At 34.3% G+C, this 57,671-nt stretch carries 57 protein-coding genes and 1 riboswitch (2 of these 58 cut by a window edge); of the genes, 34 read left to right on the top strand and 23 right to left on the bottom strand.

Annotated elements, in window-relative coordinates; genetic code table 11:
* From BUC23_RS02210 to BUC23_RS02195, 4 genes are all read left to right on the top strand, one after another.
* On the top strand, window positions 1-442 hold the 3' end of the coding sequence (locus tag BUC23_RS02210; RefSeq protein WP_073204687.1) for a ribonucleoside-diphosphate reductase subunit alpha. 1,967 nt of this gene lie to the left of the window's left edge; only the last 442 of its 2,409 coding nucleotides appear in the window; its start codon lies beyond the left edge, outside the window; the stop codon is at window positions 440-442.
* 363 nt (window positions 443-805) lie between these two features.
* Window positions 806-1,285: an RDD family protein gene (locus BUC23_RS02205; RefSeq protein ID WP_073204684.1), complete on the top strand. Its 480-nt coding sequence runs from the start codon at window positions 806-808 to the stop codon at window positions 1,283-1,285.
* Between the two features lie 104 nt (window positions 1,286-1,389).
* A complete protein-coding gene (locus tag BUC23_RS02200) occupies window positions 1,390-2,733 on the top strand; it encodes a deoxyguanosinetriphosphate triphosphohydrolase (protein ID WP_073204826.1) in 1,344 nt (447 codons plus the stop codon).
* Window positions 2,734-2,826: 93 nt separating this feature from the next.
* Window positions 2,827-5,487, top strand: a complete 2,661-nt coding sequence (locus BUC23_RS02195; RefSeq protein WP_073204680.1) for a T9SS-dependent M36 family metallopeptidase — start codon at window positions 2,827-2,829, stop codon at window positions 5,485-5,487.
* A 116-nt stretch (window positions 5,488-5,603) separates the two neighbouring features.
* On the opposite strand, the gene BUC23_RS02190 is transcribed toward BUC23_RS02195, so the two are convergent.
* Entirely contained in the window at window positions 5,604-6,629 is a 1,026-nt protein-coding gene (locus BUC23_RS02190; RefSeq protein WP_073204677.1) for a LacI family DNA-binding transcriptional regulator, read from the bottom strand.
* A 344-nt stretch (window positions 6,630-6,973) separates the two neighbouring features.
* On the opposite strand from BUC23_RS02190, the gene rplM reads away from it, so the two are divergent.
* The 14 genes from rplM to BUC23_RS02120 all read left to right on the top strand — a co-directional run bounded on the left by rplM (window position 6,974) and on the right by BUC23_RS02120 (window position 18,393).
* Window positions 6,974-7,429 (top strand): 50S ribosomal protein L13, encoded by a 456-nt coding sequence (rplM, locus tag BUC23_RS02185; protein WP_073204674.1) that lies wholly within the window; start codon window positions 6,974-6,976, stop codon window positions 7,427-7,429.
* Window positions 7,429-7,815: a 30S ribosomal protein S9 gene (gene rpsI / locus BUC23_RS02180; RefSeq protein WP_073204671.1), complete on the top strand. Its 387-nt coding sequence runs from the start codon at window positions 7,429-7,431 to the stop codon at window positions 7,813-7,815. Before rplM ends, rpsI begins: the two co-directional genes overlap by 1 nt.
* A gap of 173 nt (window positions 7,816-7,988) precedes the next feature.
* On the top strand, window positions 7,989-8,795 hold the full coding sequence (rpsB, locus tag BUC23_RS02175; protein WP_073204668.1) for a 30S ribosomal protein S2: 807 nt from the start codon (window positions 7,989-7,991) through the stop codon (window positions 8,793-8,795).
* A gap of 132 nt (window positions 8,796-8,927) precedes the next feature.
* Entirely contained in the window at window positions 8,928-9,752 is an 825-nt protein-coding gene (gene tsf, locus BUC23_RS02170) for a translation elongation factor Ts (protein WP_073204664.1), read from the top strand.
* Between the two features lie 152 nt (window positions 9,753-9,904).
* Window positions 9,905-10,558 (top strand): queuosine precursor transporter, encoded by a 654-nt coding sequence (locus BUC23_RS02165; RefSeq protein ID WP_073204661.1) that lies wholly within the window; start codon window positions 9,905-9,907, stop codon window positions 10,556-10,558.
* Between the two features lie 3 nt (window positions 10,559-10,561).
* The gene (locus BUC23_RS02160) at window positions 10,562-11,125 is read left to right on the top strand and encodes a DNA-3-methyladenine glycosylase I (protein WP_073204658.1); all 564 of its coding nucleotides are present in this window, start codon (window positions 10,562-10,564) and stop codon (window positions 11,123-11,125) included.
* 113 nt (window positions 11,126-11,238) lie between these two features.
* Window positions 11,239-11,335: riboswitch (TPP riboswitch) on the top strand.
* Window positions 11,336-11,398: 63 nt separating this feature from the next.
* On the top strand, window positions 11,399-11,605 hold the full coding sequence (thiS, locus tag BUC23_RS02155; RefSeq protein WP_039108711.1) for a sulfur carrier protein ThiS: 207 nt from the start codon (window positions 11,399-11,401) through the stop codon (window positions 11,603-11,605).
* A 186-nt stretch (window positions 11,606-11,791) separates the two neighbouring features.
* Window positions 11,792-13,615, top strand: coding sequence for a phosphomethylpyrimidine synthase ThiC (gene thiC, locus BUC23_RS02150; RefSeq protein WP_073204654.1), 1,824 nt, complete (start codon window positions 11,792-11,794; stop codon window positions 13,613-13,615).
* A gap of 84 nt (window positions 13,616-13,699) precedes the next feature.
* Entirely contained in the window at window positions 13,700-14,299 is a 600-nt protein-coding gene (locus tag BUC23_RS02145) for a thiamine phosphate synthase (protein WP_073204651.1), read from the top strand.
* The gene (locus tag BUC23_RS02140; protein ID WP_073204648.1) at window positions 14,272-15,027 is read left to right on the top strand and encodes a hydroxymethylpyrimidine/phosphomethylpyrimidine kinase; all 756 of its coding nucleotides are present in this window, start codon (window positions 14,272-14,274) and stop codon (window positions 15,025-15,027) included. The genes BUC23_RS02145 and BUC23_RS02140 overlap by 28 nt, the downstream gene beginning before the upstream one ends.
* Window positions 15,020-15,652 carry a thiamine phosphate synthase gene (locus BUC23_RS02135; RefSeq protein WP_073204646.1) on the top strand — a complete coding sequence of 211 codons (633 nt, stop codon included), beginning with the start codon at window positions 15,020-15,022 and terminating at the stop codon, window positions 15,650-15,652. Before BUC23_RS02140 ends, BUC23_RS02135 begins: the two co-directional genes overlap by 8 nt.
* Entirely contained in the window at window positions 15,639-16,409 is a 771-nt protein-coding gene (locus BUC23_RS02130) for a thiazole synthase (RefSeq protein WP_073204642.1), read from the top strand. Before BUC23_RS02135 ends, BUC23_RS02130 begins: the two co-directional genes overlap by 14 nt.
* A gap of 86 nt (window positions 16,410-16,495) precedes the next feature.
* Window positions 16,496-17,638: a 2-iminoacetate synthase ThiH gene (thiH, locus tag BUC23_RS02125; RefSeq protein ID WP_073204639.1), complete on the top strand. Its 1,143-nt coding sequence runs from the start codon at window positions 16,496-16,498 to the stop codon at window positions 17,636-17,638.
* A 44-nt stretch (window positions 17,639-17,682) separates the two neighbouring features.
* Window positions 17,683-18,393, top strand: coding sequence for a HesA/MoeB/ThiF family protein (locus tag BUC23_RS02120; protein WP_073204636.1), 711 nt, complete (start codon window positions 17,683-17,685; stop codon window positions 18,391-18,393).
* Here BUC23_RS02120 and BUC23_RS02115 read toward each other — a convergent pair.
* The 4 genes from BUC23_RS02115 to BUC23_RS02100 form a co-directional block, all read right to left on the bottom strand.
* Window positions 18,390-19,184, bottom strand: coding sequence for an MOSC domain-containing protein (locus BUC23_RS02115; protein ID WP_073204633.1), 795 nt, complete (start codon window positions 19,182-19,184; stop codon window positions 18,390-18,392). The genes BUC23_RS02120 and BUC23_RS02115 overlap by 4 nt on opposite strands.
* A 73-nt stretch (window positions 19,185-19,257) precedes the next feature.
* Window positions 19,258-19,902: a leucyl/phenylalanyl-tRNA--protein transferase gene (gene aat, locus BUC23_RS02110; RefSeq protein WP_073204630.1), complete on the bottom strand. Its 645-nt coding sequence runs from the start codon at window positions 19,900-19,902 to the stop codon at window positions 19,258-19,260.
* A 79-nt stretch (window positions 19,903-19,981) separates the two neighbouring features.
* Window positions 19,982-20,359, bottom strand: a complete 378-nt coding sequence (locus BUC23_RS02105) for a DUF3127 domain-containing protein (RefSeq protein WP_073204628.1) — start codon at window positions 20,357-20,359, stop codon at window positions 19,982-19,984.
* A gap of 28 nt (window positions 20,360-20,387) precedes the next feature.
* Entirely contained in the window at window positions 20,388-21,266 is an 879-nt protein-coding gene (locus tag BUC23_RS02100; RefSeq protein ID WP_073204626.1) for a flavin reductase family protein, read from the bottom strand.
* A 187-nt stretch (window positions 21,267-21,453) separates the two neighbouring features.
* Between BUC23_RS02100 and BUC23_RS02095 the strand changes: the two genes are divergently transcribed.
* A complete protein-coding gene (locus BUC23_RS02095) occupies window positions 21,454-22,602 on the top strand; it encodes a sensor histidine kinase (protein WP_073204624.1) in 1,149 nt (382 codons plus the stop codon).
* 10 nt (window positions 22,603-22,612) lie between these two features.
* Here the strand turns inward: BUC23_RS02095 and BUC23_RS02090 are convergent, their stop codons facing one another.
* From BUC23_RS02090 to greA, 3 genes are all read right to left on the bottom strand, one after another.
* Window positions 22,613-23,770 (bottom strand): transglutaminase domain-containing protein, encoded by a 1,158-nt coding sequence (locus BUC23_RS02090; protein ID WP_073204622.1) that lies wholly within the window; start codon window positions 23,768-23,770, stop codon window positions 22,613-22,615.
* Window positions 23,771-23,865: 95 nt separating this feature from the next.
* Entirely contained in the window at window positions 23,866-24,255 is a 390-nt protein-coding gene (locus BUC23_RS02085; RefSeq protein WP_073204620.1) for an HIT family protein, read from the bottom strand.
* A 108-nt stretch (window positions 24,256-24,363) separates the two neighbouring features.
* Window positions 24,364-24,840, bottom strand: a complete 477-nt coding sequence (gene greA / locus BUC23_RS02080) for a transcription elongation factor GreA (RefSeq protein ID WP_073204618.1) — start codon at window positions 24,838-24,840, stop codon at window positions 24,364-24,366.
* Between the two features lie 163 nt (window positions 24,841-25,003).
* Here greA and BUC23_RS02075 point away from each other — a divergent pair, with 163 nt between their 5' ends.
* Both BUC23_RS02075 and BUC23_RS02070 read left to right on the top strand, forming a co-directional pair.
* Window positions 25,004-25,423, top strand: a complete 420-nt coding sequence (locus BUC23_RS02075) for a Rieske (2Fe-2S) protein (protein WP_073204615.1) — start codon at window positions 25,004-25,006, stop codon at window positions 25,421-25,423.
* An 11-nt stretch (window positions 25,424-25,434) separates the two neighbouring features.
* Window positions 25,435-25,671, top strand: coding sequence for a hypothetical protein (locus BUC23_RS02070; protein WP_073204612.1), 237 nt, complete (start codon window positions 25,435-25,437; stop codon window positions 25,669-25,671).
* 72 nt (window positions 25,672-25,743) lie between these two features.
* Here the strand turns inward: BUC23_RS02070 and BUC23_RS02065 are convergent, their stop codons facing one another.
* The 6 genes from BUC23_RS02065 to BUC23_RS02040 form a co-directional block, all read right to left on the bottom strand.
* Window positions 25,744-27,834, bottom strand: coding sequence for a TonB-dependent receptor (locus BUC23_RS02065; protein WP_244153759.1), 2,091 nt, complete (start codon window positions 27,832-27,834; stop codon window positions 25,744-25,746).
* 356 nt (window positions 27,835-28,190) lie between these two features.
* A complete protein-coding gene (gene arfB / locus BUC23_RS02060; RefSeq protein ID WP_073204607.1) occupies window positions 28,191-28,595 on the bottom strand; it encodes an alternative ribosome rescue aminoacyl-tRNA hydrolase ArfB in 405 nt (134 codons plus the stop codon).
* 38 nt (window positions 28,596-28,633) lie between these two features.
* Window positions 28,634-30,748 carry a DUF4301 family protein gene (locus BUC23_RS02055; RefSeq protein ID WP_073204604.1) on the bottom strand — a complete coding sequence of 705 codons (2,115 nt, stop codon included), beginning with the start codon at window positions 30,746-30,748 and terminating at the stop codon, window positions 28,634-28,636.
* Window positions 30,709-31,332 carry a nicotinamide riboside transporter PnuC gene (pnuC, locus tag BUC23_RS02050; RefSeq protein WP_073204601.1) on the bottom strand — a complete coding sequence of 208 codons (624 nt, stop codon included), beginning with the start codon at window positions 31,330-31,332 and terminating at the stop codon, window positions 30,709-30,711. The genes BUC23_RS02055 and pnuC overlap by 40 nt, the downstream gene beginning before the upstream one ends.
* Window positions 31,333-31,346: 14 nt before the next feature.
* Window positions 31,347-32,093, bottom strand: coding sequence for a phosphoglycerol geranylgeranyltransferase (locus BUC23_RS02045; RefSeq protein WP_073204599.1), 747 nt, complete (start codon window positions 32,091-32,093; stop codon window positions 31,347-31,349).
* A 37-nt stretch (window positions 32,094-32,130) separates the two neighbouring features.
* Window positions 32,131-32,760 (bottom strand): 4'-phosphopantetheinyl transferase family protein, encoded by a 630-nt coding sequence (locus BUC23_RS02040; RefSeq protein ID WP_073204825.1) that lies wholly within the window; start codon window positions 32,758-32,760, stop codon window positions 32,131-32,133.
* Between the two features lie 253 nt (window positions 32,761-33,013).
* Between BUC23_RS02040 and ahcY the strand changes: the two genes are divergently transcribed.
* The 3 genes from ahcY to BUC23_RS02025 all read left to right on the top strand — a co-directional run bounded on the left by ahcY (window position 33,014) and on the right by BUC23_RS02025 (window position 37,821).
* Entirely contained in the window at window positions 33,014-34,330 is a 1,317-nt protein-coding gene (gene ahcY, locus BUC23_RS02035) for an adenosylhomocysteinase (RefSeq protein WP_073204596.1), read from the top strand.
* Between the two features lie 240 nt (window positions 34,331-34,570).
* A complete protein-coding gene (locus tag BUC23_RS02030) occupies window positions 34,571-36,895 on the top strand; it encodes a patatin-like phospholipase family protein (RefSeq protein ID WP_073204593.1) in 2,325 nt (774 codons plus the stop codon).
* 278 nt (window positions 36,896-37,173) lie between these two features.
* Complete coding sequence (locus BUC23_RS02025) at window positions 37,174-37,821, top strand: hypothetical protein (protein ID WP_139259747.1); 648 nt, start codon at window positions 37,174-37,176, stop codon at window positions 37,819-37,821.
* A 178-nt stretch (window positions 37,822-37,999) separates the two neighbouring features.
* On the opposite strand, the gene rpmA is transcribed toward BUC23_RS02025, so the two are convergent.
* A complete protein-coding gene (gene rpmA / locus BUC23_RS02020) occupies window positions 38,000-38,266 on the bottom strand; it encodes a 50S ribosomal protein L27 (protein ID WP_035669638.1) in 267 nt (88 codons plus the stop codon).
* Between the two features lie 33 nt (window positions 38,267-38,299).
* Window positions 38,300-38,935, bottom strand: a complete 636-nt coding sequence (gene rplU, locus BUC23_RS02015; protein WP_073204588.1) for a 50S ribosomal protein L21 — start codon at window positions 38,933-38,935, stop codon at window positions 38,300-38,302.
* A gap of 259 nt (window positions 38,936-39,194) precedes the next feature.
* Here rplU and BUC23_RS02010 point away from each other — a divergent pair, with 259 nt between their 5' ends.
* From BUC23_RS02010 to BUC23_RS01995, 4 genes are all read left to right on the top strand, one after another.
* On the top strand, window positions 39,195-40,520 hold the full coding sequence (locus BUC23_RS02010; protein ID WP_073204822.1) for a M16 family metallopeptidase: 1,326 nt from the start codon (window positions 39,195-39,197) through the stop codon (window positions 40,518-40,520).
* A gap of 59 nt (window positions 40,521-40,579) precedes the next feature.
* On the top strand, window positions 40,580-41,947 hold the full coding sequence (locus tag BUC23_RS02005; RefSeq protein ID WP_073204585.1) for a M16 family metallopeptidase: 1,368 nt from the start codon (window positions 40,580-40,582) through the stop codon (window positions 41,945-41,947).
* Between the two features lie 214 nt (window positions 41,948-42,161).
* Window positions 42,162-43,487 carry a M16 family metallopeptidase gene (locus BUC23_RS02000; RefSeq protein WP_073204582.1) on the top strand — a complete coding sequence of 442 codons (1,326 nt, stop codon included), beginning with the start codon at window positions 42,162-42,164 and terminating at the stop codon, window positions 43,485-43,487.
* Window positions 43,488-43,499: 12 nt separating this feature from the next.
* Window positions 43,500-45,548: a M16 family metallopeptidase gene (locus BUC23_RS01995; RefSeq protein WP_073204579.1), complete on the top strand. Its 2,049-nt coding sequence runs from the start codon at window positions 43,500-43,502 to the stop codon at window positions 45,546-45,548.
* Window positions 45,549-45,629: 81 nt separating this feature from the next.
* Here the strand turns inward: BUC23_RS01995 and BUC23_RS01990 are convergent, their stop codons facing one another.
* Complete coding sequence (locus BUC23_RS01990) at window positions 45,630-46,496, bottom strand: DMT family transporter (protein WP_073204575.1); 867 nt, start codon at window positions 46,494-46,496, stop codon at window positions 45,630-45,632.
* Between the two features lie 105 nt (window positions 46,497-46,601).
* On the opposite strand from BUC23_RS01990, the gene BUC23_RS01985 reads away from it, so the two are divergent.
* Complete coding sequence (locus BUC23_RS01985) at window positions 46,602-46,982, top strand: heavy-metal-associated domain-containing protein (RefSeq protein WP_073204572.1); 381 nt, start codon at window positions 46,602-46,604, stop codon at window positions 46,980-46,982.
* Window positions 46,983-47,037: 55 nt separating this feature from the next.
* Here the strand turns inward: BUC23_RS01985 and gldD are convergent, their stop codons facing one another.
* Genes gldD through mutY form a run of 4 tightly spaced genes read right to left on the bottom strand, consistent with a single transcriptional unit; the run spans window position 47,038 to window position 50,453 of the window.
* Window positions 47,038-47,601 (bottom strand): gliding motility lipoprotein GldD, encoded by a 564-nt coding sequence (gene gldD / locus BUC23_RS01980; protein WP_073204569.1) that lies wholly within the window; start codon window positions 47,599-47,601, stop codon window positions 47,038-47,040.
* 6 nt (window positions 47,602-47,607) lie between these two features.
* A complete protein-coding gene (locus BUC23_RS01975) occupies window positions 47,608-48,903 on the bottom strand; it encodes a gliding motility-associated protein GldE (RefSeq protein WP_073204564.1) in 1,296 nt (431 codons plus the stop codon).
* Window positions 48,904-48,926: 23 nt separating this feature from the next.
* A complete protein-coding gene (locus BUC23_RS01970; RefSeq protein ID WP_073204561.1) occupies window positions 48,927-49,367 on the bottom strand; it encodes a single-stranded DNA-binding protein in 441 nt (146 codons plus the stop codon).
* Between the two features lie 51 nt (window positions 49,368-49,418).
* On the bottom strand, window positions 49,419-50,453 hold the full coding sequence (mutY, locus tag BUC23_RS01965; RefSeq protein ID WP_073204558.1) for an A/G-specific adenine glycosylase: 1,035 nt from the start codon (window positions 50,451-50,453) through the stop codon (window positions 49,419-49,421).
* A gap of 103 nt (window positions 50,454-50,556) precedes the next feature.
* Between mutY and BUC23_RS01960 the strand changes: the two genes are divergently transcribed.
* The gene (locus BUC23_RS01960) at window positions 50,557-50,877 is read left to right on the top strand and encodes an HU family DNA-binding protein (protein ID WP_262710382.1); all 321 of its coding nucleotides are present in this window, start codon (window positions 50,557-50,559) and stop codon (window positions 50,875-50,877) included.
* A gap of 391 nt (window positions 50,878-51,268) precedes the next feature.
* The gene (locus BUC23_RS01955; protein WP_073204553.1) at window positions 51,269-52,810 is read left to right on the top strand and encodes an Rne/Rng family ribonuclease; all 1,542 of its coding nucleotides are present in this window, start codon (window positions 51,269-51,271) and stop codon (window positions 52,808-52,810) included.
* 176 nt (window positions 52,811-52,986) lie between these two features.
* Here BUC23_RS01955 and BUC23_RS01950 read toward each other — a convergent pair whose 3' ends face one another.
* Window positions 52,987-53,430 (bottom strand): nucleoside deaminase, encoded by a 444-nt coding sequence (locus tag BUC23_RS01950; RefSeq protein WP_073204550.1) that lies wholly within the window; start codon window positions 53,428-53,430, stop codon window positions 52,987-52,989.
* Between the two features lie 63 nt (window positions 53,431-53,493).
* On the opposite strand from BUC23_RS01950, the gene BUC23_RS01945 reads away from it, so the two are divergent.
* From BUC23_RS01945 to BUC23_RS01935, 3 genes are read left to right on the top strand one after another with little or no spacing between them, the layout of a single operon-like run.
* Entirely contained in the window at window positions 53,494-54,471 is a 978-nt protein-coding gene (locus BUC23_RS01945) for an energy transducer TonB (RefSeq protein WP_073204547.1), read from the top strand.
* Between the two features lie 33 nt (window positions 54,472-54,504).
* Window positions 54,505-56,286: a 1-deoxy-D-xylulose-5-phosphate synthase gene (locus tag BUC23_RS01940; protein ID WP_073204544.1), complete on the top strand. Its 1,782-nt coding sequence runs from the start codon at window positions 54,505-54,507 to the stop codon at window positions 56,284-56,286.
* 38 nt (window positions 56,287-56,324) lie between these two features.
* Window positions 56,325-57,353 carry a DUF3078 domain-containing protein gene (locus BUC23_RS01935; protein WP_073204541.1) on the top strand — a complete coding sequence of 343 codons (1,029 nt, stop codon included), beginning with the start codon at window positions 56,325-56,327 and terminating at the stop codon, window positions 57,351-57,353.
* A 69-nt stretch (window positions 57,354-57,422) separates the two neighbouring features.
* Here the strand turns inward: BUC23_RS01935 and polA are convergent, their stop codons facing one another.
* Window positions 57,423-57,671, bottom strand: the 3' portion of a protein-coding gene (gene polA, locus BUC23_RS01930; protein ID WP_073204537.1) for a DNA polymerase I. 2,592 nt of this gene lie beyond the right edge of the window; only the last 249 of its 2,841 coding nucleotides appear in the window; its start codon lies off the right edge, out of view; it ends in the stop codon at window positions 57,423-57,425.

Below are 57,671 nucleotides of genomic sequence, written 5' to 3'. Positions count from 1 at the left end.
GAAACAAGAATTAATGCGAAATAACGGTTCGGTTCAAGACCTAAATATTCCGCAAGACTTGAAAGAATTGTACAAAACGGTTTGGGAGATGTCAATGAAAGACATTATTGATATGTCACGTCAACGTGGTTATTTTGTGGATCAATCGCAATCATTGAACTTGTTTATGCAGAATGCGAATTATTCTAAATTGACATCGATGCATTTCTACGCTTGGCAATCCGGATTGAAAACGGGAATGTATTATTTAAGAACAAAAGCTGCGGTGGATGCGATTAAATTTACATTAAACAATGACAAAAAAGCAGAACCAATTGAATTAAAAGAACAACCAGTTGCTGTTGAAGCCGTTGCGGTGGAAATGTCTGCTGAAGAATACAGAACCATGATTGAACTGGCTAAAAATGCTGGTCCGGACGAATGTGAAATGTGTGGTTCTTAAGTCATTACGATGAACTAAGTAATCTGATAATCAAATCCTATTGTTGATGTCAAAAAAAATATTTTAATACAAAAAGCAGTTATTGTAATGATAGCTGCTTTTTTTTGGTCCTATTTACTTCGTCAGTTCGCTTCTCTCGTGTCCCGCTTTCCGTTACAAATGAAATTCACTGAACTCCTATGGAAATAAAAGTATAGTGAGGTAATCTTTTTATCCGCCAAAAAAAAGGCAGAAAAAAAGGATTTTCAATTTAATCGGGGCTAAGTTAACAGGAATGATCTCCTAGAATTTGTAAATAATTCACTATATTTGAGATACTGATTAGTGTTATGGACTTTTTCATAATAATCAAAAATAATAAATATGGAAAATAAAAAATTTACAATTACAGATGATTTATTAGCTTCAAAAGGGGAACGTTTTCTAAACTTCATTATAGATTTACTGATTATTTATATCATCGCAGTATGTATAGTAGCTACCATAAATATAATTGGAGATGTAACGAACAGTTATGGGGTTTCGAACTGGGTTAAATCATTGAGTTTGATTGAGAATTTATTTTTTGGGCTCGTAATTTTGTTTTTTTACTATGCATTTACGGAGATGTATTTTTCCAGAACATTCGCGAAGTATTTTACTAAAACTATGGTAGTAAGAGTCGATGGCTCAAAACCCAATACTAAAAATTTTATGATACGAACCGTATCCCGATTGAACCCTATTGATCCTTTTTCATTTCTGGGTAAATCGGAAAGAGGATTGCACGATACTTTATCTGCAACTTATGTGGTGAAAAAGCATGAGTTTGTTGCGAAAATGAAAATGTTTTCTTTGGAATAAGCAAATAAGAAAAGATAAAAAAGCGGTCATTTTAGACCGCTTTTTTGTTTTTAAACACAACCTTTTCTCTATATTAGCCCATTCTAATTACCAAAAACAATATGATGAACTGGGAACAACTTTTATCACTAAAACGTCAGGGAGACAAAGGCAAAAGATTGCGTATAGAACAAGATGATACCCGCTTGGGTTTTGAGGTTGATTATGATCGTATTATCTTCTCGGCGGCTTTTAGAAGTTTACAGGATAAAACGCAGGTTATTCCGTTATCTAAAACTGATTTTGTGCATACCAGATTAACGCATAGTTTAGAAGTCTCGGTTGTAGGCCGTTCTTTAGGTCGATTAGTTGGTAAAAAAATTATTGAAAAATATCCGCATCTAAAAGAAGTTCACGGCTATCACATGAATGATTTTGGGGCAATTGTTGCTGCCGCTTCATTGGCGCACGATATTGGAAATCCTCCTTTTGGACATTCAGGAGAAAAAGCGATTGGCGAATATTTTTCTATTGGAAACGGGCAAAAATACAAAGATCAGCTCTCTGAAAAAGAATGGCAGGATTTGATTGATTTTGAAGGAAATGCAAATGGTTTTTCGGTTCTTACGGCAAGCCGTCCGGGAATTGAAGGCGGACTTCGAATTTCTTATGCAACGCTGGGCGCTTTTATGAAATATCCCAAAGAAAGTCTGCCGAAAAAACCAACTAAAAACATTGCCGATAAAAAATATGGTTTCTTTCAAACCGATAAAACTTTTTTTCAGGAAGTAGCTTCTGACATGGGTTTGATTTCTAATAAATCAGGAGGTAATATTGGTTTTGAAAGACATCCTTTGGCTTATTTAGTTGAAGCAGCTGATGATATTTGTTATACCATTATTGACTTTGAAGATGGAATCAATTTAGGATTAGTTTCTGAAGATTTTGCTTTGGAATATCTGATAAAATTGGTGAAAGACAGTATAGATACTGTTAAATATAAGACTTTAGAAACTAAAGAAGATAGAATTAGTTATTTACGCGCTTTGGCTATTGGTAGTTTAATCAATGATGCAGTAAAGGTTTTTATCGAAAATGAATCGCTTATTATGGAGGGTAAATTCCCGTATGCCATAATGGACAAAAGCAAGTATAAAGCGCAAATGGACGATATTATCAAGATAAGTGTCAATAATATTTACCAAAGCAGAGAAGTGATTGAGAAAGAAATTGTGGGTTATCAGATAATTCAAACTTTATTAGATAAGTTCATAACTGCATTCAACAATAAATTCGAAGGGAATGCCTCTAATTATGATTCTTTAATTTTAAAAATGTTGCCAGAAAAGCATCATTTGGAAAAAGATAACCTGTACAGTCGCTTGCTGCATATTTGTCATTTTATTTCGTTGCTTACCGATGGTAATGCTTTGCTATTTTATAAAACAATCACAGCAGTCAAAAGTTAAATTACGAACAATTTAATGGTTAATTGTTAAATCGAATAAAAATAATTAAGTTTGCGGCAATAATTAACCTGTTTGCTGAATTTAACCACATTTATGAAAAAAATTACCCTGTTAATTTTATTTTTTATCCCTATTATTAGTTTTTCACAATCTAATGCTGAAACGATTCAAAGATATCTGAATAGCAAAACCGCTAAATTGGATGTGTCCAATGCTGATGTTAAAGATTGGATAATTGAAAGTGAAGGAAACTCTACGACTACAAATATAAATAACTGTTATGTTTTGCAACGTTATCAGGGTATCGAAGTATTTAGAGCACTTTCTAATTTTTCGATAAAAGAGGGTCAGGTTATTAATTTAGGTAACCGTTTTGTAGCTAATCTATCTCAAAAAGTAAATGCTACCAAACCTTCGCTTTCTGTACTTGATGCTTTGGCAAAAACGTATCTTAAATTAGATATTACGGCTATTGCACCATTTACTATTCTGGAAAAAACAGGTCAATATAAATTTAAAATTTCAAACGGTCTGTCTATTGAAGAGCCTGTAAGTGCAAATTTAGTATATCATTTAACCAAAGAAAATACTTTAAAATTAGCTTGGGATTTTACTATAAACACAGTCGCTCACAATCATATTTGGAGTGTTAGAGTTGATGCTTTGAATGGCGAAATATTGGAAAAAAACGACTTGAACATTTCTTGTAATTTTGACAGTAAAAAACATTATTCCTCTGCGAATAATATTTTAATGAAGCCAGCAAAGGCTACATATAAACAATTATTTTCTGCGGCACCTATGTATGCGGGAGGAGGCTCATATAATGTCATTCCTTTTAATTATGAAAGTCCGAATCACAGTGCAAGAAGATTAATATCAAATCCGGCAAATGCTACAGCCTCCCCTTATGGCTGGCATGATATTGATGGCTTTGATGGTGCAGAATTTACCGTTACAAGAGGTAATAATGTTTGGGCAAAAGAGGACTTCCTCGGTGATAACATTGTTGTCGGAAATGGTCCTGATGGGGGAGCGGGTTTAGTTTTTGATTTTCCTTATGGTGGTACGGGGGTCGAAGCAGCTTCATACATAAGTGCCGCGACAACCAATTTGTTCTATATGAATAATGTGATGCATGACATTTGGTATCAATATGGTTTTAATGAAGCTAGCGGGAATTTTCAAGAGAACAATTATTCCCGTGGGGGAAAAGAAAATGATTTTGTGAATGCGGATGCTCAAGACGGATCGATGGCAGATCCACAGAGCACAAACAACGCAAATTTTGCAACGCCTGTAGATGGGGGTAAGCCTAGAATGCAAATGTTTTTATGGAATACCGGTCCTGAAATCAAACCTATAATCGTTAATTCTCCGCAAAATATTGCCGGAAGTTACGTGGCTAAGCAAAATTCTTTTAACCCTGGACGGGTTGATTTACCTATAGCGCCTAATTTTATTCAATCCGATTTAGTTTTGTATTTGGATAGTGTAGGTGGGAGTAGTGATGCTTGTGTTGCGCCATCTAATGAGGCTGCGATGAATAAGAAAATTGTGGTAATAAGAAGAGGTTCTTGTACTTTTGTAGTAAAAGTAAAAGCCGCTCAAAATGCAGGTGCGGTAGCTGTAATTATAGTTAATAATGCAGATGGTGCAATAACTATGTCGGGAGCTGATGCGTCTATTAAGATTCCTGCTATAAGTGTAACACAGGCTGTTGGAGAATCTCTTATAGCGCAAATGCAAACGCAAAATGTGAATGTCAACTTACAGGTGGAAAACTCTCCGTTTGTAAATTCAGATGGAGACTTTGATAATGGAATAATTGCCCATGAATACGGCCACGGGATTTCAACTCGTTTAGCTGGGGGGCGAAATAATTCCAGTTGTCTTCAAAACACAGACCAAATGGGAGAGGGCTGGTCTGATTGGTTTGCTCTTATGTTACAAATCAAGCCGGGTGATGTTGGGACTTCAAAACGAGGTATAGGAACGTTTGTATCGATGCAATCAACAGATGGATTAGGAATAAGAGATTATCCGTATTCTACAGATAGGGCTATTAATCCGATGACCTATGCACAAACGAACAAATATCAGTACATGGATAAAGATGGAGTCGAGCAGACTGAAATTCATGGTACTGGTTCTGTATGGACAACCGTTTTATGGGATTTGACTTGGGCTTATATCAATAAATATGGATATGATGATAATAAGTATACTGGTATTGGTGGGAACAATAAACTAATGCGAATTGTATTAGATGGTATTAAGTTGATGCCGTGTAGTCCCACTTTTGTTAGTGCAAGAGACGCAATTATAGCAGCTGATCAGGCAATTACCGGTGGTAAAGATTATTGTATGATTTGGGGGGTATTTGCAGCTCGAGGTTTAGGTGTAAATGCGTCAGCTGGCGATGGGAATATAGGTAATGATCAGGTAGAGGATTTTGCAGCTCCTGCGGCTGGACCAAATTGTGTTCTTGCGGTAAATGATTTTGAAAGCAATGAGGGAATGAGTGTTTATCCTAATCCTTCTAGTGGGCAAGTAAATCTACATATTGATCAATATGTAGGGAAAGTTACTATTCAAATAATTGATATCAACGGAAGAGTAGTTGCTAAATTTAAAAATGAGGAATTTAATAATCTAAAAACAATTGATTTATCCCGTCTTCAAAAAGGAGTTTATATTTTGAAAGTAAATAGCGATAACCTTGAATTTACTGAAAAAATTATTCTGAATTAGATTCAAATAAAAAAGTTTGGTAAAAATTTCGAAGAATTATAAGGCATTGAACATGTCATAATAATAATAATAATAATAAAATCCATCAGTTTTAGCGAACTGATGGATTTTTTATGTTATAATTTCCTAGTAGACTCCCGCTCTTTCAATTTAGTTTTGATGATGACAGTTTCATAAGGAAGGTGCTCTTCTTTAGATTCTAATCTGTCGATCAGCAATTTTGCGGCCACTTCGCCTATTTCGATACCATGCTGGCTTACCGTTGTTAGGCTTGGTGACAGTCTTCTTGAAGCAAGAATTCCATCAGCAAAGCCGATAATCGATAGCTCTTCTGGAATTTTATATCCTTTTTTAAGACCAAATTTCAAGGCAGCCACGGAGTCGCTTTCTTCTAAAGCAAAAATTCCATCGATTGGATTGTTGTTAAAGATTTTTTCAATTTTCTCGTTTAAATCATCTTCGGAATCTGTTCTCAGTATTATATTAGGATTAATGCTAATGTTGTTTTTTTCTAGTGCCTTTAGGTAGCCTTCAGCTCTAAGCTTACCAACACTTAAATTATCTATAGAAGAAAATAATGCGATATTCTTGCATCCTAAATCTATTAAGCGTTGCGTAGAATTTAAAGCAGAATCAAAATCATCAACAATAACCTTATCGCAATCTACCCCTTCGGCAATTCGGTCAAACATAACTATAGGAGTGCCATCATTAATAATTTCTTTAAAATGATTGTATTCATGAAGTTTTTGCGCTTCTTCAGAAACAGATAAAATAAATCCATCGATAGTTCCATTACTAAGCATTTCAAGCGTATGGGCTTCTTTTTCTAAAGATTCGTTTGAAATACACATTATAACATTGTATCCTTTTTCGTCAGCGACTTTCTCTATACCACTAAATACTTTGGCAAAAAAAGAATTTAGAATGTTAGGTATAATTACTCCAATCGTTTTTGTTTTTCTATTTTTAAGATTTAGACCAATAATGTTTGGTTTGTAGTTTTTGAGTTTTGCGTATTCTTTAATTTTTATTTTTGTCATTTCACTAATCTCCGGGCTGTCATTAAGCGCTTTTGAAACAGTAGAAACAGATACATTTAGTTCTTTTGCAATTTGTTTTAATGTTGCTTTGGCTTTCATATGAGGAAATTTATAGGTAATTTTAAATGTAAAAATAAGTACAAGATAGAAATAATTAGAATATTAACGGTATAAATGACAAAAATAGCCATTAAAATATAAAATTTACCCTTGAAAAATGATTAATGTACAATATACTTGAAAAAAAAGAGGATAGATTAGTTTAATAAGTCTACTATGGAATATTTCTAAATTGAATCCCGGATAATTATTTTAAATATACATTTGATTATCAGAGCAAAAACAAGAAAAAAATATTCATTTAAGGTATTTGTATTTAAAATAATTAATTGTACTTTTGCAACCCCTTTATTGGGGATGGAATGTTTAATTAAAAATATATTATGGACGCATTAAGCTACAAGACACAATCAGCAAGCAAAGCCACCGTTACAAAAGAGTGGATTGTTGTAGATGCTGATGGTCACAACTTAGGTCGTCTTGCTTCAAAAGTCGCTATGATTTTGAGAGGTAAGTACAAGCCAAGTTACACACCACACGTGGACTGCGGAGATAACGTAATCGTTATCAACTCAGAAAAAATCAACCTTACAGGTAACAAAATGGACGAAAAGACTTACATTCGTCACACAGGTTACCCAGGTGGTCAAAGAACTTTAACTGCTAAAGTATTGCAAGCAAAAAACCCTGCATTATTAGTAGAGAAAGCTATTAAAGGGATGTTACCTAAAAATAAATTAGGAGCAGAGCTTTTTAGAAATTTAAATGTTGTTGTAGGATCAGAGCACAAACAAGGCGCTCAAAAACCTAAAACAGTTAACCTTAACGATCTTAAGTAATGGGAGTAATTCACAAAATCGGTAGAAGAAAAACCGCTGTTGCACGTGTATACGTTTCGGAAGGAACGGGAGTAATCGTTGTAAACAAAAAACCATTCGAAACTTATTTCCCTACTGCAACTTTACAGTACAAAGTTTTACAACCTATGTCAATGACAGAAAATGTAAGCAATTTTGACGTAAAAGTGAACGTTTATGGAGGTGGTTCAACTGGTCAAGCAGAAGCTGTAAGAATGGCATTAGCACGCGTTATGTGTGAAGTAAATGCTGAAAACAGAGCTATCTTGAAACCAGAAGGTTTATTGACAAGAGATCCAAGAATGGTTGAACGTAAGAAATTCGGTCAGAAGAAAGCTCGTAAGAGATTCCAATTCTCTAAACGTTAATATTACCTGTCTTGTTCAAATGGGACAAGACATCGTTCATTTATTATTGAATTTAAAAAAACAGTTGTTGTTGCTCTCCTACTGAGGTAGGAAATAGTTTAGCATCTAAATGTATAAAGCCGAGAAATCGCCATTTATTCATTGCTAATCAACAGAACGTAAACTAGAACAAAATGGCAAACAAAGTAGAAGTAAAAGAATTACTAGAAGCAGGTGTTCACTTCGGACACATGACTAGAAAATGGGATCCAAACATGGCTCCTTACATTTATATGGAGCGTAATGGTATTCACATTATCAATCTATATAAAACTGCAGCAAAAATTGAAGAAGCTAATGACGCTTTGAAAAAAATCGCTGCATCAGGTAGAAAAATATTATTCGTTGCTACCAAAAAACAAGCAAAAGACATCGTTGCTGAAAAAGCAAAAGCTGCAAACATGCCTTATATCACTGAAAGATGGCCTGGTGGAATGCTAACTAACTTCGTAACTATCCGTAAAGCTGTTAAAAAAATGGCTACTATTGATAAAATGAAGAAAGATGGTACATTCATGACCCTTTCTAAAAAAGAGCGTTTACAAGTTGATCGTCTTCGTGCAAAATTAGAGAAAAATTTAGGTTCAATCGCTGACATGTCTAGACTACCAGCTGCATTGTTCGTAGTTGATATCAAAGCGGAACATATCGCAATAAAAGAAGCTCAAAAATTAAACATTCCAGTTTTCGCTATGGTGGATACTAATTCTGACCCAAGAGAGGTTGAATTCGTAATCCCATCTAACGATGATGCTTCTAAATCAATTGATAAAATTTTATCTTTAGTAACAGCTGCAATTGTTGAAGGACTTTCTGATAGAGGTTCTGACAAAGAAGGTGATGCTCCAGCTGAAGCAACTACAGAAGTAGTAGCTCCTGCTGAAGTAGCTGAGGTTGCTCCTGCTGTTGAAGCAGCTGCTCCAACTGCAACTGAAGAATAAATAAACATTTAATTCCAAGTTTTAATTCCTCTCCATAAAAAATTAGAAACCTAAAGTTGATAATTTAATAAAATTGGAAACTGGATTTGAAACTTGGAATTTTTTACTTTTAACCTTAAAAAAATATACAATATGGCAACAATTACTGCTGCAGACGTAAATAAATTAAGAACAATCACTGGTGCAGGAATGATGGACTGCAAAAAAGCTTTGGTTGAAGCAGACGGGGATTTTGATTTAGCTATCGAAAACTTACGTAAAAAAGGACAAAAAGTAGCTGCAAACCGTTCAGATAGAGAATCTACTGAAGGTGCTGCAATTGCTGTTGTAAATGCTGACAAAACTGCTGGTGTAGTTATCACATTAAACTGTGAGACTGACTTCGTAGGTATGAATGAAAACTTTGTGAAAATGGCTACTGAAATGGCTAATTCTGCATTGAACTTCAATACTAAAGAAGAATTTTTAGCAAGTGATTTCAACGGAATGACTGTTGCTGATAAATTAATCGAGCAAACTGGAGTTATTGGTGAAAAATTAGAAATCAGAACTTTCGAAAAATTAGAAGGTGCTTTTGTTGGATCTTACATTCACTCTGGAAACAAAATCGCTACTTTAGTTGGTTTATCTGCAAAATTAGATGGTGCTGATGAAGTTGCAAGAAACATTGCTATGCAAGCTGCAGCTATGTCTCCTATCGCTTTAGACGAAACTGGTGTTGATGCTGATACTATCGCTAAAGAAATCGAAATTGCTAAAGATATCCTACGTCAAGAAGGAAAACCAGAAGCAATGTTAGACAATATCGCTAAAGGTAAATTGGCTCGTTTCTTTAAAGACAATACTTTAGTAAACCAAGATTATATCAAAGACAACAAAATGAGCGTTGCTGCTTATGCTAAATCTTTAGATAAAGATCTTATCGTTACAGGTTTCAAAAGAGCTGCTTTAGGATAATTTATTCTAAAATTGTTTCAGAATCTCTAAATTTGTTTTAGAAGTTTTTTAAACATAATATAAAATCCCATCTTGTTGTAAAGACAAGATGGGATTTTTTTATTATCTAAAAAGAAATTAAAATACTAAATTTGGAAAACTAATAGTTTTTTATGTTTAAAACCAAAAAAGATATGGTGTTTGTTATCCTCGCAGGAATCTTCATCACCAATGCAGTTGTAGCTGAATTAATCGGTGGGAAATTGATACAAGTGGGTCCTTTCGTTATGAGTATCGGAATTTTACCTTGGCCAGTAGTTTTCCTCACTACTGATTTAATCAATGAATATTTTGGAGAAAAAGGAGTGAAAAAGCTATCCTATATTACGGCTTGTTTAATTGCTTATGCTTTTATCATTCTCCTTTTAGCCATACTTGTTCCTGCTGCAAAAGGGATTAGTCCTGTAAATGATTCTCAATTTTATGCTGTTTTTGGTCAAAGTATGTGGATTATTGCCGGTAGTATTATCGCGTTTTTAGTTTCCCAATTAATAGACGTAACCGTTTTTTGGTTTTTCAAAAACAGAACAGGAGAACGAAAAATATGGTTAAGAACAACTGGTTCTACAGTGGTTTCACAATTATTCGATTCCTTTATTGTATTAGGAATTGCATTTTGGTTACCCGGAAAAATCAACTTTGACACTTTTTTAAGTTCTGCGATAATCGGCTATACCTTTAAATTAGGAATTGCTATTTTATTAACTCCATTAATTTATTTAGGACATCATTTAATAAAAAAATATTTATCAGAAGAAACAGTATAAATCATGGAAGAAAAAACAAGATGTAAATGGTGTGTTGGCATTGCTATTTATGAAAAATACCACGATGAAGAATGGGGAGTTCCCGTTTATGATGACCAAAAATTATTCGAATTCCTAATCCTAGAAACCTTTCAGGCTGGGTTAAGTTGGATTACAATACTAAAAAAGAGAGAAAACTTCAAATTAGCTTTTGATGATTTTGACTATAAAAAAGTAGCCCTTTATACCGAAGATAAAATTCAGGAATTACTTCAAAACGCAGGTATTATTCGCAATCAGTTAAAAATTCGCGCAGCAGTTTCAAATGCGGTTGCCTTTATTAAAGTACAAGATGAATTTGACAGTTTTTCTAAATACATTTGGGAATTTACAGGAGGAAAGCCAATAAATAATAATCGAAAAACGCTAAAAGAAGTTCCTGCCACCACTCCACTTTCTGACGCTATCAGTAAAGATTTAAAAAAACGTGGGTTTAAATTTGTGGGATCTACCGTAGTTTATGCCCATATGCAAGCAACAGGAATGATCGATGATCACGTAGAAGATTGCTGGAAAAGAATCAAGTAATCAGTTTACAGTGGCAGTATTCAGTTTTTAGAAATATCACAAAAAATATCTTTACTACCATAACTTTAAACCTTAAACTTTAAACATCTAAACAAAAAAATAAGTATTTTTGTTCCACACTTTAGGGGTGTCTACAACATTGTAGGCTGAGAATTACCCTCTGAACCTGATCTAGTTCATACTAGCGTAGGGAAAAGTAAGATGACTTCTGCGCGCATTTATGTGCCATTGTAGCCATTCCTAAAGTATAACTGTATACTAAATTCAAAAGGAATGGAGCTTAAAATCAACAATCAAACGAAACAATTTGCAACTGACAGTCTAACTGTTCAGGCACTTCTTGACTTGGAAATTCCCATCAAACAAAACGGAATTGCCGTAGCCATTAACAATACCGTGATTCCAAAATCCAACTGGAATTCTCACCCCATACAAGAAACCGACGACATTCTCATCATCTCTGCAACTCAAGGAGGATAGTTTGGCTGCTCGGGCGGGCTATCCATTTCAAGTCCGCAGTTGCAATCCTATAAAACATAGTCTTAGTCAAAGCTTCCTAACGGTCGCTTCACTAATCTTTGTTTTATTTGGCTTTCAACTTTACGGGCTTTCCATTACTATCCCTAGCAGAAGACGAACACTCCTAAAATCATAAAATTCAAACAAATGAATAACGAAGAAAAAATCTCAAGAACTCCTTTCCCAAACTCTACAAAAATTTACGTAGACGGAACCATTCATCCCATAAAAGTAGCGATGCGAGAAATTGCATTGGCAGACACTAAAATGTCAAACGGCAGAATAGAAAAAAACCCGCCAGTAACCGTTTATGATACTTCTGGTCCATTCACCGATCCAAATATCGAAATTGACATTCGAAAAGGACTGCCACGTATTCGCGAGCAATGGATTCTAGACCGTAATGATGTAGAAGAATTAACTGAAATCTCATCTGAATATGGAAAAAAGCGTTTGAATGACGAAAAACTAAACGAATTGCGTTTTGAATATTTACACAAACCCATGCGCGCCAAAAAGGGAGCTAATGTATCTCAATTGTATTATGCAAAACAAGGAATCATTACACCCGAAATGGAATACATTGCCATTCGTGAAAACCAACGCTTGGAGCTAATAAACGAACAAACCAAAGCCATGCAATGCCAACACGGCGGAAACAGTTTTGGAGCTAATACGCCAAAATCTAAAATCACACCTGAATTTGTCCGTAGCGAAGTAGCAAGAGGTCGTGCCATTATTCCAAACAACATAAACCATCCTGAAAGTGAACCAATGATTGTCGGGCGCAACTTCTTGGTAAAAATTAATGCTAATATCGGGAACAGCGCCGTAACCTCAACTATCGAAGAAGAAGTAGAAAAAGCAGTTTGGGCTTGCCGTTGGGGAGCTGATACGATAATGGATTTATCAACAGGTAAAAACATTCACGAAACCAGAGAATGGATTATCCGAAATTCTCCTGTACCTATTGGAACGGTACCAATTTACCAAGCTCTGGAAAAAGTAAATGGCGTGGCCGAGGATCTCACTTGGGAAATCTATCGCGATACGTTGATAGAACAAGCCGAACAAGGTGTTTCTTATTTCACTATTCATGCCGGCGTTTTATTGCGTTACATTCATTTGACTGCGGAACGGGTTACCGGAATTGTTTCCCGTGGCGGTTCGATTATGGCAAAATGGTGTTTGTATCACCACAAAGAAAACTTTCTTTACACCCATTTTGAAGATATATGCGAAATCATGAAACAATATGACGTAGCCTTTTCACTAGGAGACGGTTTGCGCCCAGGTTCTATTGCCGATGCTAATGATGCGGCTCAGTTTGCCGAATTAGAAACCCTTGGCGAACTGACAAAAATAGCATGGAAACATGACGTTCAGGTATTTATTGAAGGTCCTGGTCACGTACCGATGCACATGATTAAGGAAAATATGGACAAACAATTAGAACATTGTGACGAAGCTCCTTTTTATACTTTAGGACCATTAACAACTGATATCGCTCCAGGTTATGATCACATCACTTCTGCTATTGGTGCAGCAATGATTGGTTGGTACGGATGCGCGATGTTATGCTATGTTACTCCAAAAGAACACCTTGGTTTACCCAACAAAAAAGACGTCAAAGATGGTGTAATCACTTATAAAATATCCGCACATGCCGCCGACTTAGCCAAAGGTCACCCGGGATCACAATACCGTGACAATGCATTAAGCAAAGCACGTTTTGAATTCCGCTGGGAAGACCAGTTCAACTTATCCTTAGACCCAGATACAGCTCGTGAATTTCATGATGAAACTTTACCTGCTGATGGTGCAAAAGTCGCTCATTTTTGCTCTATGTGTGGACCGAAATTTTGCTCTATGAAGATCTCACAAGAAATTCGTGATGTTGCCGAAGCCGAAAAAGGAATGGCAGCCAAATCAAAAGAATTTGTAGAAAGCGGAAAAGAAATTTATGTTTAGAATTAAGATTAGGAGTATTATGTATCAAGATTAAAAAAATAAAAATGCTTACTTCTTAATACTCCTCTCTTAATACATTTCAATATGATAGTCATTTCAAATCCAACTCCAATTGAGAATGAAAATTACCTTATTCATCAACTTTTCAAGGAAGGATTACAGTTATTTCATGTTCGAAAACCAGATTTTTCTAAAGCAGAAATGAAAGCTTTCTTATCTGAAATAAAATCGGATTATAGACAAAATTTGGTTTTACACAGTCATTATCAATTGGCTTCAGCATTTGGAATTAATCGCATTCATTTTACAGAAAAAATGAGAGCCGAAACATCTGAAGAATGTTTGAAGGAATGGAAAGGCAACCGATTTTCACTCTCTACTTCCATTCACAGTATGACTGACTTTGAAAAATTATCTGATGTTTTTGATTATGCATTTTTTGGACCGGTTTTCGAAAGTATTTCTAAACCAAAGTACGCTTCGGATATTGACTTTGAAAAAGAATTAAAACAAAGAAATAACAACAAAACTGCATTAATTGCTCTTGGAGGAATTACATCTGAGAGAATCAAAACTGCATTGAAATATGGTTTTGATGATGTGGCGCTTTTAGGCACCATTTGGAACAGCAACAACCCAATAGAAAATTATAAACTATGTCAGCAAATCGCCCTTTCGTATTAACAATTGCAGGTTTTGATCCTTCTGGAGGTGCAGGAATTTTGGCTGATGCGAAAACATTCGAGCAACATCATGTATATGGATTTGCAGTTAATACCGGCAATACCATTCAAACTGAAAATGAGTTCTTCGAAATGCAATGGACTGACTTAGATTTTGTTTTGAACTCATTGAAAAAATTGTTCGGCAACTATAGTATTAAAGCCGTAAAGATTGGAATTATTCCTTCATTGGATTATTTAAGAGAAATTGTTTTGGTTGTAAAAAAACTTTCGCCAAAAACAAAAATAATTTGGGATACGGTTTTGAAGTCCAGTAGCGAATTCAATTTTACAACCATCAAAAATCAAGCTATTTTGATAGAAATCTTAAAAAAAATAGATTTAATAACACCTAATTACAATGAGATTTTACAATTGTCTTCGGGAGAAAAAAATCCTGATTTAATCGCTCTTGAACTTTCAAAATACTGTTCAACTTTACTAAAAGGGGGTCATAATCCATTTGCAGTTGGTATCGATTATTTATATAACGGAAATGAGATTTTCAAGCTTGCGCCAAATAACACTTTAGCTTTCGAAAAACATGGCTCCGGTTGTGTCTTATCATCCGCTATTACAGCCAATTTAGCCTTGGGACAAGACCTAAAAACAGCATGCAGCAACGCCAAAAAATATATAGAAACCTATTTACAATCGAACCAAACCAAATTAGGATACCATTATGCATAACCAATTACAATACATTTCTCAAGGAAACACAGTCGAAGAGCAATTGTACAACATTCACAGAGCGGTGGACAATGGTTGCGATTGGATCCAATTGCGATTCAAAAAACAAAATACCGTTGAAGTTTTCACTTTGGCGGAAGCCGTAAAAATGTTATGCAAAGAATATTTAGCGACTTTTATCATCAATGACAACGTTCATTTAGCACAACAATTAGATGCTGATGGAGTTCATTTAGGTTTGAGTGATATGAGCGTTGAAGAAGCAAGACTCATTTTAGGAAAAACAAAAATCATTGGAGGTACCGCAAATACTTTTGAAGACGTGCTTCAAAGAACAACTGAAAATTGTGATTATATTGGTTTGGGACCATTCCAATTTACAACCACCAAACAAAATCTAAGTCCAATTTTAGGATTGGATGGCTATCGTTTGATTATCGGTCAAATGAAGGCAAAAAATATCCAAATTCCCATTTATGCCATTGGAGGAATCACACTGGAGAATGTAGAAAGTTTAATGAAAACTGGAATTCACGGTATAGCCGTTTCAGGTTTGATTACACAAACCGAAAATGCTTCGCAACTTATCAATCAACTTAACGACAAATTATATGTTACCATTTAAAATAGGAGATAAAACCTTCGAATCCCGCTTGTTTTTAGGAACAGGTAAATTTGGTTCCAATCAACAGATGGAAGAAGCTATTTTAGCATCCGGGAGCGAGTTAGTAACCGTAGCTTTAAAACGTGTTGATTTAGAAACCGAAACAGATGCTATTTTAGCACATCTGAAACACCCGAAAATTAATTTATTACCCAATACTTCTGGTGCAAGAAATGCTAAAGAAGCCATTTTTGCAGCACAATTAGCCCGCGAAGCATTAGAAACCAATTGGCTAAAACTCGAAATTCATCCTGATCCAAAATATTTACTGCCTGATGCAATCGAAACTTTGAAAGCTACAGAAGCATTAGCCAAATTAGGATTTATCGTTTTGCCTTACATTCATGCGGATCCAGTTTTATGTAAACGTTTGGAAGATGCAGGAACTTCAGCGGTAATGCCTTTGGGCTCGCCAATTGGCAGCAACAAAGGATTAAAGACCATTGATTTTTTAGAAATCATTATCGAACAAAGTAGAGTTCCTGTAATTATCGATGCCGGAATTGGCGCACCATCTGATGCTGCAAAAGCAATGGAACTTGGAGCTGATGCGGTTTTGGTAAATACTGCGATTGCAGTAGCAGGAAATCCAATACTGATGGCAGAAGCTTTCAGAGAAGCTGTAGTTGCTGGTCGAAAAGCTTATGAAGCGCAATTAGCACAAAAGGCTAATCGTGCAATAGCTTCGAGTCCTCTGACGGCTTTTTTGTATGAGTAATCCTCTCCCCAGCTCTCTCCAAAGGAGAGGGAGCCATAGCCGTATAAAAATATGGAGTAAAGTAAAACCAACTCATTATCTAATAAATGAAAACATTTAAATCGGTTTTTGACAATTACGATTGGGATACCATCAAAACCAAAATATACCAAACTACAGCAAAAGATGTAGAACGGGCATTGGCTAAAAACAAACGCAGTCTTGATGATTTTCTGCCATTAATTTCACCTGCCGCTAAGCCCTATTTAGAGCAAATGGCGCAACAGGCTCATGAATTAACGAAAAAAAGATTTGGCAAAACGATTCAGATGTATGCTCCTTTGTACCTGAGTAACGAGTGTCAGAACATTTGCACCTATTGTGGTTTTAGTTTAGACAACAAAATAAAACGAAAAACCCTCATTGAAAGCGAAATCACATTAGAAGTTGAAGCCTTAAAAAGTGCTGGTTTCGATCATGTTCTGTTGGTAACGGGCGAAGCAAATTACACGGTAAATATTCATTATTTTCTAAAGGCGATTGATCAGATAAAAAATGATTTTTCTACCATTTCAGTCGAAGTGCAACCATTGTCAACTGAAGAATACGAGCAATTGCACGACGCTGGTGTCTATTCGGTTTTGGTATACCAGGAAACCTATCATCAGGAGGTTTATAAAAAGTATCATACTAAAGGAAAAAAATCCAATTTTGATTTTCGGCTGGAAACACCGGACCGAGTAGGAACTGCCGGTATTCATAAAATTGGACTCGGTGTTTTATTAGGATTGGAAGATTGGCGTACGGACAGTTTTTTCAATGCCTTGCATTTAGATTATTTACAAAAAACGTATTGGCAAACTAAATATGCAGTTTCATTCCCTAGATTGCGACCCGCAGAAGGAGTTATTGAGCCCAACTTTATCATGGATGATACCGATTTGACCCAACTCATTTGCGCCTACCGTTTGTGGAGTGAAGATTTAGAAATCTCCATGTCAACCCGCGAAAATGAAAAATTTCGTGATAATATTATTCCAATTGGTATTACCAGTATGAGTGCAGGTTCTAAAACTAATCCTGGCGGTTATGTTGTTGATCCGCAATCATTGGAGCAATTTGAAATCAGTGATGAACGATCTGCTTCGGAGATTGCAAAAGTCATTTCCAGTAGAGGATACGAACCCGTTTGGAAAGATTGGGATAAAAGCTTTAATCAAAGATCGAGTGTCGAATGTCAAAGGATTTAAAATAATTTTGACTTTATAACTTTTCAATTTTAAGACTTAAAAAAATGAGTATTATTCAAGATTTTTTACGTTACAACCGCCAAATGATGTTACCGGAAATAGGTGATTCGGGACAAGGAAAACTAAAGAAGGCTAGAGTTTTAGTGATTGGCGCAGGCGGATTAGGTTGCCCTATTTTACAATATATGGCAACGGCTGGAGTAGGAACTATAGGAATAGTTGATTTTGATATTATAGAATTACACAACTTACATCGTCAAATTCTATATACTGAGGAGCACGTTGGTCAATCAAAAGCAGTTACTGCAAAATCGGTTTTGAAAACTTTAAATCCATTGATTGATATTATAGCTTTTGAAGAAAAACTAACTGTTGAAAACGCCGCGCAAATCATCATGAATTTTCATGTCGTTGTTGACGGTTGTGATAATTTTGCGACTCGTTATTTAGTAAATGATACTTGTGTGATGTTAGGAAAATCATTAGTCTACGGCAGCATCTTAAAATTTGAGGGACAGGTGGCTGTTTTCAACCATAACGGAAGCAAGAATCTTCGGGATTTATTCGCTGAAGCACCAAATCCAAAAGACGTTCCCAATTGTAATTTGAATGGCGTATTAGGCACTCTTCCGGGAATTATCGGCACGATGATGGCGCATGAAACTATGAAACTGATTATGGATCTACCAACTTTAGAGAATGAATTGGTACTATTTAACAGCTTGGATTGGAATTTCAACAAACTTAAATTCTAAAAACTCAAAATATCTCCTACGCTAACAATCCCTTTTTCAATACACACTAAATTGGTTCCAAAAAGAACACTGTTATCCACTTTTCGGTATTTGCTTAATGTCTTTAAAGGTTCTTTTGCTATAACACTTTTCATGGGATCATTATTGACCATTATGCATCTGCCGCAAGGTTTTACATTTCGGAAGGTAACATCTCCTATTTTTATAATCCCAAAGTGATCCTCTTCATGGGCAAGTGTTGTATTAATAACGATATTCGGTCTAAATCTGGCGACCGTAATTTTTTCTTCTAATTTTTTATTTAGGTGGTCTAAACTTTCGCTCCCAACTAATAAATAAGGATAACCATCGGCTAAGCTAACATTGAAAGTAACATTCAATGCCTTACTTTTATGTTTTCTATCACCAATTTCAATGATTTTCACCAACTTGCAGGTAAAACCAAGACATTCACTAAACCAATCGGAGATCGTTTTATTAACTTCGAAAACTTCGCTTTGATCATCCCAAACAGGCACTGAAATTGGACTATTTATACTTTCACTTATAAAAAAAGTATTTTTTTTACCTTGATACGTTATCTCAATTTTACCATCAGAAATTTGAGGTTGAAATTGACTCAGAATAGGATGCTCTCTTTGACTAATAAATTGATTGTTTTCATCAATCAACATCCATCGTCTGTCATTTTCAAAACCCATTTCCTCTGCTCTGGCACTTTGACAATTGATTCCGCCTAAACTTTTAATGGGATAGATATAGATTTCGCTAATAAAAGGAGGATTGTCCATTACATTTTAAAATTTAGTTGGCTATAAAAATACTTATTTTTCAAATTCTAGAATCAAAGAAAGATAACGAAACTTATTTTTTAGAAACATTCAAAATACTCATAAACTCTTTTCTGTCAATTTCCCTACAGCCCAAGCTTTCGAGATGAGGATTGTAAACTTGGCAATCTAACAATTTATAATTGGTAGTCTTTAACTGTTTTACCAATGCGAAAAAAGCTACTTTTGAAGCATTCGATACCAAAGAAAACATACTTTCACCACAAAAGACATGACCTAAATCGATTCCATATAAACCACCGACCAATTTCTCATTTTGCCAAACCTCAACCGATTTTGCCACTCCTAATTCATGCAGTGTACAATACGCTTCAATCATATCGTTAGTGATCCAAGTTCCGTTTTGACCGTGTCGTTTTATATTTTGGCAGTTTGAAATTACATCTCTGAAGTTTTGATTGAAAGTGACGGTAAAAATATTTCTATTGAGAATGTTCCGCATACTTTTGGAGATTACCAATTCATCCAAAAATAAAACCATTCTGGGATTAGGGGACCACCAGGTTATGGGCTCTCCATCTTCGAACCAAGGAAAAATTCCGCTTTTATAAGCGAGGTGAAGTCGTTCTGGTGATAAATCGCCGCCAAGAGCAAGAATACCTGTAGAATTGGTCAGCGTGACGGGAGGAAAAAATAGTGCTGCAGTTAAATAATACATCTTTTATAGTACTATAAAACCCGACAATTAATTAAATAGCTGTCGGGTTTGTTTTATAAAATCAATTAAGATCAAAGGATTAAAATGGCAAATCGTCTGCTTCTTCTTCGTTTAAATTTGTTGCTGGAGCAAAAGCTTCAGCCGCTGGCATTGGAGGCATTTGAGCATTAGGTGCATCAGCGGCAACTCTTTCTACTCTCCAACCTTGGATTGCATTGAAATATTTAGTTACGCCTTGTGGATCTACCCATTCGCGTCCTCTTAAATTGATAGAAACTTTTACAGCTTCACCTACTTTAAAACTATTCAATAAATCACATTTGTCCTGTACAAATTCCACTAAAATATGTTGTGGATATTGTTCCTCTGTCGTTACAACTAGTTCTCTTTTTAAGAAACTTCCATTTCCTACATTTTTAGCTTCTCCAAGCATTTTAATTTTTCCTGTAACTTCCATCTTCGTTATTTTTTGTTATTGTTTTGAATTAATTTTTTTTAGCTAAAAGCACTTTCCAAGCAGATAAAACATCTTTTTCATTTAAGTATTTTTTAGCTTCGATATGGACTTTTTCCTGATCATCTGAGCTTAAAACTCCTTTTACAGCAAAATTCTGTTTTACAAATATACTAACTTCTTCTAAAGTAGGCAAGGCATCAATATTACCCAACATCCCCAAATCATTTCCATCAAAAATAGCACTTTCTTTTATAAAATCAGGTATGGCATCAACTCCGATTCCCAATGTTGTCAGTGGTTTTGGGACTTCAAAAAGTCCCTGATTTGACCTGGAATACCAGTTGCCTCCTAATCTTGAAACTAAGTCTATTTTATATTGGTCAATAGACCCATTTTCATCTAAAATACATTCGTCAATATGAATTCGCAACACTTCACAAAGAATTAAATTGCCTGCTCCACCTTCAGTTCCTAAAGGGATAATTTGAGTTACTTTACATTCAAATTGAACTGGCGATTCTTTTACTCTAAAGGGTTTCACTACCTCTGAAGGAATTGGTGTAAACCCGGCTTTTAGAAACTCATTTACGCCCTCAGCATATTCTGTACTTGCAAGAGACGTTTGTTGCACCATATCATAATTCACCACATTTATGACCACTTCTCCAGTAGATTTAGCATTAATTAAAGTATGCTTTATCGAATTATCTCGCACACGCCTAGCAGGTGAGAAAATAAGAATTGGCGGATTAGCACTAAACACATTAAAGAAACTAAAAGGAGATAAATTTGGATTCCCTTTAGTGTCAATAGTACTGGCAAATGCTATAGGTCTTGGCCCCACGGAACTTTGTAAGTAGCCCTGTAGCTTTGCAGTTTCAATACTTTTTGGATCAATAGTAATCATGATGACGTAGTTTATAATGAGTGGGGTTTGCTAACAGGCAAAAGTAACGAAACTCTTTAAATTTAGAAAGGAGGTTTGCAGATTTAAGATTAAATAAATATTTTGCTGTCATTAAAAAGTTTCTTAAAACAAAAACTAAAATAATAATGCGAGTATTTCGTTATATTTATACCTCAAAATTTAATTTATGCAGTTTTCTGATAAAAAAAACACAACCCGCTGGGTCATCATTTTTGCTTCATTCTTTATCATTTCTCTAATTCTGTGGAACACCTATACCTTTTTTCAAATCTTCAAAAATGAAGAACGTCTTAAAATGAACCTTTGGGCAAATGCACAAAAGACATTAAAAAATGCTGATGAAAATACAGATGTAGAGCTTCCTCTTCAAATATTCAGCAACAACACTTCTATTCCTATTATTCTTACGGAGAATGACAGCATCATAAATACCGTGAATATCGATGAAGAAACCGTAAAAGATAAAATTAAGGCCAAGGCTTTTTTATCTGATTTACGAAATGAAAACGAACCCATTGTAATCGAATACGTACCAAAAAAGTTTCAAAAACTATATTATGGGAACTCAGCCTTACTTAATAAACTAAAATATTATCCTATTGCTTTGATGTTAATCATAGTGCTATTTGCTGGTGTAGTTTACAATTTTTACCGAAGTAACAAAATGGCCACTCAAAACAAACTTTGGGCAGGAATGGCGAAGGAAACGGCGCATCAAATAGGCACACCACTTTCTTCCTTAATTGGTTGGGTGGAACTATTGAAATCTGAAAATGTAGAGGAGAGTACCACATTCGAGATAGAGAAAGACATTGAACGATTACAAACAATTACGGATCGTTTTTCAAAAATAGGCTCCGAGCCAAAACTAGAAATCAAAGACATTATAGAAGAAACGCTGCAATCCTATGATTATCTGCAGTCGCGTTTTTCAAAGCAAATTGAATTTTCTTTTAAAGCGCCTAAATCCCCAATAATGGTGTCACTAAACCCTACTTTACACAGTTGGACTATCGAAAATTTGGTAAAAAATGCTATTGATGCGATGAAAGGGAGAGGGAAATTATCGTTAGAAATAGAACAAGACGCTGGACATGTGAAAATAAATGTTACAGATACAGGAGGAGGGATTCAAAAAAAACAATTCAAATCCATTTTTGAACCGGGATTTACCACCAAAAAAAGAGGCTGGGGCTTGGGTCTTTCTTTAACCAGAAGAATTGTAGAGGAATACCATAAAGGAACTATAAAAGTCCTTAATTCTGAAATAGGAAAAGGAACGACGATGCAAGTCAGTTTTAAAAAGGCATCTTAATTTAGCTTAATCAGTACCAAGTTTTTTTGGTAAACATTCCTTTTCTGGCTATATTATTTTTGCTTAAATAATTTTGGACAAAAATTAAATGCTCTTCTGTTTGCGCCAAAGCATTATTAATTGATTTTTTTAACGTCACTAAATTAGATGAATTTCCGTTTCCAACGTAACCCATATCATAAAGGGCATTTTGGCATTCAATTAATTTTTGTTTTGGTGTGGTAACCATATTTTTAATTTCGTTATCTGGTAGGGTAGGACTGAATCTTTTGTTTCTGTAATTAATAAAGTCATTTAACAAGTTGATAGCCTGATTGCAATTGTTAGTAATTATATTCAATTTTTCGACATTTGTTTTTTGTCGTAGATAACTTATGTTTTTGTCTTTATTTTTTAGTCGTTCTAAAATTAGATTATTTTCTACTCCATTTTTTTCTATTCTTTCAGCGGAGTCATACAATTTATCGATTTCTGATAATGATTCATATTTAGCGATTTCAGTTTCAAAATCGAAGTATTTCTTTGATTTATTAATTTGAGTTTTGCCCTGATAAAACTCTTGGTTTGTGATTGGATAATTTAGAAATTGCCATAAATAATCAAAAGGAATGTGGGAAGAGATTAATTGTGAAGGACTAACTTTAAAATACGAATTATCTAGTTTTTTAAAGAAACGACTGTTATTTGCAAAACCTGAACCCCAGGTTGGATCAAATAAATACCATTTGTTGTTTATTTTTGCAGCGCACCAAGCATGAGAAATGGTATCAATTACCCCATTTTGTTTGGTATATCCGCTTATGATTACTGATTTTATACCCACTTTATTGGCTAAATCATTAAAAATTTCTGTGTAATCACTACAAACTCCCTTTCTGGTTTGGAGAATGTTTTTCATTTTATTTTCAGAAGTTTCTTTGCTGTTTAAAGTAAACCTATTCTCCATATCATAACTTATATTGGAGGCTGTCCAATAAAAAATCGCTCGAATTTTTTCGTTGTCTGTTTTAAAATTTGAATTGATGTAATTGGCAATACCTTTAGTTGAAAAAGTGGAGCTAGTAGAGATTTTAGAGATTTGTATATCAACTAAAGTATAGTCTGTTTGGTGCTGGCCAAAACTTAAAATGGATAAAAATAAAGAGAGAAGTATATAAATATTTTTCATCGTGCAAACTGGCTCAAAAATTAGAAAGGGAATAAGTTTTCACCTATTCCCTTTCTAAACGAAAACCGTACCAATTTATTTTATTTGGAAAAACATTATAAATTGGCTTTAATACGTATTGCCAATGCTTCAAATTCTTCTTTTGAAAGTGACACTTTATTTTGGAAACGCATTTCATCCATTTCATTCAAAGGAATAAGATGAACGTGGGCATGAGGCACTTCAAGTCCTATAACCGCCATTCCTATCCTTTTACAAGGAACTGTTTTTTCTAATGCTACTGCGATTTTTTTAGAAAACTTCATTAATCCTATATACAAGTCATCTTCGATATCAAAAATCTTATCAATTTCCCGTTTTGGAATACAAAGTGTATGTCCTTTTGCATTTGGATTTACATCCAAAAAAGCTAAAAAATTATCATCTTCAGCAATTTTATAACAAGGGATTTCTCCTTTTATAATTTTTGTAAATATGGAGCTCATGAGTAAGACTTTTAAATAATGGACTTTAAGATAATAGACATTCGATGAAAGATGGTAACCCGTTTACAGAAGAGACTGAATACTGCTACTGAAAACTGAATACTAGCTTTAGTCGCGTGAAATTTCTAAAATCTCAAATTTCAAAACTCCGTTTGGAACTGTAATTTCAGCAAATTCACCTACTGATTTACCTAGCAATCCTTTTCCAATTGGGGAGGTAACTGAGATTTTTCCTGTTTTCAAATCGGCTTCACTTTCAGCAACTAATGTATAAGTCATTTCCATTCCGTTGGTTTGGTTTTTGATTTTTACGTTAGATAAAACCAACACTTTAGAAAGATCTAGATGAGACTCGTCAATTAACCTGGCGTTAGAATGTACTTCTTCCATTTTAGCAATACGCATCTCAAGCATTCCTTGTGCTTCTTTGGCTGCATCATACTCTGCATTTTCAGACAAGTCACCCTTGTCTCTTGCTTCAGCTATGTCTGCGGATGCTTTTGGACGCATTACACTTTTTAAATAATCTAATTCTTCTCTCAATTTTTTTAATCCTTCTGCCGTGTAATAAGATACTGTACTCATAACTTCATCGTTTATATAAATAGAAAAAATCCCATCAGGACGGGATTTCTTTCCACAAAGATACTATTAATTTTTTTAGCCTATAAATATATGTTAATCATATATAATTCAAAGTTAAATAAATTAAATTTGTTTCGCTAATTCTTTTACAATATTTTAGAAAATGAAAAAATACATCCTATTATTAATGCTTTCATCCTTCTTGTTTTCCTGCAGTGATAATGGTTTCAACAATAAAAACCCTTACCTGCCTAATTATACTTTCTCTATAGATCTCAATATGAATTTGCCCGCCTATTCCAGTCTTCAGTATCCCAGCAATGCCATTTACTATTCAGGACTTGGTGCTAAAGGAATATTTGTTTTTAATACCGGAAGTGGCTACACCGCATTTGATGCCGCCTGTCCCAATCAAGCTTTGAGCTCTTGTTCTACCATGACTCTAAAAGGAATAAATATAGTTTGCGCTTGCGACAGCAAAGAATACAGTTTGTTTACCGGTCAAGCCCAAGGCGGGGCACAATATCCGTTGAAACAATATCGTGTAGAAGTAAATGGAAATGTGCTAAGGGTGTATAATTAAAAACACTGACTATGGAAACAATCTGGTTTAAAAAAAAAGGGTTACTCTTTATTCCCATTTCATTAATAGGCATAATATTGTATTTGTTCACATTGGCTTTTTGTATCAATGTATTCATAGCAATTGATCGCCATTCTCACTCCAATTCGGATACTCTTTACGGAATCTTTCCTTTTGTAGTTAGTGCTTTCACCATTTTGTTTTGGATTGCAGCTAATACTTCCGAAAAGGAAAAGGACATTAATTAATTTTATAAAAAAAAGCAGCAGAGAATCCAAGTCGATTGCTCCGCTGCTTTATATTAAAAGGTGATTTGGTAATTAAAACTTCAACGTTAAACCAGCCAAGAAGTTGATTCCGGCTTGTGGATAATAATAAGGATAAACATCCCACATATATCCATTTGAAACATATTTCTTATCAAAAATATTATTTATCAAGCCTGTAATTACAATTGATTTGAAAACTGATTTAGGTCTAATTTCATAAGCGATATTCAAATCATTAACAAAATAGTTAGCCAGTTTTGCAGCTGGTAATTCGATATTATTCATGTATTGCTCTCCTACAAATTTTTGTAACCATGAAATCTGAAGATTCTCTAACGGTTTATAAACTATAATATTCCCTACTATAACAGATGGAGAGTAAGCAATATCAGTAGTTCCGTAATTCTCTCCTTCTACAGATAAATCAATATTTTTATTACTGCTTAAAGTAAAATTTGGACGAATAATAAATTGTTTTGACAAAGCAATTGTAGCGTCAACCTCTAATCCTAAACGGTAACTTTTTTCGCTGTTTGAACGAATACGACTTCCTACATCATCTAGTTTTCCGGTTAATATCAATTGGTCTTTATAAGCCATATAATACACATTCGAATTGAATTGTACTTTATCAGCAGCATATCTCCATCCCATTTCAAAGTCATTCAACTTTTCTGGTTTCGCATTTCCGCCTTCATAATCCGTTCTGTTAGGTTCCCGATTGGCTCTTGCATACGAAAAGTACAACTTGTTGTTAGCATTGATATCGTAATTCAAACCTGCTTTTGGATTGAAAAAATTGAAATTATCGTTTACCAATCCTGTTTCGTGGCTATTGGCTTTATAATGCACGTTTCTAAGTTGCAAATCTCCAAATAAGCTTATTTTTTCTGTGATTTGATAATTGGCTTTTGCAAAAATATTTCCATCAGTTTTAGTGGCAAAATCATCATAATAATGATCTCCCAACTCACTTTGTGAAGCGTATCTTGCCCAAATTACTTTCCCAAAATGGGCTCCTTCATACTTGTTATAACCACCACCAAAAATGACCTCCAATTTTTCAGTTGTATAATTTGCTGAAAATGTTGTTCCGTAGAAATCATTATCCAACCATTTTTGACGGATTAAATCGGTTGTATTTATTGTTACACCATTAATAACTATTGGAGTTAATCCGTAGCTAGAAAAGTCAGCATCTTCTTTGTAATTTTCATAATACCCTTTTCCTTTAGTATAATGAAAAGCTAAGTTCGTGCTCCAATTATTGGAAACTTTTTCGTTCCAGTGCAATTGATAATGGTCTTGCTGGTAATTATCGGTTTCATTATCATAAAAACGGGTTTTGCCAAATTCGTCTGTAAAAATTCCGGATGAATTAAAGGTTCTGTCACTGTTTAAAGTTGCTTCGTCAATTCCGTTCCAGGATTGGTAGGTTTTTTCTTTTCCGCCAAAAGCCAATGCTTTAATCAAAGTAGTTTTCCCTACATACGTTCCCTGAAGAAAATAGGATTTCAAGTCAGAAGCGCCTCTGTCAACATAACCATCCGATTTCAATGAAGATAAACGTCCCGCTAATTCAAAATGGTCATTCATTAATCCCGTACTGAACTTTACCGTGTGTTTTTGCGTATTAAAACTGCCAAATGAATTAGATATTTCCCCAGTTGCTTTATTTGAATAGGAATCTGTCAACATATTTAAACTCGCACCAAAAGCACCAGCGCCATTCGTAGAAGTCCCTACGCCACGTTGCAGTTGCAAACTCTCCACCGAAGAAGCAAAATCTGGCATATTTACCCAATAGGTTCCATGACTTTCAGAGTCATTGTAAGGAATTCCGTTGATGGTGACATTTACTCTCGTCGCATCACTACCACGAACACGTATTCCGGTATATCCGACTCCATTACCAGAATCAGAAGTCGTTACAACTGAGGGCAAATAATTCATCAAAATAGGAATGTCTTGTCCTAAATTTCGGAATTTGATCTCTTTTTTGTCCAAATTGCTAAAACTTACTGGAGTTTTTGAAGTAACACGAACTGCCGAAACCAAGACTTCATCGAGTTGGTTGACTTTCGTAGTGTCTTTGACTTGTGAAAAGGAATAAAGAGATAATAAAGAAAAGATAACAGACATACAAGGAGTTAGAACCTTGCTTTTAAAAATTTTGCAATTTTGCTCCCGAAGTTGCGGGATTGCAATTTTGCGACTAATAATAGTATTCATCCGTAAAAAGATTACGAATAAAAGGGGGAATTATTCTTTTGTTAAATTAAAATGATTGTTTCCTATGACAAATAGATAGTGTGCACGCTATTTTTTTTGTCATTTTTTCCCTTAACAGCATTACCTGTTCAGGTTCGTTGGGTATAATCTCAGCTCGTTATTTAGAGCACCCCTTTGAGACGGTGCAAATTTAGAAAAGATTTTTAGATTTTTAGATTGTTTGACCCTTAGATTTTGAAAAATAATTAGAACCCAAAAAAACAAAATTAATTTAAATCTGGTTTTCTCCGATTTTTCTTGACTTCAGAAACGTTTTTTTTATCTTTTATTCGCTTCCTAATAACTGACTTAGGGATTTTAGTTGCTTTTCTCTCTTTGGGGACAAGTAATCCATTTTTTATGATTTCCAAAAAGCGTTTTATTACAATTTCTTTATTCTTCAATTGACTTCGATCTTCATCACAGTTCAAAATCAAAACTAAATCCGTTGTTAGCCGTGAGTGTAATTTATTTTGCAACAACAATTTTTCCCATTGGGTCAATGCTTGCGAGTTTTTCAAATCAAAGGTCAAAACCACTTTAGAGGAAACCTTGTTTACATTTTGTCCGCCAGCACCACTGCTGCGAACGGCTTTGAAGCTTAATTCTGATATGATTTTTTCGGTATCCATTTATGCTGTCCCAAAGCTTCGGGAGTGTTTCAGTGAAATTATTGAGGTTGATGTGCTGGTTTTAATAAATCGTTTACCGTTTTTACAGGATTGAAGGTGATTAAAGGAACCTGTACAAAAACAGTCAGCCAATTTGCCATGGCACCGTTCCACAGACCAGGTAGTTCATATGCTTTGATTTGTGTATTTGAGGTGTTTTTCTCAACAATGAAACCACTATTGTGGTCTACAAATTTAGTTAAATCAAATTTTTCGTTTTTATAATTTTTAATTCCGCAAACTAAGTCAACAGGATTAAAATGAGTGGCATTTGCTAAAATAGTCACTTGACTTTCATTGTTTAAGTCAACTTGCGACGATTCTACTATTTGTAATGAAACCGTGTCATTTTCATCTCTGACCCAAAACGGACCTCCTCCAGGTTCGCCCTCATTTTTAACCATCCCGCATACCCGAATTGGTCTGTTTAATTTGTCTTCGATTATGCTGATTTTATTTTCTAAACTTAAAGCATCCGCTTCATTTGCTATTTCTACTTTTAATTTTTCTTTGAGGAATTTTAAAATTTCTTCAATTTCTATGATTCCAACCTTTTTTAGGTCAATAAGAGTCAAATAACTAAAAATTTGTTGCTGAAGTTCAATCAACGTTCCTGCCAGAGCTTTTTTATATAATGCTATTTTTTCATTATTATTTTGAATGACATTATCGATGTTTTTTATAAAAATAATATCTGCATTTAATGCATTTAGGTTTTCAATCAAAGCACCATGACCGCCTGGTCTAAATAGTAATTCACCTGTTTCAGTTCTGAATGGATTATTCGTTGTGTCAACAGCGAGAGTGTCAGTGCTTTTGTTTTGGCAAGAAAAACTTATGTTTATTGCTGTTTTTGATTCTTTTTCTACTGTACTTTTCGTAAGATTTATTATGTTTTCAAATTGATCTTGATGCGTTTCGGATACCGTAAAATGTAAAAGAGAGTTTCCGTTGGAGCTGCTATAATAGCCGCACTCATACAAATGCTCTTCAATAGGTGTCGCTATCCCTGTCGAGTATTTGTGGAATGGTAAAATTCCTTTTGGTTTATTGGTGAAATCAAAATAATCAGAAGATAATAATAACTTTATAAAGTAATAATTCTTATGATCTCTTTCTAGAGAATCAAAATCTGTAAATGCTTCTTTTAATTTTTTATCTATTTCTTTGAAAAAAGGAAATTTTTCCATGCCGATAATAAAAATAGACAGCTCTGCATCTTTTTTTCTGTTTACATAAGCATTGATACTTTCGTTTTCGAAATCAAACTCATTCAAAAAAGTGCTTAAAAATTTAAACATTCTGCTTGCGGCACCAGATGCCGGCACGAATTTCAGTAGATTTAAATTAGATTTATGGAGGTCAAAAAAAGCGGCTTTTTGTTTAAATTCATTTTCGGAAAGTTTTAAAATTCCGTTTGATAAAGTTGCAGGTTCAACTAAGACGGTTTTTGGGATGCCCTTTTTGAAAACTTGCAATTGTTTTTGAATATTTTCAATTGGAATTCCATGTTCATATATTTGGATAAAATCAAGAGAGGAAAGTTCCATGTCTTTTATGATTGTCAAATCATCAATAATTGTAATTGCTTTTTGCAACCGTGAATCTTTGTCTCCAGATAGCGGAATAAATGGTTTTTTATTATCGATCAACGTCTGTTTAAAAACGGCAAAAACAGATTCTCTACCATCGGCTTTATCTCTTAAGTCATCTTTTTCCCAAGGAACATCAATGTCTGTGAGAAAAAACAAATCATATTCGTGTTCTAGTGCTGCTTTGTTTAATAAAGGGTCACAATAATTGTAATAAACTTCTGAAAAAACTTTGGTTACCAGTAGATTAGTGTCGCAAAAAAGATATTTATTGGCAACGGTTGCTCCTTCATTTTCTAAATCAGTTTGGCCGTATGCAATGGGTAGCATATCATTACTTTCGCAAATTCGTTTTTCATTATCCCATTTTTGCTGCAGGTAGTCACGTGCAAACTCAGCTACCCAAACCGTTTTGTAATGTTCGGCTAGTTGTTTTGCTAATGTTGTTTTGCCGGTACTTTCAGGTCCGAAGAGCGCAATTTTTAAGATTGCAGTTTTTTGCTGTTTAAGATTTTTCTCCATTCTAAATACGCTAAAATAGCTAAAATTGTAAAAATTAAATATTGCAAAGCTAAGATCCCAAGTCCGCGATAAGCATATAAAGGTGTAACAATTAGATCTCCAATAATCCAAAGAGTCCAATTTTCAATTTTTTTGTTGGCCATATACCACATTCCCGTGAAAAATATTCCTGAGGAAATAATATCAATATAATTATCATTATGAATTGTATAGTCAAATAGATTATATATCCCGAAAACTACAAAAATTGTGATAAAAAACAATAGAATTCCAATTATTTTTTCACTTATATTCGTTCTTGTTATTGGTAAGTTATCATTGTCTTTTGTTTTTCCGGTCCATTTGTACCATCCATAAATACTCATAATTGAAAAATAGCCGTTGATTAACATATCTCCGATGTAGCCTGCAAGAAATAGTAAGTAGACCGTAATAATTGTTGCGATAAGTCCCGTGGGGTAAACTAAAATATTTTCTTTTCGTGCGTACCAAACGCTTAGAATTCCAAATACGAAAGCGATGAATTCTAATAGAATTTGAGTTGTGGTAGCCTCTCTGTAGGCATTTAAAAAAAAATCTATCATTTCTATTTTAAAATTTAGTCTTTTGAATATACCGCTGAAGACAATGCGATATCAAAAAAATTAATATCGTTTTCAAACGCAGTCCCAATCACCACTATATCAGCGCCTGAATCATAGGCTTGTTTAATTCCGTGCAAATCTATGATTCCGCCGCCAACAATCAGAGGAATTTCGGTGTTTTTTGATACTATTTGTATCATTTCTAGAGGCACAGCTCGTTTTGCTCCGCTTCCTGCTTCCAGATATATTAATTTATTGCCTAACATTTCACCAGCTTGCGCTGTTGCCAATGCTAAATCTAGATTATTTCTTTCTAAAGGTTTTGTTTTACTAATGCGTTCTACAGCAGTTTCACTTCCGCTATCAACCAAAATATAACCTGTAGAAATAATTTCGAGTTGGATCTCTTTTAAACGAGGTGCGGCTTTTACCTGATGTTCAATTAAAAAGTCAGAATTGCGACCAGAAATCAAAGACAAAAATAAAATGGCATCGGCTTTATCTGAAATCTGCGATGGGTTTCCAGGAAATAGAACGATGGGTAAGTTGCTATTTTGTTTAATTATTGTAATTAACTCATCAAGAATGTTAGTTTTGACCTGGCTGCCGCCAATGAAAATATGAGTTGCTGAAGACTGATTGATTTTAGAAATTAAAACAACCAGATTTTCTAAAACTACTTTGTCAGGATCCAGAAGAATAGCAAGCAATTTTTTGCTTTCGCTTTTAAATTTTAAAATATCGTTGTAAATATTAGTCATAGTTTTTACTGCTAGTTCGCAAATTTGGGTGTTTTTTTTAATTTTCGAAAGCGTAAACCAACGTAAAATCCTCTATTTCTTCAAAATGAATATTGAAATCTTTAATTAATTTGTTAAAATGAAGAGTAGCTTTATTTTGCTTGACGTTTAAATCAAATTCATAAACATTTATATGGTCTTTAAAACTAATCCCTTTTTCATTTCGGATTTTAAAAATGGCTTCCTTAGCGCCCCAGATTACGGTTAATTTCCTGACATATTCGTCACTTTGGGATTCCAAGAATTGTAATTCTGAGTCACAGAATTTATCGGCGATTCGGGTGATTTTATCTCGTTGCAACTCGATGTCAATTCCTACGGTTTCATCACTTATAATAATTGCCGAAAAATTATGGGAATGCGTTATCGAAATATGTTTTTCTCCATGAAGATGTGGCTTGCCGAATTCGTCGTAATACAAATCTAAATCCGTGTGACCTGTTTCCTGTAATAATTTGCGAACACTGAGAAAAGCGCGTTGATGCATTTCGGATTTCATTCCGTCGAGGCGAATGCGATTGCTATCGTTCAAGACCACTTGTTCCAATAATTCCGCATAGGATTCGGTTACTTTCCAAACAAGAATTTGGGTAGTGGAATTTATTTGTATGGTTTTGAAAAGTGGCATCGTATTATAGTTTCGTTTTTTTAGCCCCGGTAGCAGCGGCATCCTTTTTTCACGCTTTTTTGCGTGTAAAAAGATACAGCGAATAACGGGAAATAGCTCCAAAAACTGAAACTAGTTCAGTTTAAAGAAATTATTTAGTTAATGTTCAAAAGATTAGCGAATTAAACAATTCATAAATCTTGTAGAAAACAGTAAAATTCTAAAGTTATTACGTAAATTTGCAAAAATTTTTACACTTACAAATATACTATAAATGAGTACTACAACTATGCCTTTTGTGGCTTTCAAAGTAAAAGACATTTCTCTAGCAGCTTGGGGAAGAAAAGAAATTGAACTAGCAGAAGCTGAAATGCCAGGTTTAATGGCGCTTCGTGCTGAATATAAAAACGAACAACCACTTGCTGGTGCTCGTATTGCTGGATGTTTGCACATGACAATCCAAACTGCGGTTTTGATTGAAACTTTAATCGCTCTTGGTGCTGAAGTGACTTGGAGTTCTTGTAACATTTTCTCTACTCAAGATCAAGCTGCTGCTGCTATTGCTGCTGCAGGAATTCAAGTTTATGCTTGGAAAGGTCTGAACGAAGAAGATTTTGACTGGTGTATTGAGCAAACATTATTCTTTGGTGAAGACAGAAAACCATTGAACATGATTCTTGATGACGGTGGAGATTTAACCAATATGGTTATTGACCGTTTCCCGGAGTTAGTTTCTGGAATTAAAGGACTATCTGAAGAAACTACTACAGGAGTTCACAGATTATACGAAAGAGTAAAAGCTGGAACGTTACCAATGCCTGCTATCAACGTAAATGACTCTGTTACTAAATCGAAATTTGATAACAAATACGGATGTAAGGAATCTGCAGTTGATGCAGTTCGTCGTGCAACTGATATTATGCTTGCTGCAAAAAGAGTAATCGTTTGTGGTTACGGTGACGTAGGTAAAGGAACGGCTGCTTCTTTTAGAGGTGCTGGTTCTATAGTTACTGTTACTGAAATTGACCCAATTTGTGCTTTACAGGCTGCAATGGACGGTTTTGAAGTAAAGAAATTAGATACAGTTATTGAAACTGCTGATATTATCATTACTACTACCGGAAATAAAGATATTGTTTTGGGTTCTCATTTCGAAAAAATGAAAGACAAAACTATCGTTTGTAACATCGGACATTTTGATAACGAAATTGATATGGCTTGGTTGAATACAAACCACGGTGGATCAAAAATTGAAATCAAACCACAAGTTGACAAATATACTATTGCTGGAAAAGATATTCTTATCTTGGCTGAAGGTCGTTTGGTAAACCTTGGTTGTGCTACAGGTCATCCAAGTTTTGTAATGAGTAACTCATTTACGAATCAAACATTGGCACAAATCGAATTGTGGAAAAACAGCGCGGCATATAACAATGACGTATATATGTTACCTAAACATTTAGATGAGAAAGTAGCAATGTTACACTTAGCTAAATTAGGGGTTGAATTAGAGACTTTACGTGTTGATCAAGCTGATTATATTGGTGTTCCTGTTGAAGGTCCATTCAAACCAGAATATTACAGATACTAGTCTAAAATTAGATTTTTAGATTATTGAATTATTTAGAACCCTTGCAGTCCCGAAGTTTCGGGAGCGAGGGTTTTTTTGTTTTTCAATCTGAAAGACAATGATATATAAAAAAAATTATTAAGAAATGCGCCTTGATCAAACACAAGAACTGTAAAAAAATATACTATGTTTGCATATCACTTAATATTTTTGAAGAAGCAAAATACTGCTCCTATTTCTAAATAATAAATTCTACTACTTTTGGAAAAAATACTTTATTTATTCGTCTTATTAATTTCACTAACGTTTACTCAAATTGTTTCCGCCCAGGAAAGAAAACCTAAAGTGGTTTTGGTGTTAAGTGGTGGTGGTGCCAAAGGAATAGCACATATCCCACTTTTACAAGCTTTAGACTCCTTGCATATTGTTCCTGATCTTATCGTGGGAAACAGTATGGGAAGTGTTATTGGAGGAATGTATGCAATGGGATATTCCGGTGACAGTATTCAAAAAATAGCCAAAAACATCGATTGGGACAAACTCCTAGGACGAAATATGTCTTTGAAAAGTGTGAGTGTGGAAGAAAAAAGTGAGTTTGAGAGATATTTGGTTGGAATAGGAATTAAGGACGGTAAACCGACAAGCGTAAGTTCTTTATTAAATGATCAATATTTAAGAGAATTTCTTACAGAGCTGACTTTTCCTGTTTATAATGTAAAAGACTTTGATAAGCTAGCCATTCCATTTAGAGCAATGGCTACAGATGTTGTAAATGGTAAGGAAGTAATTCTCAGCAAAGGAAATTTAGCTTTTGCTATGCGAGCGAGTATGTCATTACCCGCGGTTTTTAAAACCATGCCGTACGAAAAAACGCTGCTGGTTGATGGAGGCGTAATGGATAATTTTCCAACCGATATTGCTAAAAAAATGGGTGCAGACATTATAATTGGCAGTGACGTAGGTGGGGGAATGGAACCTATAGATAAATTAGACAACTTTGTGTCAGTATTGATGCAAACTAGCATGTTTCCCAGTAACATCAAAGATCCGGAAAATCGTAAACTATGTGACATCTTAATAGATCACTTACCTAACTTGAGATTTTCTACATCTGATTTTGCAAAAAGCAACGAAATCTACAAAGATGGTAGAATTGCAACCAATCTTAATCTAGGCGCATTAGTAGCATTAGCAGAAAAATTAAAAGGATTCAAACAACGAACCCATGAATTGCCAAAGGTTTCCAGCGAATTTGTCATCGATACCATCGTTTATAAAAATATCAGTAAGGAAAATCTTCCGCTGGTTATTGCTAGAACAAATATCAAAACACATACAAAGTATAATACTAAAGATTTAACAGCATTTATAAATGGCGCCATGGGCACAAATCTTTTTAACCAAATTACCTATAGTTATTTCGTTCACGACGAAGATAAATTAGGATTGCTGATAAACGGTTTAGAATTTTCTAAAAACCAAGTTAATGCATCTCTTCATTACGACACTTATAGGGGAGTCGGACTAATTCTTAATTATAATGCCAGAAACATTCTGGCCGAATCTTCCCGTCTTATTTTTACTGCAGATATCGCAGAACAACCAAAAATAAGAATTGATTTTCAGAAAAATTTTGGAAAAAAGAAAGACTGGTGGTGGGGAACGGAACTCTATGGTGCATTTCTACAACAGGAAATCTTTGTTGATGGAAAATCAGTAGATAATATGCTGTATAAAGCGGTCGAATTCAATAATGAAGTAAACCGAAATTTGAATTCACTGAACAGTTATCTTGGATTTGGATTAAACTATAGTTACACCGTGGTGAAACCTAAAAATGATCCCGATATAAATGATAATGTACTATCTCTTAGCAACTATAATTTTGCCAATTTAGAAGTAAATGCACATTATTTACGCAACGGGATGGATAAAGTTTTTTTTGCGACAAATGGAACAATTTTAAAAGCAAATATAAATCGATCGCTTCACAATGGCATTAATATAGCTTTTACGGAAGCGGATTCAACCGATTTTTCGGGGTCAACAAATGGCTTCACTAAAGTAGGATTCGCATTTGAAAAAAGAGTACAATTAAAAAAGAAGATTACTGGCATAATAGGATTTGATGCTAATTTTATTTTTCAAGACAAGCTAAAAGACAATGAAGGCTCTTTTTCTAATTATGGCTATGCCGCAAAATATCTCTTGGGAGGTTTTATTCCAAGTTCCGGCAGTAATCGTTTTGTTTTCCCAGGCCTTCATGAGGATGAGCTGAGTGTGACTCAATTTATGTCTATTAAACTTGGCGTACAATTGAATCCCTTGGGTAAATTTTACCTGACGCCACATTTCAATATGGCATCCGTTGGCTATGGCAACTTTAACGAATTCATAGCTGACGTTTCTAATACAAAGGGAAATTGGGATGACAATAAAGAAACCAGTTTATTGATGTCAGGAGGAGCGGCAATTTCCTATCAATCGATTTTAGGACCTATTCATTTTGATACTTCATGGATAAATAATATTGACAAAGTGAGATTGTTTTTTAGCGTGGGATTTTCATTTAATCCGTCTAATTAGAGGATGTAACTATATTACAGATGCTAGTCTGAAATTAGATTTTTATAACCCTGGTAGAAATGGCAAGTTTTTTTTGGCTTGACCCTTCGTAAAAACTACGGATCGGGCTATTCGTTGCAATCTTTTATTTCGCTGCGCTACATAAAAGGATTTTCACTGCTATCCCTCACGCGGAAAATGATAGGTTAATCTGATTAAAAATGACTGACTTTATGTAAAAAATGTAGAGTATAATTTAGTATATTAGCTAAGCATATATAAATACTTTAATACATTTTATGAAGAATCTTTGGATGTTTACTCTACTTATTTCTACAATTTCTTATTCTCAGAAAACTTATTTCTTTGACTTTAAAATGGAGTATGAATACATAAATTATTCAGATTCGACAAAAAACTGTATTAAGACTTTCTATGTTAATTCAAAAAACAATACTTATTTTGCCAAAAGAACTTCTATAGATACTACAAATTCAAAAATTGAATTTATTGATAGGAATGGGGTTTATTTATTAAAGAAATTTAGCAATAAAATTTTCAACGATAGAGTTATTTATATTAATCAAAGTGACGTTAAAGATTATAGCTACCCATTCATCTATCAACTTGATAATTATCATTTTTCAGATATTAATGATACGATTGTTAATGGCAAAATTTGCAAGCGGCTCTCTTTTCTAAGTAATGATTTAAACAGAGCAAAAAAGAAAAAAATCGGCACTTTAATGTATATTTTAGACACAAATTTAAATCATCAACCTTTATTGGAATTTTCAACAGCGTTTGAGGTTTGGAAACTGAATAGAAAAATGCCAAATGGTATAATTATAGAATCAATTCAAAAAAGTTATGAAAATATAATAGTTAGTAGAGAAAAATTAAAACAAATAATACCTATATCCATGAACTTAACTATAAAGGAATAATATCAATTTTACCAATAGCCCTAGCCTTTTAAAGGCTGGGAACTTTTTTTAATCTAAAAATAAAAATCATCAATGTCGTCTCTCTTTCCTTCCTAGAATCTCGAGACTTCGGGATAGGAGAGGAAACAAAAAAACCCGTTTCTTTCGAAACGGGTTTTTTAATAATTGAGAAAATCAATTATGCTTCAACTTCAAATGGAAGTATAGAAACATAAGATTTGTTATCTCTTTTCTTTTGGAAGAAAACAACTCCATCTACTCTTGCGTGTAGTGTGTGATCTTTACTGATGTAAACGTTTTCACCTGGATTATGTTTTGAACCTCTTTGTCTTACGATGATGTTCCCAGCAATAGCAGCTTGACCACCAAAAATCTTAACACCTAAACGTTTTGATTCTGATTCTCTACCATTCTTAGAACTACCGACACCTTTCTTGTGAGCCATGACGTATTAGTTTTATATTTGTTAATAAATTAATTAAACAGCTTTACCACCGTTTAATTCATCTTGTAATTTTTTTAATTCATCCATTTTACCATCTGCAGCTAATTGTGCTTGTTGAGCCCAAGTAGTTGGATCTAAATGAGATAATTTAGATTCTGATGCTTCTAAAATTGCTTTTACTGCATCAGCACTTGTTTTTGCTAATTTAGAGAATGTAGTAATACCAGCTTCAACTAACGCTTCTGCTGCTTTAGGACCAACTCCTTCAATTAATTTCAAATCATCAGCTTTTTTTGCTGCTTTTGGAGCTTTTGCTTCAGCTACTTTTTCAGCTTTTGGAGCTGCTTTTTTTGTACCTGTTGCAGAAATACCTTCAATTACAATTTGAGTAAGATACTGTCTGTGACCGTTTCTCTTTTTGTATCCTTTTCTTCTTTTCTTTTTGAAAACGATAACTTTATCTCCTTTTAAGTGTTGTAACACTTTGGCTTCTACTGAAGCACCTTCTATAGCTGGGGCGCCTAAAGTGATTGCTCCGTTATCATCTAATAAAAGAACTTTGTCAAAAGAAACTTTTGAACCTTCTTCATTAGTCAAACGGTTAACATAAACCTTTAAGTCTTTGCTTACTTTGAACTGTTGCCCTGCTATCTCTACGATTGCATACATACTGAATTGTTTTAATAATTTTTAAGGTTGCAAATATACAATTAAATATTTATCCCGCAATCCCTTCTGAAAAAAAATAGTTAATCATTCTGTTGTTTGTTTTTCAACGCTTTATCAGCTCTAAATCAACAGATTTTTCATCAAATTTTGTTAATATTAATTGAAAGTTGCAATCACTAGGCAATCATCATTAAAAAAAGGTATTTTTGAAGTAAAATATTTTTTGTTGTCTATTGCAAATAAAAATGTAATAATCCGTATGGATAAATTAGTAATAATGTTAAGTAATTCACTTATGCTTGGAGGAATAGCTTCGGCTCAAAAAATAGCTTTCGTAGAATATGATTTAGATAATGGTTTGCACGTCATATTGCATAACGATCCATCGACACCAGTTGTTGTCACTTCTGTTATGTATCACGTGGGTTCTAAGGATGAAACACCAAATAGAACCGGATTTGCTCATTTTTTCGAACATTTATTATTCGAAGGAACAGAAAATATAAAAAGAGGCGAGTGGTTTAAAATCGTCACTTCCAATGGCGGAGTAAATAACGCCAACACCTCAGATGATCGTACCTATTATTATGAAGTATTTCCATCGAATAATTTAGAACTGGCGCTGTGGATGGAATCCGAAAGATTGATGCATCCGGTAATCAATCAAATTGGTATTGATACTCAAAACGGAGTGATAAAAGAGGAGAAAAGAAGTCGTTATGATAATCAGCCGTATGGAAATATTATTGGAGCTGTAAAAGAAAACATGTTTAAGAACCATCCGTATCGTTGGACGACAATTGGCTCAATGGAACATTTAGACGCCGCAACTTTAGAAGAATTTCAGGCTTTTAATAAAAAGTTTTATATTCCTAATAATGCCGTACTGGTTGTTGCGGGAGATTTCGAAAATGGCAAAGCAAAGGAATGGATACAAAAATATTTTGGATCAATCCAAAGAGGTAAAGACATAAAAAAGCAGACTTTTGTTGAAGAACCTATTACGCAAACTATAAAAGCGAAATACGAGGATTTGAATATTCAGATTCCAATGGTTGTGGCTACTTATAGAACTCCTTCAATGAAAACGAGAGATTCTAGAGTCTTGGATTTGATTTCGTCTTATTTAAGTGACGGAAAAAGCTCTAAATTATACAAGAAAATCGTTGATGAGAAAAAAATGGCGTTGCAAATTGATGCCGTTGGTTTTAGTCAGGAAGATTACGGAATGTATATTTTGTATGGTTTGCCAATGGGAATGCACACTTCTGAAGATGTAATAAAAGAAATTGACGAAGAAATTGTGAAAATCCAAACCGAATTGATTTCGGAGAAAGATTTCCAGAAATTGCAAAATACGTTTGACAATCGTTTTGTAAACAAGAATGCCACTCTGGAAGGAATTGCCGAAAATCTAGCAACCTATTATTTGCTTTATGGAGATATCAATTTAATAAATACAGAGATTGAGCTATTGCATTCCATAACACAAGAAGAAATTAGGGATGTGGCCAAGAAATATTTAAATCCAAATCAAAGACTTATTTTGGATTATGTTCCTTCTGCTGTTACTTCTCCAAATTAAGACTTTCTCGATTATCAAAAACTAGTATTCTATTATTCATTTTGTTCATAACAGGAATTATGCACGCACAAGCCCGTCCACAACCCAAACCTGGAGCTTCTCCAATGGTAAATATAAAAAAACCGCAAACCTTTGTTTTAGACAATGGCTTGAAAGTAATGATTGTTGAAAATCATAAATTGCCTCGAGTTACTTTTAACCTTGCTCTGGACAACGAACCTTTTTTTGAAGGAACTATAAAAGGAGTTGATGAATTATGCAATAATATGATAGGAAATGGCAGTATAAAAATTGCTAAAGACGCCTTCAATGAAGAAATTGATTTCCTAGGTGCTAATATAAATTTTGGTTCTAAAGGCGCTTATGCCAGTTCACTTTCTAAATATTCCGGAAGAATTTTGGAACTATTGTCACATGGAGCTTTACATCCCAATTTCACGCAAGAAGAATTCGAAAAAGAAAAAGCTAAACTATTCGAAGGCCTTAAAGCCGAGGAGAAAAGCGTTCCTGCAATTGCTCACCGAGTGGTTGAAGCGCTTGCTTTTGGAAAAAACCACCCTTCCGGGGAATATATGTCGGAAGAAACATTAAAAAATGTAACTCTTGCGGATATTAAAAACAATTATGAAACCTATTTTGTGCCAGAAAACGCTTATTTGGTAATTATTGGAGATGTTAAATATAACGAAGTAAAGCCAATTGTTGAAAACCTGTTTGGTTCATGGAAAAAAAGGAATACGCCAAAACTTTCGTATCCCGCTCCCCAAAATGTTGATTTCACCCAAATAAATTTTGTGGACGTACCGAACGCAGTTCAATCGGAAATTTCATTGGTAAACACCTTGAATTTAAAAATGAGCGACAAAGATTTCTTTCCGGCGGTCATTGCCACTTATATACTTGGCGGAGATTACAGCAGTTATCTGAACATGAATTTAAGAGAAAAACAGGGCTGGACTTATGGTGCAAATTCAATCATTGGCTCAGGAAAATACGTTGCAAAATTAAAATCGACATCGGCAATACGAAGTACCGCAACAGATAGTGCCGTGGTGGAATTTATTAAAGAAATTAAAAAAATCAGAACCGAAAAAGTATCAGTCGATTTGCTCAACAATGTCAAAGCCGGTTATATTGGCCGATTTGTAATGCAAGTGCAAAAACCACAATCAATTGCCCGTTATGCATTAAACATAGAGACAGAAGAACTTCCCGCTGATTTTTATGAAAATTACATTAAAACCATAAATGCCGTAACTCCTGACGATGTAATGCGAGCGGCGAATAAATATTTCCTTTTAGACAATACCAGAATCATAATTGCCGGTAATGGATCGGAAGTGATTCCCGGACTGGAAAAATTGAAGATTCCCATGTTTTATTTTGATATTTATGGCAATCCAATAGAAAAACCTGTGCTAGAATAAAAACCGCTAGTTAAGACTTATTGTTAAAAAGGCTTTCTATCAAATTAACTGATGGTGAGCCTTTTTTTATTGTTTTTGCAAGTAATATAGACGCACTACTTATTTCATTTATCTACTACCAGAAAAAGACGTAAAATCTTATATAAATAGTTCTTTTTAGTGTAACAATACAGTCTAAAACACGACCTATAAGCAAATCAACCGACTAACATTTATGAAAAAATCAATAATGGCGTTAAGTGCCACACTTTTGCTTGGCGGAGCCGTTTCTGCACAAAAAGTAGCTTTCGAAGAATACAATCTAGACAATGGTTTACATGTTATTTTACAAAACGACCCTTCGGCTCCAGTTGTAATCACATCCGTAATGTATCATGTAGGCGCAAAAGATGAAAATTCAAAAAGAACAGGTTTTGCTCACTTTTTCGAACATTTATTATTTGAAGGTACTGAGAATATCAAGCGTGGAGAATGGTTTAAAATTGTCACCGGAAATGGAGGGACAAATAACGCTAATACCACTGAAGACCGCACGTACTACTACGAAATATTCCCTTCTAACAATCTTGAATTAGGATTATGGATGGAATCCGAAAGAATGCGGCATCCTGTAATTAACAAAATTGGTGTTGACACTCAAAATGAGGTTGTCAAAGAGGAAAAAAGATTGCGTTATGACAACAGTCCATATGGGCAAATGATTCCGGAGGTAAAGAAAAAAATGTTCACAAAACATCCTTACCGTTGGACTACTATTGGTTCAATGGATCATTTAGATGCCGCAAAACTGGAGGAATTTCAAGACTTCAATAAGAAATTTTACATTCCGAACAACGCAGTACTTGTAGTAGCGGGAGACTTTAAATCCGATCAGACTAAAGAATGGGTACAAAAATACTTTGGCGCCATAAAAAAGGGAACTCCTATTGAAAGAGAGACTTTTGTAGAGGAACCTATTACCCAAACCATCAAAGCAAAATTTGAGGATGGAAACATTCAAATCCCAATGGTAGTGGCTGCTTACAGAACTCCATCGATGAAAACTCGTGATGCCAGAGTTTTGGATTTTATTTCAACAATCTTGAGTGACGGTAAAAGCTCTAGATTATACAAAAAAATAGTTGACGACAAAAAAATGGCCTTGCAAATTGGAGCATTTAGCTATAGTCAGGAAGATTACGGAACGTATATTCTGTATGGTTTGCCTCAAGCGCCAAGCACATCTGAGAATATCCTGACCGAAATTGATTCTGAAATCGTAAAACTACAGACCGAATTAATTTCTGACAAGGAGTTACAAAAGCTTCAGAACAAGTATGAGAATCAATACGTAAACAGCAATGCCTCTATTGACGGAGTAGCAGATAATCTGGCCACCTTCTATATGCTTTACAAAGACGTAAACTTAATTAATACAGAAATTGAGATGTATCGAAGCATTACTCCGGAAGAGATTAGAACTGTTGCAAAAAAATATCTAAACACTAACCAACGATTGGTATTAGATTATGTTCCATCATCAGACAAAGCCAAAAAATAATACAGAACCATCATGAAAAAAACAATATATATACTGTCAAGTCTATTTTTGACTTTAGTTTTGCAAGCACAAGTAATCCCGCAACCAAAACCCACAGCCCCTCCGACAATTAAAATTGGTAAGTCCAATAATTTTGAGCTTAAGAATGGACTGAAAGTAATGGTAGTGGAAAATCATAAACTGCCACGAGTTTCCTATAGCCTTAGTTTAGACAACATGCCTTATGCGGAAGGAGACAAAAAAGGAGTAGCAGATATTACAAGTCAACTTATCGGAAGCGGAACGACGAAAACATCAAAAGATGCCTTTAATGAAGAAGTTGATTTTTTAGGCGCAAATATAAATTTTAATGCAAAAGGCGCGTCTGCCAGCGGATTGTCTAAATATTCTGGAAGAATATTAGAATTAATGGCTGATGGCGCATTGAACACCGTATTTACGCAAGAAGAATTTGATAAAATAAAAGCAAAGCTTTTAGAAGGAATAAAAACACAAGAAAAAAGCGTCGCTGCCGTTGCTGGACGAGTGGAAGATGTTTTGGCATTTGGAGTAAATCATCCTTCAGGTGAGTTTTTAAGTGCGGAAAGCATTAACAAAGTTACTTTAAAGGATGTTGTTGCAAACTACAAAACTAATTTCGTTCCAGGAAATGCTTACTTGGTTGTTGTAGGAGATGTCAACACGAAAGAAGTAAAAAAAATGGTTGAAAAACTTTTTAGCTCTTGGACCAAAGCAAGTGCTCCTAAGATCACATATCCTGATCCTAAAAACGTGCAACAAACTCAGATTGATTTCGTAGATATGCCAAATGCAGTTCAGTCTGAAATCTCAGTTGTGAATACAATCAATTTAAAAATTACCGACAAACAATATTTTGCTACAATTTTAGCCAATCAGATTCTTGGTGGTGGTGGAGAAGGAAGGTTATTTTTAAATTTACGCGAAAAACACGGTTGGACATACGGAGCTTTTTCGGACGTAGGATTCGGTAAATACGTAGAAAAATTTCGTTCTTCAACATCAGTAAGAAATGCTGTAACGGATAGTTCAGTAGTTGAAATTTTAAACGAATTAAAAAAAATTAGAACAGAATTAGTTTCTGCTAACGATTTGAAAAATGCTAAAGCAAAATACATTGGTACCTTTGTAATGCAAGTTCAAAAACCATCTACAGTAGCGCGCTATGCGTTAAATACTGAAACACAAAATCTACCTGCTGATTTTTACGAAAACTACATTAAAAATATAAATGCAGTAACGGTAGAAGACATTAAAAGCGTAGCTAATCGCTTTTTCTTAGCTGATAACATCAGAATAATAGTTGTAGGTAAAGGATCTGAAGTTGCTCCTGCATTGGAGAAACTGAAAATTCCGATGTTTTATTTTGATAAATACGGAACTTCAATTGAAAAACCAGTATTCAAAAAAGATATGCCGGCAGGAGTAACCATCAAGAGCGTCTTAGACAAGTACATTGTTGCCATAGGTGGAGAAAAAGCCGTAAAAGCGGTAAAAACAATCGCTATGGTGGGTTCAACAGTAATTCCTCAAGCGCCATCACCTTTAACTTTTACTTCAAAAGCTGATGTGAAAGGTAAATTAAATGTAGAATTAGCAATGGGAACGATGAGCCTTATGAAACAAGTAGTTAATGAAACTACCGCTTATGTGCTGCAACAAGGACAACGAAAAGACTTCACAGGAGCTGAGCTGGCCGAAATGAAAAATAGCGCAGTGCTATTCGAGGAATTACTATTGGATAAAAAAGATGGTGTAACACTTACCGGTATTGAAACTATTAGCGGTAAAGATACTTATGTCATTAAAGACGGTAAAACTACACTTTATTATGATATGACTACAGGTTTAAAACTTGCAAACTCAAAAACAATGGATCAAGGAGGTAAGTCTATTACTCAAGTAACTAACTTTAGTGATTACAGAGACGTTAAAGGAGTGAAAGTTCCTTTTAATATTATCCAGAATGTCGGCTTTGAATTGGATATCAAAATATCGGATGTAAAAATCAACGAAGGAGTTACAGATGCAGATTTTAAATAATCAAATCGTTAAATAAACAAGAACGGCTGTCTTAAACGACAGCCTTTCTTGTTTTATAATATATCCTTTTTATACCAGATGTTATTTTTTGGCTGATAAATAAACGCCGATCAGAACAATAAATGCTCCGAAAAACTGAACAGAAGTTAGCATTTCATTGTCTAATAATCCCCAAAAGAAAGCAACTATTGGGATCAAATACGTTACCGATGTAGCAAAAACAGGCGAAGACATTTGTATCAGTTTAAAGAAAAGAATATTCGCGATTCCAGTTCCTAAAACTCCTAAAATCATAATGAACAAAATCGAATGTTGCACTTTGGCCACATGAACTACTTCGAAGAAGCCAGAAAAAGATAAAATGAGAAAAGTGGGTATAACTAAAAAAGCAAAATTTCCTGTAGTAATACTCAACGGACTCAAATCATGTAAATATTTTTTTAGCAAATTGACATTAACAGCATAACAGATAGAAGCGATTATAACCAAAATGGCATAGTAATAGTTTTGTTCCGGGTGGTTTATGGCTCCATTGAAAACCAAAAGCATACTTCCCACAAGTCCTATGAAAACTCCCCAAACCTGACTTCTTTTGAAATTTATTCCGAAAACTATAGCTCCCAAAATCAACGTGTTTAATGGGGTCAAGGAATTAAGAATGGCGGTTATGGAGCTGTCTATTTCTGTTTCCGCAATAGCGAAAAGATAGGCCGGGATGAATGTCCCAAACAGTGAAGTAAGTGCGATATATTTCCATTTTTCTTTTGGGATTTTTGTTAAACTTTTAAAGCCTATCAATAACAGAAAAATGGCTGCAAATAGGATTCGCAACGAACCCAACTGCAAAGCGCTTAATCCTACCAATCCTTTTTTTATTAATATAAATGAACTTCCCCAAATCAAGGCAAGAATCATCAGGTAAACCCATTTCAATTGTCGTGCATTCATAAATCTAAATTTGCCCCAAAATTGTAATAATTTTATGAATTACGGTTCCTTTTTTTTCATTAATTTTGCAAATGATTATTAGGTAATTAATTTAAATCTCATAAAATGAATTTCACAAAATCAATAGCGGCGGTAGTAATTGCAAGTCTTTTGTTTATAAGCTGTAAAAATAATTCAGAAACTACTAAAACGGGTATAGCCACAACAGAAACTACTGCGCCTAAAGTTAAAAAAGAAATTGCAGCTGCTAATTTGCAAACAGCAAGTTTTAAAGTAGAAGGTATGACTTGTGCTATTGGTTGTGCCAAAACCATACAAGAAGAATTAACAGAACTTGACGGCGTGCAAACAGCAACAGTAGATTTTGATAAAAAAAGGGCTACTGTAACCTTTGATAAAACGGTTCAAAATCCTGAAAGCCTGACTAAAGTAGTTCAAGCTACGGGCGACGGAAAAACATATAAAGTTTCGGATATGAAGTCGTAATCGAAATTATCTCATAAAAAAAGCTTCTCAATTGAGAAGCTTTTTTTATAAAATACTATTTCCATTTTAAGGTTTCCATTAGCCTTTGCATATCGTTTCGAACGTAACTTGCCGCTGGCATAATAGAATCGTAATTGGGTTTTGCATAGAAATAAACGGAGCCCGTAACAAAATGCTTGGTACTGTCGGTAACATAAAATTGAGAATTTGTAGCTGCATTTCCTTCTACTTGATAAAACATTCCATATACTTTTTTGGATGGATTCAAATAAGGTTGTTCTAGTATGTCGTCTGCTTTTATCACGTGCTCATAGGTTAGCTTTTGAGCATCACGTAATAATTTATTGATATCATTGTTCACGGGTTTATAAGTCAAATAAATCGTGGCTTTCATTTTTGGGTACGTGATAGTAAATCCACAATTTTTTTCTCCTTTGATGACAGCTTCTGAATTCATTTCGAAAGCAAATGGGCATTCATTTTCAAAACCAACATATTTTGCTTCGGGATAATCCAATCGTAAATAACTTGCTGGTTTGGGTATAACATCGTCTTTACAGCTAAAACTTAAGAATGATACCAATGCTATTGTTGAAAAAGTGATTATTTTTTTAAACATTTTTAATTATTCAATCGTTACTTTTATTTGTTTTATGCGTTTTTTGTCTACCGCTTCTACCGTAAACTGGCAATTTTCGAATGAAATTTTTTGATCTTTTTTTGGAAAATTTCCTAAAATCTCCAGAATAAAACCGGCTAATGTTTCGGCTTCTCCTTTTTTGATTTCGAATAGTTCTTCGTCAACTTCAATAATTCTATAGAAATCCTTGAGATTTATTTTCCCTTCAAAAAGATAATTTTTATCATCAATTTGAGAAAAATTGAGACTTTCATCATCAAATTCATCACTGATATCGCCTACAATTTCCTCGATTACATCCTCCAAAGAAACCAAACCGGAAGTTCCTCCATATTCATCAACAACAATAGCCAAATGGCTTTTCATGCTTTGAAAGTCTTTTAGCAAATTATCCAGTTTTTTATTTTCCGGAACAAAAAATGGTTCTCTTAATAAGGTTTTCCAGTCAAATTCACTGGTGTTTATATGAGGCAATAAATCTTTGACAAACAAAACGCCTTCAATCTGGTCAATATTGTCTCGGTAAACAGGAATCCTTGAATATCCTTTTTCTATAATTTTTGGACAAATAACTGAAAAAGATTCTTCTATTTCTAAAGCAAAAATATCTATTCTGGGACTCATTACTTGTTTAGTGTCCGTATTTCCAAAACTGACAATTCCTTCTAATATTTTTTGCTCTTCCGATGAGGTTTCGTCAGAGTCGGTAAGTTCTAATGCTTGTGATAATTGATTGACAGAGAAATTTGTCTTTTGTTTCCCTAATTTATTATGTAAATAGATTGTTGCAGCTCGCATTGGCAAACTCAAAGGTGAAAGCAATTTGTCAAGTGCTGCAATAGGATAAGCAATCAACTTGGCAAACTTGATATTATTTCGGCTGGCGTATACTTTTGGTAAAACCTCTCCAAATAACAATAATAAAAAGGTAACTACGATTACTTCCAGAATAAATTTTAAAACGGGTGAAGTCACAGCGGCAAATAAATTTTTTCCAACAAATGAAAACAAGATTACTACGCCAATGTTAATGAAGTTGTTTGCAACGAGAAGCGTGGCTAACAGTTTTTTTGGTTTTTCCAGAAGTTCTGATATGATTTTTCCTTTAGAAACATTTTCTTGAAGCGTTACATCGATATCTTTTTGTGACAATGAAAATAAGGCTACTTCTGCTCCTGAAACTAAAGCAGAACAAAATAGTAAGGCAAATATCCCAATAAAACCAAATACTAATTCAGTATCAATGGTATAGGAAAATAGTAAACTGGGCTCTGGGTCCAAATTAAATAAGATTAGTTAAACAATCAAAACGGTAAATCATTGATAGGTAAATCGTTTTTTTGTGGGTCAAAGTTAGTGTTTTTTGTGGATTCCGAACTTTGAATTTGTTTGTTGTTGTCGTTGTCCTTCTTTGTAGACAAAAAAGTAAACTCCGTCACTTGAATTTCGGTTGTATATTTAGTGGATCCATCCTCAGCTTGCCACTGACGTGATTTTAATCGTCCTTCAACATATATTTTATCGCCCTTGGAAAGGTATTTTTCACAAAGTTCAGCAGCTTTATTGCGTACCACTAAATTATGCCATTCTGTAGAAGTGATTTTTTCGTTGGTTGTTTTGTTGATGTAAACTTCATTGGTGGCTAATTGAAACCTACCGATACAGTTGCCTCCGTCAAAATAATGCATTTTGACTTCGTCACCCAAATGCCCTATCAGCATAACCTTATTTAAAGTTCCATTCATGATATTCAAATCCTATTTCAACCAAAGATACATTATTTTTGCAATCTTATTTTATTCCTTTTCTATAAAATTGTAAATCACAATAGGGAAGGGGAATGTTCTTAAAACGGTGTTATTTATTCCGTTTTCAATACTTCCGTTTAGATTGACTTTCCAAAATTTGATGTGCAAATGTTGATGTGATAATTTATGAATGATGCTTTTGTCATTATCTTCTAATATACTTATAATGTAATTATCTTGAAAATAATCGGACTCTATTCGCTCCGTAATAAAATCAAAATCTTCTTCTTTCTCTGTTTCAATCAAAGGGAATTCATACAAATTATGCCAAATACCTTTATCAGTACGTTTTTGAATTATAGTATTATCATTTTCATCTGCAACAACCAAATAATTAAAGTAGCGGTTGCGAACTTTTACCTTTTTGGACTTTACCGGTAATTGATCGACTTTCTTTTTTTGTAAAGCGGCGCAACTTTCGTTAAAAACGCAGATGCCACAATTTGGACTTTTAGGAACACATTGTAAAGCGCCAAACTCCATAATAGCCTGATTGAATGTTGCAGGGTTGTCTTTTGGCATTAATTCGAAAGCCAAAGCAGCGAATTCTTTTTTGGCGGAAGCCTGCGCGATATCTGTTTCAATATCAAAATAACGGGACAAAACCCTAAACACGTTTCCGTCAACAACCGGGACCGCTTCATTGTAAGAAAAAGAGGCGATTGCGGCCGCAGTATATTCCCCAACTCCTTTTAATTTCAGTAAATCAGAATAATTGTCTGGAAATATTCCCGCTAAATCAGAAGCTATATATTGAGCGGTTTTGTGTAGATTTCGGGCACGGGAATAGTAACCCAATCCCTGCCAAAGTTTTAATACTGATTCTTCATTGGCTGCAGCCAAATCAAAAACCGTAGGAAAAGCAGTAGTGAAAGATAAAAAATAAGGCATTCCTTGTGCTACTCGCGTCTGTTGCAGCATGATTTCGGAGAGCCAAATAGGGTATGGATTGGTGGTATTTCTCCATGGTAAATCACGTTTATTTTGTAAATACCATTTTATCAGCACGTTAGAAAAATTCATCTTTAAATATTAGACTGCAAAAGTAAAAGTTTATGTGATTAAAATTTAATGAATTAGCTTGAATATTTGTTTTTTAAATTCCTATATTTGCAAACTCAAAAAAATAGTACAACATAATAAAATAGGAAAGAAAATGACGAAAGCAGATATCGTAGCAAAAATTTCAGAAAAACTAGGTCTTGAAAAAGGAGATGTTCAGGCAACTGTAGAGACTTTTATGAATGAAGTAAAAAATTCATTAGAAACTGGAGACAATGTTTATTTAAGAGGTTTTGGAAGTTTTATTGTAAAAACTAGAGCAGAAAAAACAGGTAGAAATATCTCAAAAAATACAACAATAAAAATTCCTGCACACAATATTCCTGCATTTAAACCTGCAAAAGTTTTTGTTGAAGGAGTAAAAATAAATAACGAAGCAAAATAACATAATTAATTAATCATAAAATCTTCAAGATATGCCAAGCGGTAAAAAAAGAAAGAGACATAAGGTAGCGACTCACAAACGTAAAAAAAGAGCGAGAGCTAACCGTCACAAAAAGAAAAAGTAGTTTTAAACTACTTTTTTCTTTTTAAAAGTTCATTGAAATCGAAAGTTAGTAATCAGTATTCAGTTTTTAGTATTCAGTTAACTGCAAACTCAACACTGCAAGCTGCCAGCTAATTTTCCCCGGGTACAATACCTGTTAAAATATTGTTTAATCCATCCTTACAATTCAGTATGTGAGTTATAAGTTGTGAGTTATGAGTTTTTTAAAAAAAACTTTAAACTTTAAACTTTAAACCTAAAACTAAAAGTTCGGATAAAAATTTACAGCGTGAATAAAGAATTAATCATCCGATCCAGTTCTGAAGCCGTAGATTTTGCCTTATTAAAAGATGGAAAACTAATTGAATTACACAAACAGGAGGAAAAAAGCAACTTTCAAGTAGGTGATATCTTTATCGCCAAAATACGAAAACCAGTTGCCGGACTTAACGCTGCTTTTGTAAATGTAGGCTTCGAAAAAGATGCCTTTTTACATTATCATGATTTAGGACCCAATTTAGCTTCCCAATTGAAATTCATAAAACTTGTAAGCGCAGGTAAATTAAAAGATTTCTCCCTAAAAAACTTTCAGTTTGAAAAAGAAATAGACAAAGATGGCACCATTACTGATGTTTTGAGTTCCAATCAATCTGTTTTAGTACAAGTCGTCAAAGAACCAATATCTACCAAAGGACCTAGAATTAGCGCTGAGCTTTCTCTTGCCGGACGTTTTATTGTTTTGGTTCCCTTTTCTGATCGTGTTTCTATTTCGCAAAAAATAGAGGACAAAAAAGAAAAAGACCGTTTGAAACGATTAGTACAATCCATCAAACCAAAAGGATTTGGTGTTATTGTTCGCACAGTAGCCGAAGGCAAAAATACAGCCGAATTAGAAAAAGATTTGCAGAACCTGCTTAGCAGATGGACTGCAATGTGTAAAAAATTACCGACTGCTCATCATCCGTCAAAAGTATTAGGAGAACTCAACAGAGCTTCTTCGATATTAAGAGACGTATTTAATGATACCTTTAGTGGTATTCAAATTGATGATGAAGAGTTGTACAACCAAACGAAGGATTATTTGCAAGAAATTGCGCCTTCAAAACAATCAATTGTTAAGTTTTATCAATCAAATGATACGCCTATTTTTGAGAAATACAACATAGAGAGACAAATCAAAACATCCTTTGGGAAAACAGTTTCCATGAGTAAAGGGGCTTATCTTATTATCGAACACACTGAAGCTTTGCACGTTATTGACGTAAACAGCGGAAACCGTTCTAATAAGGCCACTAATCAGGAAGACACCGCAATGGAAGTGAATATGATTGCTGCTGCCGAAATCGCTAGACAATTACGTCTTCGTGATATGGGTGGTATCATTGTAGTTGATTTTATCGATATGTCTAATCCAGAAAATCGTAAAGTTTTGTTCGAATTCCTTAGGGAAGAAATGAGCGACGATAAAGCAAAACATAAGATCTTGCCTCCTAGTAAATTTGGATTAGTTCAAATTACAAGACAAAGAGTAAGACCAGAAGTAAATATTAAAACTAGAGAAGAAGATCCAAACAATATTGAAGGCGAAATTGAAGCGCCAATTCAAATCATTGATAAAATCGGTTCCGATTTAGAAACAATTTTAAAAACCCACAATAAAGTTGTGCTTAATGTACACCCTTTTGTGGCTGCATACCTCAGTAAAGGTTTTCCATCATTACGTTCAAAATGGTTTTTTGAACATAAAAAGTGGGTGAAAATCATACCTCGTGACGCTTACACGTATTTAGAATATCATTTCTACGATAAAAAAGGAAATGTTATTAAATAAAATCAAACCGCCTTTCGTAAGATTGGCGGTTTTTTTATGCGTCATTGCGAGATTTTTCGAAGCAATCTTTTTTTATAGGAGCTATTTCCAGCTATCCGTTGCAATCTTTTATCCCTAAAAATCGGGATAAAAGGATTTCCACTGCTATCTGGGCTAGGGCATTTGGATAAATAGAATTATTTTCTCTTCTCAGCAAAAAATCGCTTCATCAACTCCGAAGCTTCATTAGCCAAAACTCCTTTTACAACAGTAGTTTTAGGATGCAGTTGCGTACCCATTTTTACAAAACCACGATTTTCATCTGTAGCTCCATACACAATTTTCGAAATTTGACTCCAATACAAAGCACCGGCACACATCTGGCAAGGTTCCAGTGTTACGTACATTGTGCATCCTATTAAATATTTCCCGCCAAGATAATTCGCTGCGGCAGTGATGGATTGCATTTCGGCATGAGCCGTAACATCGTTGAGTAATTCGGTTAAATTATGACTTCTTGCAATGACTTTATTATCAATTACGATGATGGCACCAACAGGAATCTCGTCTTTGTCAAAAGCCATTTCGGCTTCCTGCAAAGCTTTCTTCATAAAATATTCGTCGGTGAAAGGATTTATCATAATTACAAAAATACTATTTTGATATTATTTTTCATTACTTTTAATTCCTGCTATTAGAAAAATATGGAAACCAAATACAAAATTTCTATTCCGGAACCGTGCCAAGAAGATTGGAATAAAATGTCTCCAAACGAAAACGGAAGATTTTGCAGTAGCTGTTCTAAAAATGTAGTCGATTTTACAACAATGCTTCCAGATGAAATTCAGCATTATTTTGCTATAAACAAAAATAACAAAATCTGCGGAAAATTCAGGAAATCCCAGTTAGACACTGTGACAATTCAAATTCCGAGTCGTGTTTTATATTCTCAAACACAATATCATAAAATATTTTTATTAGCCTTATTTATTTCCATGGGAACAACATTGTTTAGCTGTGCCGATAAAGAAGGAAATAAACAAAAAATTGATAAAGTGGAGATTATTAAGGATACAACTGAAATCAAAACCATGACAGTTGGAATGTTATTACCTGCAAAATCAAATGATTCTTTACACCAAGTCGTACTACCGCCACCACCAAAAATTAATCAGGTGAATTTTAAACAACCAAAAACTATTAAATGTGGAGAGGTAAAATCTAAAAAAGAAGAAAAAACTATAAATGAAACTAATGTCATCTACGAAGATAATACTGTCTATGGAGGCATAGGAATCAGTGTGTATCCAGATTATATAGGCGGTATGTCTAAGTTTTATTCTTTTGTTAAAGATAGTTTTAAAGTTTCTAAGAATGATAAAAACTTAAAAGGTGAAATTATAGCTTCTTTTATTATTGAAAAAGATGGAAGATTAAATGATGTGAAAATTATTAAAGGAATAGGAGTTACAAGTACTGAGGAATTAACCAGAGTTTTAAATTCCTCTTCAAAATGGTACCCTGGAGAAGAGAACGGTAAAAAAAGAAATTGTGAATTTCAGTTATCGCTCACAATTATACCAGACACCATTAAAAAGTCTTTTTTGAGAACCAAAATTATACCGAAGGTTGATATTATTCAAATTAAGAGAATTACAAAGTATGAAAACGACATGTTCTAACATTAAATATGTAATTTTGTTTTTTTACAAATAATGAAAAATAGTCTTCTCTCTACGATAAATAACCCAGCCGATTTACGCCAGCTTGATGAAGCCCAACTTCCGCAAGTCGCTCAGGAATTACGTAATTTCATTATCGATATTGTATCTGTAAAGGAAGGACATCTCGGCGCAAGTCTTGGAGTTGTAGAACTTACCATTGCTTTGCATTATGTTTTTGACACACCAAATGATTTATTGATTTGGGATGTAGGCCATCAGGCTTACGGACATAAAATACTAACGGGCAGAAGAGAAAATTTCCATACCAATCGTCAACTGGGCGGTATTTCCGGTTTCCCAAAAAGAAGCGAAAGCATTTACGATGCTTTTGGTGTAGGACATTCCTCGACTTCCATATCGGCAGCATTGGGAATGGCAATTGCCTCTAATTTGAAAGGCGATTACGATAAACAACATATAGCGGTGATTGGAGATGCCTCCATCGCATCAGGAATGGCTTTTGAAGGATTAAATCATGCCGGAGTTACGGATGCTAATTTATTAGTTATTCTTAATGATAACGCCATCGGTATTGATCCAAGCGTTGGTGCATTAAAAAAATATCTTACTGCCGTAAAAGAAGGAAAAAATCCGAGGCAAAATAATATGATTAAATCATTGAATTTTGATTACTCGGGTCCTATTGACGGTCATGATATTTTTGCAGTTATCAAAGAACTTAAACGCTTACAAAAAGTAAAAGGACCAAAATTCCTTCACATCATTACGACAAAAGGAAAAGGATTACAACAAGCCGAAGAAAATCAGGTTAAATATCATGCACCAGGAAAATTTGACGCTACTACTGGAGAAATTCACATAAAATCCGAAGAGAATTTACCTTCAAAATACCAGGATGTCTTTGGCTTGACCGTATTAGATTTGGCTAAAAAGAATGAAAAAATTATAGGAATCACGCCTGCAATGCCTTCGGGAAGTTCCCTGAAATTCATGATGGACGCACTGCCGAAGCGCGCTTTTGATGTAGGAATTGCGGAACAACACGCCGTTACATTAGCCGCTGGAATGGCCACGCAGGGTATGATTGTTTTTTGTAATATCTATTCCACTTTTTTGCAAAGAGCATACGACCAAGTCATACACGATGTAGCTTTGCAAAATTTACCTGTTATTTTTTGTTTGGATAGGGCAGGATTAGTGGGCGAAGATGGCGCAACGCATCACGGAGTTTTTGATTTAGCTTATTTACGCTGCATTCCAAATATGATTATTTATTCCCCGTTGAATGAAATCGGATTACAAAATATTCTATACACGGCACAATTAGGGTTAAGTAATCCTATTTCGATTAGATATCCTCGTGGTCGCGGGGTAATTGCTGATTGGCAATCTGTAAATTTTGGAAACTATGAAAAAATAGAAATTGGTAAAGGAATTTGTCTGCAAAAAGGTTCTAAAATTGCCATTTTATCCAATGGAACGATTGGGAACAATGTTACTTTGGCAATAGCCAAAATGCAGCATCCAGAAACGATTGCACATTATGATTTTTCTTTCGTTAAACCATTAGACGAAAGTTTGTTACATGTTATTTTTACAAAATTCGAAAATATAATAACACTAGAGGACGGTGTAATTAAAGGTGGGTTTGGCAGCGGTATTCTTGATTTTGCTTCATCCTGTAATTACATTTCAAAAATAAAAATATTGGGTATCCCAGATGAATTTATTGAGCAAGGAACTGTTGATGAACTACAACAATACTGTAAAATTGACGTTAAAAGTTTAGAAATACTTTTTTCAAGCTATTAAAATAATTATTTTGCACCTCGAAATTTAACCGCCTTATAATGAAATTGCTGCCCTACACTCTTCTTTCCTTTCTATTCTTAATTTCACTTAATTGCTTTTCACAAGAGACACTAATACCTGAGCTCATACCTGTAACAACGCTTGTAAAAGTAACTACATATGAACCATTAACAGTGGCATTAGATATACAACCAACAAGATCATTTATTCCTTTATCTCATTGGATAAAAAAAAATTCGTTAGGCTTTTATATCTCTGAAATTGCTTTTGTTAATTGGAGTGCCGGAGGTACCAGTTCCGTATCAGGTTTGGTAAAAGGTGATTTTTCAAAAGTATATACAAGAGAAAATTATAAATGGTCAAATGAACTTATTGTTCGCTATGGCCTAAATAAGCAAGATGGTATTGAAGTCAGAAAAACAGATGATGCGTTACAATTAAACTCTACATTTGGCTATCGCCAAGACACCATTTCAAACTGGTATCACTCGGCAAAATTTAATTTTAACTCTCAGTTTACAAATGGTTACTCGTATCCTAATACAGAAATTGCCATATCAAAACCATTTGCACCGGCATACATTTTCTTAGGAGTAGGAGCTGAAAATATAAATAAGGAAAAGAAGAGAACGTTTTATATTTCGCCTTTTACATTTAAGAAAACCTTAGTTTTAGATCAAAGATTGGCTGATCAAGGAGCTTTTGGTGTTGCTAGAGCTGTTTATGATGCCAACGGCAATTTAATTATGGAAGGGAAGAGATCTAAAACGGAACTGGGTTTTTTGATGACCAGTTTTTATAAAAAAGAAATTTTTAAAAACATCAATCTGGAAAACCGTTTGAGTTTATATTCTGATTACATCAATAATTTTGGCAATATCGATGTGGATTGCGATTTATTATTAGATTTAGTTGTAAACCAATATGTAAAAGCAAATATTGGGACCCGAATCGTTTATGATGACGATATAAAATCTAAAAAAGAAGTTGATGGCACTCAGGTTACCCAAGGGCCTAAAGCGCAACTAAAACAAATGTTAGGAGTTGGAATTGTGTATGTTTTTTGAATATTGAATTATCCTAAAACAAGATGACTATAAAGTTCAGCTTGTTTTAGGACGTTTCAATGCTCAATATTAATGCGCCTCCAGCCAATCTTTTCCCGCTCCTAAATCGACATCTAAAGGTACATCAAGTTTAAAGGCATTTTCCATTTCGTGTTTTATCATTGGTTTTATTTTTTCAAGTTCACTATTGTGAACATCGAAAACAAGCTCATCATGTACTTGCAATAGCATTTTGCTTTTCCATTTTTCCGAAGTTAATTTTTGATGAATATTGATCATAGCAATTTTGATGATATCCGCTGCGCTTCCCTGAATCGG

It is taken from the genome of Flavobacterium xinjiangense, assembly GCF_900142885.1.
Taxonomy (GTDB): Bacteria; Bacteroidota; Bacteroidia; order Flavobacteriales; family Flavobacteriaceae; genus Flavobacterium; species Flavobacterium xinjiangense.
The sequence above is the reverse complement of the archived record's forward strand: the minus strand, read 5'-3'. Positions and strand labels throughout refer to the sequence as shown.

Coding starts and splice junctions, on each gene's coding strand:
- BUC23_RS01985 (WP_073204572.1), top strand. CDS start 46,602: ATGAATTTCACAAAATCAATAGCGGCGGTAGTAATTGCAAGTCTTTTG.
- mutY (WP_073204558.1), bottom strand. CDS start 50,453: ATGAATTTTTCTAACGTGCTGATAAAATGGTATTTACAAAATAAACGT.
- BUC23_RS01970 (WP_073204561.1), bottom strand. CDS start 49,367: ATGAATGGAACTTTAAATAAGGTTATGCTGATAGGGCATTTGGGTGAC.
- ahcY (WP_073204596.1), top strand. CDS start 33,014: ATGAGTACTACAACTATGCCTTTTGTGGCTTTCAAAGTAAAAGACATT.
- BUC23_RS01945 (WP_073204547.1), top strand. CDS start 53,494: ATGGAAACCAAATACAAAATTTCTATTCCGGAACCGTGCCAAGAAGAT.
- BUC23_RS02190 (WP_073204677.1), bottom strand. CDS start 6,629: ATGAAAGCCAAAGCAACATTAAAACAAATTGCAAAAGAACTAAATGTA.
- BUC23_RS02200 (WP_073204826.1), top strand. CDS start 1,390: ATGAACTGGGAACAACTTTTATCACTAAAACGTCAGGGAGACAAAGGC.
- BUC23_RS02025 (WP_139259747.1), top strand. CDS start 37,174: ATGAAGAATCTTTGGATGTTTACTCTACTTATTTCTACAATTTCTTAT.
- BUC23_RS02095 (WP_073204624.1), top strand. CDS start 21,454: ATGCAGTTTTCTGATAAAAAAAACACAACCCGCTGGGTCATCATTTTT.
- thiS (WP_039108711.1), top strand. CDS start 11,399: ATGGAGCTTAAAATCAACAATCAAACGAAACAATTTGCAACTGACAGT.
- BUC23_RS02090 (WP_073204622.1), bottom strand. CDS start 23,770: ATGAAAAATATTTATATACTTCTCTCTTTATTTTTATCCATTTTAAGT.
- BUC23_RS02070 (WP_073204612.1), top strand. CDS start 25,435: ATGGAAACAATCTGGTTTAAAAAAAAAGGGTTACTCTTTATTCCCATT.
- BUC23_RS02045 (WP_073204599.1), bottom strand. CDS start 32,093: ATGACTAATATTTACAACGATATTTTAAAATTTAAAAGCGAAAGCAAA.
- BUC23_RS01940 (WP_073204544.1), top strand. CDS start 54,505: ATGAAAAATAGTCTTCTCTCTACGATAAATAACCCAGCCGATTTACGC.
- BUC23_RS01990 (WP_073204575.1), bottom strand. CDS start 46,496: ATGAATGCACGACAATTGAAATGGGTTTACCTGATGATTCTTGCCTTG.
- aat (WP_073204630.1), bottom strand. CDS start 19,902: ATGTATTATTTAACTGCAGCACTATTTTTTCCTCCCGTCACGCTGACC.
- BUC23_RS02130 (WP_073204642.1), top strand. CDS start 15,639: ATGTTACCATTTAAAATAGGAGATAAAACCTTCGAATCCCGCTTGTTT.
- BUC23_RS02010 (WP_073204822.1), top strand. CDS start 39,195: ATGGATAAATTAGTAATAATGTTAAGTAATTCACTTATGCTTGGAGGA.
- rplU (WP_073204588.1), bottom strand. CDS start 38,935: ATGTATGCAATCGTAGAGATAGCAGGGCAACAGTTCAAAGTAAGCAAA.
- BUC23_RS02145 (WP_073204651.1), top strand. CDS start 13,700: ATGATAGTCATTTCAAATCCAACTCCAATTGAGAATGAAAATTACCTT.
- BUC23_RS02160 (WP_073204658.1), top strand. CDS start 10,562: ATGGAAGAAAAAACAAGATGTAAATGGTGTGTTGGCATTGCTATTTAT.
- BUC23_RS02135 (WP_073204646.1), top strand. CDS start 15,020: ATGCATAACCAATTACAATACATTTCTCAAGGAAACACAGTCGAAGAG.
- BUC23_RS02120 (WP_073204636.1), top strand. CDS start 17,683: ATGAGTATTATTCAAGATTTTTTACGTTACAACCGCCAAATGATGTTA.
- BUC23_RS02040 (WP_073204825.1), bottom strand. CDS start 32,760: ATGCCACTTTTCAAAACCATACAAATAAATTCCACTACCCAAATTCTT.
- tsf (WP_073204664.1), top strand. CDS start 8,928: ATGGCAACAATTACTGCTGCAGACGTAAATAAATTAAGAACAATCACT.
- BUC23_RS02000 (WP_073204582.1), top strand. CDS start 42,162: ATGAAAAAATCAATAATGGCGTTAAGTGCCACACTTTTGCTTGGCGGA.
- rplM (WP_073204674.1), top strand. CDS start 6,974: ATGGACGCATTAAGCTACAAGACACAATCAGCAAGCAAAGCCACCGTT.
- BUC23_RS01950 (WP_073204550.1), bottom strand. CDS start 53,430: ATGATAAATCCTTTCACCGACGAATATTTTATGAAGAAAGCTTTGCAG.
- BUC23_RS02100 (WP_073204626.1), bottom strand. CDS start 21,266: ATGATTACTATTGATCCAAAAAGTATTGAAACTGCAAAGCTACAGGGC.
- BUC23_RS02055 (WP_073204604.1), bottom strand. CDS start 30,748: ATGGAGAAAAATCTTAAACAGCAAAAAACTGCAATCTTAAAAATTGCG.
- BUC23_RS02115 (WP_073204633.1), bottom strand. CDS start 19,184: ATGGACAATCCTCCTTTTATTAGCGAAATCTATATCTATCCCATTAAA.
- BUC23_RS02140 (WP_073204648.1), top strand. CDS start 14,272: ATGTCAGCAAATCGCCCTTTCGTATTAACAATTGCAGGTTTTGATCCT.
- BUC23_RS01935 (WP_073204541.1), top strand. CDS start 56,325: ATGAAATTGCTGCCCTACACTCTTCTTTCCTTTCTATTCTTAATTTCA.
- thiC (WP_073204654.1), top strand. CDS start 11,792: ATGAATAACGAAGAAAAAATCTCAAGAACTCCTTTCCCAAACTCTACA.
- BUC23_RS02005 (WP_073204585.1), top strand. CDS start 40,580: ATGCACGCACAAGCCCGTCCACAACCCAAACCTGGAGCTTCTCCAATG.
- BUC23_RS02165 (WP_073204661.1), top strand. CDS start 9,905: ATGTTTAAAACCAAAAAAGATATGGTGTTTGTTATCCTCGCAGGAATC.
- BUC23_RS02065 (WP_244153759.1), bottom strand. CDS start 27,834: ATGTCTGTTATCTTTTCTTTATTATCTCTTTATTCCTTTTCACAAGTC.
- BUC23_RS02205 (WP_073204684.1), top strand. CDS start 806: ATGGAAAATAAAAAATTTACAATTACAGATGATTTATTAGCTTCAAAA.
- gldD (WP_073204569.1), bottom strand. CDS start 47,601: ATGTTTAAAAAAATAATCACTTTTTCAACAATAGCATTGGTATCATTC.
- BUC23_RS02105 (WP_073204628.1), bottom strand. CDS start 20,359: ATGGAAGTTACAGGAAAAATTAAAATGCTTGGAGAAGCTAAAAATGTA.
- BUC23_RS02195 (WP_073204680.1), top strand. CDS start 2,827: ATGAAAAAAATTACCCTGTTAATTTTATTTTTTATCCCTATTATTAGT.
- rpsI (WP_073204671.1), top strand. CDS start 7,429: ATGGGAGTAATTCACAAAATCGGTAGAAGAAAAACCGCTGTTGCACGT.
- BUC23_RS02075 (WP_073204615.1), top strand. CDS start 25,004: ATGAAAAAATACATCCTATTATTAATGCTTTCATCCTTCTTGTTTTCC.
- BUC23_RS01995 (WP_073204579.1), top strand. CDS start 43,500: ATGAAAAAAACAATATATATACTGTCAAGTCTATTTTTGACTTTAGTT.
- rpmA (WP_035669638.1), bottom strand. CDS start 38,266: ATGGCTCACAAGAAAGGTGTCGGTAGTTCTAAGAATGGTAGAGAATCA.
- greA (WP_073204618.1), bottom strand. CDS start 24,840: ATGAGTACAGTATCTTATTACACGGCAGAAGGATTAAAAAAATTGAGA.
- BUC23_RS02085 (WP_073204620.1), bottom strand. CDS start 24,255: ATGAGCTCCATATTTACAAAAATTATAAAAGGAGAAATCCCTTGTTAT.
- arfB (WP_073204607.1), bottom strand. CDS start 28,595: ATGGATACCGAAAAAATCATATCAGAATTAAGCTTCAAAGCCGTTCGC.
- pnuC (WP_073204601.1), bottom strand. CDS start 31,332: ATGATAGATTTTTTTTTAAATGCCTACAGAGAGGCTACCACAACTCAA.
- rpsB (WP_073204668.1), top strand. CDS start 7,989: ATGGCAAACAAAGTAGAAGTAAAAGAATTACTAGAAGCAGGTGTTCAC.
- thiH (WP_073204639.1), top strand. CDS start 16,496: ATGAAAACATTTAAATCGGTTTTTGACAATTACGATTGGGATACCATC.